General features: G+C 40.4%; 54 protein-coding genes, 1 rRNA gene and 3 pseudogenes (1 of these 58 running past the window's edge). 37 read left to right on the top strand and 21 right to left on the bottom strand.

Features of this window, described 5'->3' with window-relative positions:
- Positions 1-457, top strand: partial view of a Uma2 family endonuclease gene (locus CDG76_RS22385; protein WP_094351142.1) — the 3' portion only. The gene continues 233 nt to the left of window position 1, outside the view; the window shows 457 of its 690 coding nt (coding positions 234-690); the start codon falls outside the window, past its left edge; the stop codon is at positions 455-457.
- Between the two features lie 141 nt (positions 458-598).
- A complete protein-coding gene (locus CDG76_RS22380) occupies positions 599-985 on the top strand; it encodes a hypothetical protein (RefSeq protein ID WP_094351141.1) in 387 nt (128 codons plus the stop codon).
- Positions 986-987: 2 nt separating this feature from the next.
- Here CDG76_RS22380 and CDG76_RS22375 read toward each other — a convergent pair whose 3' ends face one another.
- Together CDG76_RS22375 and CDG76_RS22370 are read right to left on the bottom strand one after the other, a co-directional pair.
- Entirely contained in the window at positions 988-4026 is a 3039-nt protein-coding gene (locus CDG76_RS22375; RefSeq protein ID WP_094351140.1) for an Eco57I restriction-modification methylase domain-containing protein, read from the bottom strand.
- A 78-nt stretch (positions 4027-4104) separates the two neighbouring features.
- Positions 4105-5385, bottom strand: a complete 1281-nt coding sequence (locus CDG76_RS22370; protein WP_094351139.1) for a lipid-A-disaccharide synthase — start codon at positions 5383-5385, stop codon at positions 4105-4107.
- Positions 5386-5894: 509 nt separating this feature from the next.
- Between CDG76_RS22370 and CDG76_RS22365 the strand changes: the two genes are divergently transcribed.
- The 3 genes from CDG76_RS22365 to CDG76_RS22355 all read left to right on the top strand — a co-directional run bounded on the left by CDG76_RS22365 (position 5895) and on the right by CDG76_RS22355 (position 10518).
- Positions 5895-8315: an ATP-binding protein gene (locus CDG76_RS22365; protein WP_094351138.1), complete on the top strand. Its 2421-nt coding sequence runs from the start codon at positions 5895-5897 to the stop codon at positions 8313-8315.
- A gap of 110 nt (positions 8316-8425) precedes the next feature.
- The gene (locus CDG76_RS22360; RefSeq protein ID WP_094351137.1) at positions 8426-9727 is read left to right on the top strand and encodes a sensor histidine kinase; all 1302 of its coding nucleotides are present in this window, start codon (positions 8426-8428) and stop codon (positions 9725-9727) included.
- A 188-nt stretch (positions 9728-9915) separates the two neighbouring features.
- Positions 9916-10518 (top strand): hypothetical protein, encoded by a 603-nt coding sequence (locus CDG76_RS22355; RefSeq protein WP_094351136.1) that lies wholly within the window; start codon positions 9916-9918, stop codon positions 10516-10518.
- Positions 10519-10609: 91 nt separating this feature from the next.
- Here CDG76_RS22355 and CDG76_RS22350 read toward each other — a convergent pair whose 3' ends face one another.
- Both CDG76_RS22350 and CDG76_RS22345 read right to left on the bottom strand, forming a co-directional pair.
- Positions 10610-10807, bottom strand: a complete 198-nt coding sequence (locus CDG76_RS22350; protein WP_094351486.1) for a DUF2283 domain-containing protein — start codon at positions 10805-10807, stop codon at positions 10610-10612.
- Between the two features lie 175 nt (positions 10808-10982).
- The gene (locus tag CDG76_RS22345) at positions 10983-11471 is read right to left on the bottom strand and encodes a helix-turn-helix transcriptional regulator (protein ID WP_094351135.1); all 489 of its coding nucleotides are present in this window, start codon (positions 11469-11471) and stop codon (positions 10983-10985) included.
- Between the two features lie 140 nt (positions 11472-11611).
- Between CDG76_RS22345 and CDG76_RS22340 the strand changes: the two genes are divergently transcribed.
- The 10 genes from CDG76_RS22340 to CDG76_RS22300 all read left to right on the top strand — a co-directional run bounded on the left by CDG76_RS22340 (position 11612) and on the right by CDG76_RS22300 (position 22758).
- Positions 11612-11956 carry a hypothetical protein gene (locus tag CDG76_RS22340; RefSeq protein WP_094351134.1) on the top strand — a complete coding sequence of 115 codons (345 nt, stop codon included), beginning with the start codon at positions 11612-11614 and terminating at the stop codon, positions 11954-11956.
- 54 nt (positions 11957-12010) lie between these two features.
- Positions 12011-13291 (top strand): hypothetical protein, encoded by a 1281-nt coding sequence (locus CDG76_RS22335; protein ID WP_094351133.1) that lies wholly within the window; start codon positions 12011-12013, stop codon positions 13289-13291.
- A 406-nt stretch (positions 13292-13697) separates the two neighbouring features.
- Positions 13698-17684, top strand: coding sequence for a magnesium chelatase subunit H (locus CDG76_RS22330; protein WP_094351132.1), 3987 nt, complete (start codon positions 13698-13700; stop codon positions 17682-17684).
- Positions 17685-18021: 337 nt separating this feature from the next.
- Positions 18022-20133, top strand: coding sequence for a hypothetical protein (locus tag CDG76_RS22325; protein WP_094351131.1), 2112 nt, complete (start codon positions 18022-18024; stop codon positions 20131-20133).
- Positions 20134-20234: 101 nt separating this feature from the next.
- Positions 20235-20477: a hypothetical protein gene (locus CDG76_RS36415; RefSeq protein ID WP_143854151.1), complete on the top strand. Its 243-nt coding sequence runs from the start codon at positions 20235-20237 to the stop codon at positions 20475-20477.
- 173 nt (positions 20478-20650) lie between these two features.
- Complete coding sequence (locus CDG76_RS22320; RefSeq protein ID WP_094351130.1) at positions 20651-20875, top strand: addiction module protein; 225 nt, start codon at positions 20651-20653, stop codon at positions 20873-20875.
- Positions 20872-21168 carry a type II toxin-antitoxin system RelE/ParE family toxin gene (locus CDG76_RS22315; protein WP_094351129.1) on the top strand — a complete coding sequence of 99 codons (297 nt, stop codon included), beginning with the start codon at positions 20872-20874 and terminating at the stop codon, positions 21166-21168. The genes CDG76_RS22320 and CDG76_RS22315 overlap by 4 nt, the downstream gene beginning before the upstream one ends.
- A 335-nt stretch (positions 21169-21503) precedes the next feature.
- A complete protein-coding gene (locus CDG76_RS22310; protein ID WP_094351128.1) occupies positions 21504-21764 on the top strand; it encodes a type II toxin-antitoxin system HicA family toxin in 261 nt (86 codons plus the stop codon).
- Positions 21764-22099: a type II toxin-antitoxin system HicB family antitoxin gene (locus CDG76_RS22305; RefSeq protein WP_223265362.1), complete on the top strand. Its 336-nt coding sequence runs from the start codon at positions 21764-21766 to the stop codon at positions 22097-22099. Before CDG76_RS22310 ends, CDG76_RS22305 begins: the two co-directional genes overlap by 1 nt.
- A 17-nt stretch (positions 22100-22116) precedes the next feature.
- Positions 22117-22758, top strand: a complete 642-nt coding sequence (locus CDG76_RS22300) for a Uma2 family endonuclease (RefSeq protein ID WP_317616134.1) — start codon at positions 22117-22119, stop codon at positions 22756-22758.
- Positions 22759-22848: 90 nt separating this feature from the next.
- On the opposite strand, the gene CDG76_RS37545 is transcribed toward CDG76_RS22300, so the two are convergent.
- The 3 genes from CDG76_RS37545 to CDG76_RS22290 all read right to left on the bottom strand — a co-directional run bounded on the left by CDG76_RS37545 (position 22849) and on the right by CDG76_RS22290 (position 23761).
- Positions 22849-23010, bottom strand: a complete 162-nt coding sequence (locus CDG76_RS37545; protein ID WP_190240940.1) for a hypothetical protein — start codon at positions 23008-23010, stop codon at positions 22849-22851.
- 114 nt (positions 23011-23124) lie between these two features.
- Complete coding sequence (locus CDG76_RS22295; protein WP_094351126.1) at positions 23125-23553, bottom strand: hypothetical protein; 429 nt, start codon at positions 23551-23553, stop codon at positions 23125-23127.
- Positions 23546-23761: a hypothetical protein gene (locus tag CDG76_RS22290; RefSeq protein ID WP_094351125.1), complete on the bottom strand. Its 216-nt coding sequence runs from the start codon at positions 23759-23761 to the stop codon at positions 23546-23548. The genes CDG76_RS22295 and CDG76_RS22290 overlap by 8 nt, the downstream gene beginning before the upstream one ends.
- 456 nt (positions 23762-24217) lie before the next feature.
- On the opposite strand from CDG76_RS22290, the pseudogene CDG76_RS36410 reads away from it, so the two are divergent.
- From CDG76_RS36410 to CDG76_RS22265, 7 genes and pseudogenes are all read left to right on the top strand, one after another.
- A pseudogene (locus CDG76_RS36410) lies at positions 24218-24409 on the top strand (cobaltochelatase subunit CobN); the annotation flags it as partial.
- A 399-nt stretch (positions 24410-24808) separates the two neighbouring features.
- Positions 24809-25693, top strand: a complete 885-nt coding sequence (rsmH, locus tag CDG76_RS22285) for a 16S rRNA (cytosine(1402)-N(4))-methyltransferase RsmH (RefSeq protein WP_094351124.1) — start codon at positions 24809-24811, stop codon at positions 25691-25693.
- A 75-nt stretch (positions 25694-25768) separates the two neighbouring features.
- Positions 25769-26422: a MotA/TolQ/ExbB proton channel family protein gene (locus CDG76_RS22280; protein WP_094351123.1), complete on the top strand. Its 654-nt coding sequence runs from the start codon at positions 25769-25771 to the stop codon at positions 26420-26422.
- 147 nt (positions 26423-26569) lie between these two features.
- The gene (locus CDG76_RS22275) at positions 26570-26776 is read left to right on the top strand and encodes a glycogen debranching protein (RefSeq protein WP_094351122.1); all 207 of its coding nucleotides are present in this window, start codon (positions 26570-26572) and stop codon (positions 26774-26776) included.
- 382 nt (positions 26777-27158) lie between these two features.
- Positions 27159-27716, top strand: a complete 558-nt coding sequence (locus tag CDG76_RS22270) for a methylmalonic aciduria and homocystinuria type D protein (RefSeq protein ID WP_190240939.1) — start codon at positions 27159-27161, stop codon at positions 27714-27716.
- A 66-nt stretch (positions 27717-27782) separates the two neighbouring features.
- Positions 27783-27923 carry a hypothetical protein gene (locus tag CDG76_RS36405; RefSeq protein ID WP_223265335.1) on the top strand — a complete coding sequence of 47 codons (141 nt, stop codon included), beginning with the start codon at positions 27783-27785 and terminating at the stop codon, positions 27921-27923.
- Between the two features lie 303 nt (positions 27924-28226).
- Entirely contained in the window at positions 28227-29345 is a 1119-nt protein-coding gene (locus tag CDG76_RS22265) for a glycosyltransferase family 4 protein (RefSeq protein WP_094351120.1), read from the top strand.
- Positions 29346-29415: 70 nt separating this feature from the next.
- Here the strand turns inward: CDG76_RS22265 and CDG76_RS22260 are convergent, their stop codons facing one another.
- The 3 genes from CDG76_RS22260 to CDG76_RS22250 all read right to left on the bottom strand — a co-directional run bounded on the left by CDG76_RS22260 (position 29416) and on the right by CDG76_RS22250 (position 32800).
- Positions 29416-29688, bottom strand: a complete 273-nt coding sequence (locus tag CDG76_RS22260) for a DUF3143 domain-containing protein (protein ID WP_094351119.1) — start codon at positions 29686-29688, stop codon at positions 29416-29418.
- A gap of 31 nt (positions 29689-29719) precedes the next feature.
- Positions 29720-30244, bottom strand: coding sequence for a J domain-containing protein (locus tag CDG76_RS22255; protein WP_094351484.1), 525 nt, complete (start codon positions 30242-30244; stop codon positions 29720-29722).
- Between the two features lie 285 nt (positions 30245-30529).
- Positions 30530-32800, bottom strand: a complete 2271-nt coding sequence (locus CDG76_RS22250) for a transglycosylase domain-containing protein (RefSeq protein ID WP_094351118.1) — start codon at positions 32798-32800, stop codon at positions 30530-30532.
- A 557-nt stretch (positions 32801-33357) separates the two neighbouring features.
- Here CDG76_RS22250 and CDG76_RS22245 point away from each other — a divergent pair.
- From CDG76_RS22245 to CDG76_RS22235, 3 genes are all read left to right on the top strand, one after another.
- Positions 33358-33870 (top strand): helix-turn-helix domain-containing protein, encoded by a 513-nt coding sequence (locus CDG76_RS22245; protein WP_094350179.1) that lies wholly within the window; start codon positions 33358-33360, stop codon positions 33868-33870.
- On the top strand, positions 33854-34561 hold the full coding sequence (locus CDG76_RS22240) for a transposase (protein WP_223265263.1): 708 nt from the start codon (positions 33854-33856) through the stop codon (positions 34559-34561). Before CDG76_RS22245 ends, CDG76_RS22240 begins: the two co-directional genes overlap by 17 nt.
- Before the next feature lie 235 nt (positions 34562-34796).
- Positions 34797-35507 carry a hypothetical protein gene (locus CDG76_RS22235; protein WP_094351117.1) on the top strand — a complete coding sequence of 237 codons (711 nt, stop codon included), beginning with the start codon at positions 34797-34799 and terminating at the stop codon, positions 35505-35507.
- A gap of 208 nt (positions 35508-35715) precedes the next feature.
- Here the strand turns inward: CDG76_RS22235 and lspA are convergent, their stop codons facing one another.
- Positions 35716-36192: a signal peptidase II gene (gene lspA / locus CDG76_RS22230; protein ID WP_094351116.1), complete on the bottom strand. Its 477-nt coding sequence runs from the start codon at positions 36190-36192 to the stop codon at positions 35716-35718.
- 94 nt (positions 36193-36286) lie between these two features.
- Positions 36287-36874, bottom strand: a complete 588-nt coding sequence (locus CDG76_RS22225; protein WP_094351115.1) for a biotin transporter BioY — start codon at positions 36872-36874, stop codon at positions 36287-36289.
- 588 nt (positions 36875-37462) lie between these two features.
- Here CDG76_RS22225 and pstS point away from each other — a divergent pair.
- From pstS to CDG76_RS22200, 5 genes are all read left to right on the top strand, one after another.
- Positions 37463-38644 (top strand): phosphate ABC transporter substrate-binding protein PstS, encoded by a 1182-nt coding sequence (gene pstS / locus CDG76_RS22220; RefSeq protein ID WP_094351114.1) that lies wholly within the window; start codon positions 37463-37465, stop codon positions 38642-38644.
- 161 nt (positions 38645-38805) lie between these two features.
- A complete protein-coding gene (gene pstC / locus CDG76_RS22215; RefSeq protein WP_094351113.1) occupies positions 38806-39756 on the top strand; it encodes a phosphate ABC transporter permease subunit PstC in 951 nt (316 codons plus the stop codon).
- Between the two features lie 19 nt (positions 39757-39775).
- Positions 39776-40657, top strand: a complete 882-nt coding sequence (gene pstA / locus CDG76_RS22210; RefSeq protein WP_094351112.1) for a phosphate ABC transporter permease PstA — start codon at positions 39776-39778, stop codon at positions 40655-40657.
- Positions 40658-40713: 56 nt separating this feature from the next.
- Complete coding sequence (pstB, locus tag CDG76_RS22205; protein ID WP_094351111.1) at positions 40714-41520, top strand: phosphate ABC transporter ATP-binding protein PstB; 807 nt, start codon at positions 40714-40716, stop codon at positions 41518-41520.
- 120 nt (positions 41521-41640) lie between these two features.
- Positions 41641-41922, top strand: coding sequence for a hypothetical protein (locus CDG76_RS22200; protein WP_094351110.1), 282 nt, complete (start codon positions 41641-41643; stop codon positions 41920-41922).
- A gap of 31 nt (positions 41923-41953) precedes the next feature.
- Here CDG76_RS22200 and CDG76_RS22195 read toward each other — a convergent pair whose 3' ends face one another.
- Positions 41954-42373 (bottom strand): Uma2 family endonuclease, encoded by a 420-nt coding sequence (locus CDG76_RS22195; RefSeq protein WP_223265334.1) that lies wholly within the window; start codon positions 42371-42373, stop codon positions 41954-41956.
- Between CDG76_RS22195 and CDG76_RS38530 the strand changes: the two are divergent.
- A pseudogene (locus CDG76_RS38530) lies at positions 42336-42416 on the top strand (hypothetical protein); the annotation flags it as partial. The gene CDG76_RS22195 and the pseudogene CDG76_RS38530 sit on opposite strands and share 38 nt — an antisense overlap.
- 318 nt (positions 42417-42734) lie before the next feature.
- Here the strand turns inward: CDG76_RS38530 and CDG76_RS22185 are convergent.
- Together CDG76_RS22185 and CDG76_RS22180 are read right to left on the bottom strand one after the other, a co-directional pair.
- Positions 42735-43199, bottom strand: a complete 465-nt coding sequence (locus tag CDG76_RS22185; protein ID WP_094351108.1) for a DUF29 domain-containing protein — start codon at positions 43197-43199, stop codon at positions 42735-42737.
- A 165-nt stretch (positions 43200-43364) separates the two neighbouring features.
- On the bottom strand, positions 43365-43961 hold the full coding sequence (locus CDG76_RS22180; protein WP_094351107.1) for a glyoxalase-like domain protein: 597 nt from the start codon (positions 43959-43961) through the stop codon (positions 43365-43367).
- 196 nt (positions 43962-44157) lie between these two features.
- Here CDG76_RS22180 and CDG76_RS22175 point away from each other — a divergent pair, with 196 nt between their 5' ends.
- Positions 44158-44796: an RNA polymerase subunit sigma-70 gene (locus tag CDG76_RS22175; protein ID WP_094351106.1), complete on the top strand. Its 639-nt coding sequence runs from the start codon at positions 44158-44160 to the stop codon at positions 44794-44796.
- 89 nt (positions 44797-44885) lie between these two features.
- Entirely contained in the window at positions 44886-45965 is a 1080-nt protein-coding gene (locus tag CDG76_RS22170; RefSeq protein WP_190240938.1) for a tetratricopeptide repeat protein, read from the top strand.
- Positions 45966-46105: 140 nt separating this feature from the next.
- Here the strand turns inward: CDG76_RS22170 and CDG76_RS22165 are convergent, their stop codons facing one another.
- The 3 genes from CDG76_RS22165 to hisG all read right to left on the bottom strand — a co-directional run bounded on the left by CDG76_RS22165 (position 46106) and on the right by hisG (position 49688).
- Positions 46106-46777, bottom strand: coding sequence for a hypothetical protein (locus CDG76_RS22165; protein WP_094351105.1), 672 nt, complete (start codon positions 46775-46777; stop codon positions 46106-46108).
- Positions 46778-47115: 338 nt separating this feature from the next.
- Positions 47116-48570, bottom strand: coding sequence for a sensor histidine kinase (locus CDG76_RS22160; protein ID WP_094351104.1), 1455 nt, complete (start codon positions 48568-48570; stop codon positions 47116-47118).
- 473 nt (positions 48571-49043) lie between these two features.
- Positions 49044-49688 carry an ATP phosphoribosyltransferase gene (gene hisG / locus CDG76_RS22155; RefSeq protein ID WP_094351103.1) on the bottom strand — a complete coding sequence of 215 codons (645 nt, stop codon included), beginning with the start codon at positions 49686-49688 and terminating at the stop codon, positions 49044-49046.
- A gap of 75 nt (positions 49689-49763) precedes the next feature.
- On the opposite strand from hisG, the gene rppA reads away from it, so the two are divergent.
- Together rppA and CDG76_RS22145 are read left to right on the top strand one after the other, a co-directional pair.
- On the top strand, positions 49764-50462 hold the full coding sequence (rppA, locus tag CDG76_RS22150) for a two-component system response regulator RppA (RefSeq protein WP_094351102.1): 699 nt from the start codon (positions 49764-49766) through the stop codon (positions 50460-50462).
- 139 nt (positions 50463-50601) lie between these two features.
- Complete coding sequence (locus tag CDG76_RS22145) at positions 50602-51012, top strand: hypothetical protein (RefSeq protein WP_143854149.1); 411 nt, start codon at positions 50602-50604, stop codon at positions 51010-51012.
- 46 nt (positions 51013-51058) lie between these two features.
- Here CDG76_RS22145 and CDG76_RS22140 read toward each other — a convergent pair whose 3' ends face one another.
- Positions 51059-52090 carry a 1-acyl-sn-glycerol-3-phosphate acyltransferase gene (locus tag CDG76_RS22140; protein ID WP_094351100.1) on the bottom strand — a complete coding sequence of 344 codons (1032 nt, stop codon included), beginning with the start codon at positions 52088-52090 and terminating at the stop codon, positions 51059-51061.
- A gap of 642 nt (positions 52091-52732) precedes the next feature.
- Between CDG76_RS22140 and CDG76_RS22135 the strand changes: the two genes are divergently transcribed.
- Positions 52733-52987, top strand: coding sequence for a helix-turn-helix domain-containing protein (locus CDG76_RS22135; RefSeq protein WP_094351099.1), 255 nt, complete (start codon positions 52733-52735; stop codon positions 52985-52987).
- A gap of 1 nt (position 52988) precedes the next feature.
- Positions 52989-57149, top strand: coding sequence for a PAS domain S-box protein (locus CDG76_RS22130; protein WP_094351098.1), 4161 nt, complete (start codon positions 52989-52991; stop codon positions 57147-57149).
- Here the strand turns inward: CDG76_RS22130 and CDG76_RS22125 are convergent.
- Positions 57146-57265 (bottom strand): annotated as a pseudogene (locus CDG76_RS22125) (ArsC family transcriptional regulator); the annotation flags it as partial. The gene CDG76_RS22130 and the pseudogene CDG76_RS22125 sit on opposite strands and share 4 nt — an antisense overlap.
- Positions 57266-57563: 298 nt before the next feature.
- Positions 57564-57671: ribosomal RNA gene (gene rrf / locus CDG76_RS22115) — 5S ribosomal RNA — on the bottom strand; the annotation flags it as partial.

Genomic DNA, 57671 nt, shown 5'->3' with positions numbered 1-57671 from the left:
TTTGGGAGTCGATCGCAAAAAAGGTGGTAAATCGCGTAGAAGTTACGCTGTCTGGGAAGAAAATGAGGTAGTACCAATACTAACATTGGAGATGGTATCCCATTCCCCAGGAAGTGAATACGACGAAAAGTTAGAAATTTATCGGAAACTTGGCGTACTTTACTACATTATTTACAACCCCGAATATTGGCAACGCGATCGACACCAACCATTTGAAATTTACAAATTGGTAGATAAAAATTATCAATTACAAATTGGCGAACCCCATTGGATGCCAGAGGTTGGTTTAGGAATTGGACGACATCAAGGTGTTATTGGTGGAATTGGTCAGGAATTTTTATCTTGGTATGACGAACAAGGAAATCGGTATTTAACGGCAGAAGAAAAAGTAGAAAAGTTTGCACAGCATTTACGTTCTCTTGGTATCGACCCCGATAATTTACCCAGCAATCCGTAAATTAGGTTTGCTTCAAGCTAAAAAGCGGGAAGTTGTTAAGTAGTTGAAATCTTGTTAGCTTTTATGCTTAAAATTGCACAAGAGGTTTATTTAGCATCTACTGACAGCTAAAGTTAACCGTTTGCAGGACTCACCTAAGCAATGCTGACTGAAATTTTACCTTTCCGTTTTGAGTTAGACACGATCGCGATCGCCGGAGCGAGTTTGTGGTCATTGGCGCTATATCTAGGTTTTTCCAGAGTCAATGAATGGGTAATCGAGCAACTCAATCGCTGGTTTAACTTTGCCGAGCGATCGCTTTATACCAGCCAGTCGGAATTTGAAAAGACTCGTAAAGCCAGAGAATCCCAAAATGCTTTCTACGCCTCATTGTTTAGCATTGTGCCTTTTTTGGTAGTCGGCGCTTTATGTAACTGGGGTCTGGAAATTAGTTTAGGTGAGAGTTGGGGAATTAGTACAGGTATATTAGCCTGTATGGGTGCTGGCATTTTTGAACTTGGGCGCAGGGATGGAGAATCTTCAGATTGAATTCATGCGCCTTCAACAATAGCTATTTCATCATCACTTAATCCATAGAGTTCATATACTAATTGATTTATTTGTCTATCTGTGGCATTAATCTGTTGTTGAATTCTTTTTTTAGCTGGGGGTGTTTGTGCTTGATTTAGTTGTTGATAGAGGTAAAGCATTTGTTCAACAAGCTGAATTATTTGATTATGAATGTTTTTTTCTTGAAAATTGGAAAAATCAATCAATCGAATTGGTAATTGTTCAACAAACTGAGTAAAATAACGAAAAAAGCCTCCTCGCATTGTGGTACTAATATTCTTCAGATAAAAATCTAAAACTTTACTATTGAGTAATCCTAAAATATATTTAATTGATTCTTGAACATTATTCTTAAGTATAATTCCATAACCACTGGTAAATGCATAATCTCCTTTTTCATCCCAAGCAAAAGAAGCTTGATTTGCAATATCAGGGACTAATATTTTTGATTTTTTCATCAATTCTATATTTTTAGGGTAAATATAAGCATACCAATCTAAACCAAGCATTTTTCCTTTTTCTCTATTTTCTAAAAATTGTTTATTTTTCATGAGATAATCAAAAGTTAGGGGATAGTTATTACGCAATTTATCTTCATTTATAAGATGAACATTTCCGTTTGTTACTTCATAAGGGATAATTAATAACTTACTGGAATATAAAAGTTGATACGGCTTTATTTCCTTACCCTGTAAAAAGAGAGAAGTTAAATCAGATTCAAGTGTAACTATTTTATTTAAAGCTTTAGAATATACCTGTAGCAAATCATGTTCTTGAGAGATCATATCTACAACATATATTTCATTAGCACTTGTTCTAATACCTTGAGAAATATTAGTTATTAGCTGACTTAAACTGATAAATTTATCGTCATTAAATTTATCGAATAAAACAGAATTTTTACTTTTACCAAAATCCCAGCTTTCACTTGTAATAGATTTATCAGTTACCAGAGCTTCTTCTGCATTACCATCAATAATCCATTGCAATAAATCCTTTACTTGAATAAAATTTACTTCTGACTGTTTTGTTTTAGACAAGAAGCATAGACAAGTATAAGTTGAAACATTTGGAAAAACTTGTTGATCTCCAAAATGAACAATCTTTTTAAGAAATTTACCTTCAGAAATTAACCTTCTTAAAGATTCTCCATATTGAGCATTAAAAAACTTATGGGGTAAAATAAAACCTAAATGACCATTTTTCTTTAATAAACTCAAACCCTTTTCTACAAAAACAACATAAATATCATAATTTCCCTGACTAGCAGAAATATATTGTGTTTTATAAAACTCAACTTCTAGAGAAGCCCATTCTTTTAAAGCTTGAATTCTAATATAAGGAGGATTCCCAATAACTACATCAAATCCACCTTGGTTCATGATTCCTGAGAAAGCTGATTTCCAATCAAAGATATTAACTCGATAAGCTGTCTCTTCATCTAATAAACTAAGTTGATTATTTTGATAAAATTCTCCATCTATCAAAGAATTACCACACTGAATATTATTATCTAAATCCGGTAAAGCTCTCTCCTTAAATAATGTTAACTGTTTCGTAATTGTTTCCCCTGACTCACCCTCTAAAACCTTTAATAATAAAGATAACTTAGAGGTTTCTACCGCTTGCTGATCAATATCCACCCCATAGATATGAGTTAATAAAATGTGCTTTCTTTCAGTTGAGGTTAAACGGAAGTTACCACCCGTAGTTTGATATACTTTCTTTTTATATTTTTTAAAATTTTGAAGATACTGCTGTAAATACCAATCTAATAAAAATTGATAGGCCACAATTAAAAAAGAACCTGAACCACAAGCCGGATCAATAATTGTTATTTCTTTTATCTTTTCTGGCTTTTTACCCTCTAAAATTTTACCAATAGTTTCTTTAACAATATAGTCAACAATATAACTAGGAGTGTAATAAACACCTCCTGCTTTTCTCACATCTGGTTTAGCTTCCACAGATACTTGACGACTTGCGGATAAAGTAATTACTTTACCTAAAAACTGCTCATAAACCTGGCCTAGAATTTCCACCGGAATAACTGAAAACTCATAAGGACTTTCGGGAGGATAGAGTTTTCTAATAATTGGTTTTAAAGTGGCATCATCAATTTTGAGGTTGAGGGTAAAATCATCTGGGTCATCTCTTCCTTTCTCAGTTTGGAAATGAAACAAGCCAGAATTATAACGATAATCTGCATTTCTAAATAAGTACCCTAATTCTCCATAAATATTTTCTAATTTTAATAAATTAAATAACTGTTCATAGATTTCAATTCCCCGATCTTCGCAAATACGTAAAAAGACAATTCTGTTAATTGTCATTTGCACTGCAAAATTTAACTCCCGTTGTTTAATTTGCAGGTTGCGCCAAGCAATATTAGCTGCTAAATTTTCTCGCCATTTTTCAATTTCCTGTAAAAAAGCTTTGTCAACAGTAATCCATGATTTAACTTTAGTTTCAGCAAATTTATCTAAAGAACCATTTAATACCGCTTCTTTAGATAAAAGATTATATATATCGTCCCATTTCTCTATATATTCTGTATATTTAAAATATATAATTCTAGCTGTCGATGCTGAATCATTTTTATTCGGCATGATTCGACAATCATAAATCGCAAATTCTTCAAAATCAGTTAAAATGCTTAAGGCTAATTTTGCTGACCATCCATAACGCCTAAGTTGAAAAGCAGCACTAATATTTTTTCCTACATTCACAGCAGGTTTTTTAGCTTCGACAAAAAACTTTCTAACTCCACCAACACGAAAACTATAATCAGGGGCTTTTGCTTTTTTGGCATCACTAATTTTTAAACTATCTTCGTGAACAACATCTTTATAAATATCAGAAGCTTGTTGTTCATTTCTAATATCCCATCCTAACGCTGCAAAAAACGGATCGATAAATTCAATTCTAGTTTGTGTTTCATTTAACCTACCAGCCCGATATAAATCTATTGAGGAGTGAAAATGTTCAATGAGTTGAATTATGCTAGATGGTACATTCATAATTAGTCCTTAAAATGGTTGAATTGAGCGATGAATTGCTCACTACAAACCAATTTTATTTTACCTTAATTTTCATATTCAAAATTTATCAATCTCTTCCCTTACTAAAGTTGCTATTTTCTGGGCTGCACCGCTTTTACCGCGAATATTACGGAGTTTGGCGCGCATATCATCCAATTTTTCTGGATTCGTCAAAAAGTCTAAAACCATTTCCCCAACTTCTTGCGGTTGAACTTTACCCATAATTTCTGGGACTATCTCTTCCTGTGCCCAGATATTTGGCCATGCTAATAAACCTTTGTGTCTCACAAATCTCAGAAATGACCAATTAATCACCTTAGCGCATAGTGTACCGACTACTGGCAGATTTGCCAACAATCCAGGTAAACCATCCCAAGAACGCATAGCGTCAAGTTGCTGCGTTGGTAGTAAAACAATCATTGGCACTCCTAAAGCACCAAGTTCGGCAGTGTTTGCCCCCACCGTAGTCAAGCAGATACAGCACTGGGATAATAAGTTATATGCAGGGTTTTCTTGCCACAGTTCCACAGTTAAGCCCGTTGCAGTTTTGAGCAATGCCTTGCCTTTAGCATCCTCTGGGATAATTAAGGAAGCACCGCCAAAGCTAAAGGTTTCAGCAATAGAGTTCTTTTGGCGATCGGCAAAACTAGCTAAAGTTTGTAAATCCAAAGTTGGGGCTAGAGGAATTACAAATCTGGTTTGCGGTCTTTTTGCATGAACGTATTCGGCAATAGCTAAAGATAATGGTACTCCTTGGGCTAATTTTGCTGCTTTTGAACCAGGGAGTAAACCAATCAATTCAGTTTTTGATGGAGTAATAGGCAAAGGAGAATTTGCATCTAGGCTTTCCTCTGCTGCTTCTAGCATCAAATCACCGACAACAGTGAATTTATGAGCATATTTCTGAGGGACACGGGCTGCAACTTCGGGTTTCATGATTCCAAAGCGATCGATCCAGTTATGCCATCTGGCTTCCCATTCGGCGTAAACTACTGTGCGATATCCGAGCTTTTTGCCTATAATCACTGGAAAAATTTGATCGCCGCCCAAAAAAACGATAACACCGCGACTTCTCCAATCCCAATTTTCAAATGTTTTGCCCCAAAGCAAAAATTGCCAAAAATGTTCTGCTCCCTGAACTCTATCTACTTCGGGGAAAGAAAGAGCGATCGCTGCTTCTTTACCACTGGCATTTGAGCATGGTGATAATACCACAGAAATCCTCGCTAAAGAACGGTCATCCCCTAATTCTTGCCGCAACGCCTTTACTACTGGACGCACCCAGGTTGTTACTTCACCTGGGCCATTTGAAAGGATCAGAATATCTACTTGAGTCATTAGTCAAAAGGCAAGTATTACCTAATTCGTTGTTATGTTACAGGTATATACTGTAGCTTGTTAATGAGATTTCATAACCTCTTTCACATTGAATTTGCATAGAGTCGGCAGTGATTTAATCGCTACCACTGTCACCTATATCGCGACTCTTGGCTTTCGCCTGTGACAAAATAATCCAATTTTTTGATTTTAAATACCTGTTTGACTAAATAAAGTTGACTATTTACCGATACTGAAATATCAGTAATATTATCTAATTTATCAAGAAAAATCTAACGATAAATTTGATTATTATATTTTCTATAAAATGTATTTTTTGAACTTACCCGATGATCAGCCTATACATACTTCACAATACAGGTCTTTAAAGGATGGTTAGCAAAGGTTAGGGTATTGACAATCGCAGCTATGGGTAAGAATCATAGCTGCGATTATTAATAATTTTTTGGGCAATCTAAATATAGCCCTTTTTTTTGCTTACCAAACCCATTGTTTAGAGGGTGAACCCTGTGATACAAGGCAACTACAGCCCATCTGACACCAAAATATATTCCTCGCGGAATTTGTTGATTCGATTTATTCTTGGCGGCACTACTCTTATTGTGAGTATTTCTGCTTATTTTAGCTATCAGGCTGCTCGGAAAATAACGCTAGAAGACTTGAGAGTAAAGGCTTTTTTAGAGGTACAGAGAGGGGTTGATGAAATTGAGGAGTGGTTACACGTTCGTAAAGTCGAGGTGCAAACCCTTGCTCATACTTCAACTGTACGCTCCTTAGACTGGTCTTTAGCAGAACCTTATTTAAAATCAGAAGTTGAGCGAATCGATGAATTTTTCTTTTTCCAAATAGTTACCCCGGATGGTTCATATTTTAATACTAAGGTTGGTCGCTCAAATAAGAATATTAAGGATCGAGACTACTTTCAAAAAGCAATAGCCGGAAAAAGCAACATTTCCGATCCCTTTATCAGCCGTTCCACAGGCATTCCATTAATTGCGATCGCCACTCCAATCTGGTCTGATTCTCCTACCAATCGTTCACCGATTGGGGTTTTCCACGGCAATGTTAAAGTCGATCGCATTGCAAAGGTAGTCAACTCTTTGCACTACGGCAAGAATAGCTATGCATTCGCCCTCAATTCACAAGGAGAAGCGATCGTCCATCCCAACTCAATGTTAATGTCAACGTTAGAAAAACCTGCACCTAGCCTGCTGAAAATTCCAGATCGCAATTTAAATGCGATCGCGCAGCAGATGGTAAAAAAACAACAGGGAATTCAGTTGATGGAAATTGACGGCACTAAAAAGTATGTTGCTTATGTGCCGTTGCGAGAAGCTAATTGGTCTGTAGCTTTGGTAATTCCGCGCCAAAACATTGAATCTCGGCTACAATTTCTCGATCTGATCGCCCTAGTTGTGGGCGGATTGACAGTGACGATGATTGCTGTATTGTGGCAGGTGCAAGCGTTTGAACAAGCTCAACTGAAAAAATCTAAAGCAGCGGCTGATACCGCAAACCGGGCTAAGAGCGAATTTTTAGCCAACATGAGCCATGAACTGCGAACGCCTTTGAATGGTATTTTAGGTTGCGCTCAAATTTTGCTGCGTTCTAAAGCTTTGTCAGAGCCAGAGCAATATCATGTAAACATTATTGAACAGTGTGGCTCTCATCTACTGACTTTAATTAATGATATTTTGGATCTTTCCAAAATTGAAGCGCGAAAACTGGAACTGCATCCTCAGGATGTGCATTTTCCGTCTTTTTTACAAGGAATTGGGGAAATTTGCCAGATTCGGGCAGAGCAAAAAGGTATTTTATTTGTCTATGAACTCGCCAGCAACTTACCTACAGGGGTTCATGTCGATGTCAAAAGGTTACGTCAGATTCTCTTGAATCTGCTGGGAAATGCCATTAAATTTACCGATGAGGGTAAGGTTAGCTTCAAGGTTGAGGTAATCGAGCGACTTCCTGCTGATGGACAGACAGAGAAATATCGCATTCACTTTAGTGTAAAAGACACAGGAATTGGCATAACTCCAACCCAATTAGACAACATTTTTTTGCCATTTGAACAAGTAGGTGAGAAAAAGCATCAGATAGAAGGGACAGGGCTGGGTTTAGCTATTACTCGGCAGTTGGTGCAGATGATGGGTAGCGATATCCAGGTTAAAAGTGAGATTGGTCAGGGTAGTACTTTCTGGTTTGAAATTGCGATCGCCGAAGCCAGCGAATGGGTACAGTCTGCTATGGCTGCATCCAAGGGACAAATCATTGGCTTTGCAGGTAGTCCCCGCACCATCATCATGGTGGACGATCGCTGGGAGAATCGCACAGTAATTACAAACTTATTGCAACCATTGGGTTTCAAAGTGGTTGAAGCCAGTAACGGTAAAGAAGGTTTAGAAAAAGCGATCGCTCTTAAACCAGACCTGGTGATTACAGATTTGCTGATGCCAGAAATGGATGGGTTTGAATTAATTAAACACCTGCGTCATACCCCAGATATCCAGGATCTCAAGATTATCGTCTCTTCTGCTAGTGTCTTTGAAGCCGACCAACATCGCAGTCTGCAAGCAGGAGGTGACACCTTTTTGAGTAAACCGATACAGGCAGATGAATTACTGCATCAATTAGAGTGCCATTTAGGTTTGACATGGATTTACCAGCAGTCTGAGGAACAAAAAATCAATTCTTCGCCTACAACACTTGATAGTTCACCAGATAAATTGACTCCTCCTTCCCCCGATATATTGCGGGAACTGATGATTTTAGCCAGTAAAGGTAACTTCAATGACATTCTCAAATGGGCAGATAAACTAGAGGAAACAGACACAAAATTCGCTCCCTTTGCTAACCAATTGCGGCAGTTAGCGAGGCAGTTTGACGAAGATTTAATCCTTAATTTTTTGACCGAAAAATCAAAGGATTAATTTTATTAAATTTATTTATGGGGATTGTAGTGCGTGAATTTTAAATTTGGAGTCTTCTCCTTTAGCGTATTGCAAAAAAGTAACGTGAATCAATATAGGATAGGAATATTATGACAGCAACGATAGGCGATCAAAAAAATCCCCTAAATAGCGATCCTAGCAGAGGAATTATTTTAGTCGTTGATGATAACCCTGCCAACTTACAAGTTTTATCGAGCTTTTTGGATCAGTCTAGCTTTGAAGTTTGGGCAGCTCGTAGTGGTGAAAAAGCCATTCAGAGATTAGAAAATGATAATTTACCTGATTTAATCTTGCTTGATATCATGATGCCGGGTATCGATGGGTTTGAAACTTGTAAATACCTCAAAAGTGATAGCAATCCTCGTGTCCAGGATATTCCAATCATTTTTATGACTGCTCTTTCAGATACTGCTGACAAGGTTAAAGGATTGCGATTGGGAGCCGTAGATTATATTACTAAACCTTTTCAGTATGAAGAGGTCTTGGTGCGAGTAGAGCATCAACTTAAGCTAAGAAATTTGACGAAAACCTTAATGGCCAAAAACGCCGAATTACAACAGGCTCAAACCCAACTAGTTCAAGCAGAAAAGGTCGCAACCTTGGGTCAAATGACAGCAGGAATTGCCCATGAAGTAAATAATCCCATCAATTTTATCGCTGGCAACTTGAATTTTATTGAAGAGTATTTCCGAGAAGTTGTTAATTTACTTGAACTATATCAAAAGTATCTGCCCGATCCCCCAACTGAAATTAAAAATGCTATTAAAACAAAAGATATCAATTATTTGTTAAATGATTTATCCAAAATTATTCAATCTATGCAAGTAGGTACAGATCGCGTTACAGAGATTGTGTCATCATTGAACAAGTTCTCTCGACACGGAGAAGCAGGGAAGAAACGTGCTAACCTGCATGAGGGGTTAGAAACTACGCTACTCATTCTTGGACATCGACTTAAAGCAAATGCTCATCGTCCAGCAATTAAATTAATCAAAGAATATGGAGAATTACCACTTGTTGACTGCTATCCAGGCGAACTAAATCAGGTTTTTATGAATTTGATTAGTAATGGGATCGATGCAATTGAAGAAATCCAAAAAAATCAGTATTTAGATGAAAATTTTAGACATATTGGTATGATTTGGATTAAAACTGAAGCAATTGGAGAGCGAGTTATTCTCAGAATTGCAGACAATGGCTCAGGAATTAGCGAAGCAAACCGGACAAAGATATTTGATGCTTTCTACACTACAAAAGTCATCGGTAAAGGAACAGGGCTAGGTTTATCTATTGCTTACCAAATTGTAGTTAACAATCATCGCGGTAAGCTAAGTTGCCATTCAACACACGGTGAGGGTACAGAGTTTGTGATTGAATTACCTATCCGATAAATTAGAATCCCAAATCCTAATTGCGATCGCATTTCCCTGAACTCTATCGACTTCTGGGTAAAAAGAGCGATCGCGGCCTCTTTCCCACTAGCATTTGGACAAGGCGATCGCTCTTGTTGATCCCATTCCCAAGAAAACATTTATAAACACGATAGGATCAATACTCGTAGATTAATATCATATTTATAATGTCTTATAGTGACTTCTCGCTGTCAAAAGTCAAACGCGACTTTAACTTAACTACAGTTGAAAATGGACGGTTTTTACCAGAAACGCAGTCCATAGAACCTAGTTTTTACCTCAAAGAAGCACTAAGCGAAGGACTACCACTAGCAACAGCAACTGGTTCAGAAAAAGCTCGCTCAGAGTTAATTATTAGTCCAATACTCGTAGAAGTTCGGAAAATTCTTGAACGCAAAGTCAGCTTTTTTTCGGGTGAAGATTTTACCGTTGCACCAGAGCTAGGCTTAAGTGGAGTATGTGATTTTTTAATTAGCCGTTCACCCGAACAAATATTTATTGAAGCTCCTGCGATCGTAATTATTGAAGCGAAAAAAGGTGATTTAAAACCTGGTTTAGGGCAATGTGCAGCAGAAATGATTGCCGCTCAAAAATTTAATGAAATCAATAATATACCGATTAAAACAATTTATGGCAGCGTCAGCAGCGGTACGGCTTGGCGATTTTTGAAATTAGAAGGGCAAACACTGAGTATTGATTTGAATGATTATACTGTTCCGCCAGTGGAAATACTTTTGGGAATGTTGGTTTGGATGGTGCGGGAAGGTTAGATATTTTGATCTTTGTGTCTTAGTGTCTGTGCTTAAAACAGAATCGCTTCAAAGATACGAAAAGCTGTACGCTAACCCTCTCAAACCTCTATTATGTAGAAATCGAATACTCTAGGGAACGTGGATTATCGATTCTTTTGGAAGCGTCTAATATTTCTAGGGCGATAATATTTCCATCTTCGTCGTAATCTAAAATTACGCCTGGCCTTTCTTCGTCACTATCTTCTATGGGTACATCACTCAATATAATTCTTAATATATCTACTTCTGGGTCATAGGTAATTTTCATGCTTCTCTCTAATATTTTAGACAGAATATAAATCAATACGCTTGGGTTAACGTCAAAAACCTTAATTTGGTTGGGTTGAGGAACGAAACCCAACATTTCCAGGGCTTTGTTGGGTTGCGCTTTGCTTCACCCAACCTACAATTTTTCTTAACTAAACTGTATTGGAATATAAATACTAATTGCTTTTATGATTATCTAAATTATTTAATTCATCTTCCAAAGAATCTAAATCTTGAGAAGTGGGAATTTTCATACTAATCAAAAATACTATTTGATTATTTTCAATATTTATATTAGTTACATTAACAACTGCTTTATCAGGTGATAAATCTAAGCCTGGAACCTTTATCGACTGATTTTTATACCCTGCATCATCAAGCCATTCAGAAATATTTCGCCAATTTTCTAACTTTTCATCAGACTTATCCAGAAGACTTTTTACATACCTGTATACGGTTGCACAGAGATCAGTTTCTACACCCTTCCCATTTTTACCAAGTTTCTCAGCTATTTCAGCCGGACTTAAGCCACAAAGCAAACCTCGCAAGTGTCGCTTTTCAACTGGTGTCAAACGCTTATTTTTTACTGATGACAAATCAGAGTAAAGGGTTTCTAAGTCCCAGTGGTTTTCTGCTTGCATAAAGGGTTCATTGCTGGATGCCATAGTCCAATTTTGAAGGTTGTCTTAAATTTCCTGATGTAATTTTACCATTATCCCTGATGGCAGCTAGGGGATGATTAGCTTTTAATTGCATGATACTGAGATAAAAGCAACAAAAATTACATTAATTTTAGTAATCTATTATGGATAAGCTAGTTGACAAAATCGCGGCATTAGGTGTGCCTGGTCTTGTACTTTTGGTTGCTATGGCTGTGACGGGATGGGCTGGAGCAGCTGCAATAACAGCAGCTTTAGCAGTGCTTGGTGGGCCATTCGGAATGCTTGGAGGAATTGCTGTACTTGGCTTGCTTGCTCTAATGTCACAAGGATTAACTGAGTATGGATTTGAAGCAATTTTTAAGTCTACAGTAGATCAACTTAGAACAAAAGGGAAATCTAAATCAGATATAGAACGTGAGATTGAATCTTACCCTATTTCAAGCGATTTGAAATTGAAGATAAAGGATTATTTGAGAAAACTTGCATAGTTGAGATACTGCTCCATATTTTATTAATCGATACTTCAAACAGCAAAATTGACTATGAACACTAATCAAGAACAAGAATTAACTCAAAATCCTGTGTCTGAATCAGGTGAAGATAATCAAACGATTGAAGAAGGACAAAAAGGAGAGTTATATAAAAAGATAATTTCATTTTTCCAAACTATACCATCAAGCTTAAATAATCTGTTTACTGCCCTATTTAAGGCTAATTATCCATCCAAGCCTGTTGATGAAGGGACTTTTTCTCAGAAGACAGAGCGTATTCATGCCTATAGTGATTTTATTAAATCTGCATCTAAATTCATTTGGATTGGTGTTGTTTTCATAATCATTATTCAACTATGGGGTAATTTTTCGCTTAATCACATCAGCGATGCATCTAAACGTAAATCAAATATTGTCACCATTACTATTCCTGAACAAAAGCTATCTCAAATGTCCGATGATGTTGCCAATGCCCTTGGCAAGGCATTAGTTAGTGCCAGAGCATCTGCATCAAATAATCTGGAACAATGGCATGATGAGGTAATGCGACGTGTAGACCATCCGTTTCTCGATTGGTACTACAATTATTTTACTCAGTGGGGTGTTGGTGTAGAAGCTATTTGGGTAAACATTAGTGGTACTTCAGAAGAAGAAAAAGCTGAAAAATTAATTGGTAATTTCCAAAATGAATTTACTAAAAAGGTTTTGCAACCATCATCAATGCAACTTGAAATGGAGCGTTTTACAAGAGAAGCAATTGATAAATATGTATCTGAAGCTAATCAAAAGTTAGCAGGAATCCAAAGTCAATATCAGATTCCTCGACCTGTTTGGGAAGAATTTTTAGAAGGTTTAGGAAGTACAACATACAATACAGGTAGCAAAGAGCAAAATCTGTCTATTCGCGCCCTTTCGCGTGGTACAGGTTATGTAGCCGCCAGTGCAATGATGAAAGCTGTTAGTGTTATTGGTACTAAGAAAATTGCTACAGGAATTGTGAGTAAAGGAACTTCTAAAGTAGTTACTAAGATAGCAACTAAAACTGCAACAAAGGTAGCAACAGAAGGAACAGGTGAAGTTGCTGCGGGACTTTTAGGTTTAGAACTACTTAATCCTATTGCTGGTTTAGGAGTTTTAGCATGGGATATCTGGGATCATTATCATACAGTTAAAGTAGAAAGACCAATTCTAAGAGAAAACCTCGACAATTATTTGAATGAGGTAAAAGACTCATTGCTGAATGATAAGGAAAATGGAATTTTGTCTTCAGTAAATAAATTCCATGATGGAATTTTAGATACTTTAAATAGCAAGCCAATATTAGCTAAATAAAAGTTGATTTTTCCTCAGCAGATACTAAGTTTCTGTTGTTTTTTGTTTGGTATAATCCGCAATTACATAATTGAAGGCTGCCTATGCTGACTAAAAAATATTTAGTCAGCATAGGCAAGTTTTGTTTTGTAACTGCTCTATGATTGCTTAATCGTTATTTAACTATTTAAAAATGTAACAAAGAATTTACAAATTAGTGAGCCAACACTTTTATATAAAGTCAACAATTACAAAGAAATATTTCGTTTTTTATATCGAATTGTGTCAGATAGACGATAAAATGCCTACTGGGCAAGCGTTTTCTGATAAAAAACAGATATTGCCTAAAAGATCACAAGTTACCTGTGGCTGATGATGCCGCTAGGAACTTCCTTCAGAGAACACGCATCAAAGGAGCCGAAGAAGCATGTTCACACACGTCAAGTCCACCATTAGACACATTGCGCCTGATAACTTACGCGGACGTAGTTTAATCAAGGTGGTCTATGTCGTGCTTGAGTCCCAGTACCAGAGTGCTTTGTCGCAAGCAGTTCGCACTATTAACGCGAACAATCCCAACTTGGCGATTGAAATCAGCGGGTACTTGATTGAGGAACTCCGCGACCCAGAGAACTACGAGGAGTTTAAACGAGAAATTGAGGGTGCGAATATCTTCATCGCTTCCCTCATTTTCATCGAAGACTTAGCACAGAAAGTAGTAGCAGCAGTAGAACCACACCGCGATCATCTGGACGTTTCTGTTGTCTTTCCCTCCATGCCGGAAGTAATGCGCCTAAGTAAAATGGGCAGCTTTTCCTTGGCACAGTTGGGTCAGTCAAAAAGTGCGATCGCCCAATTCATGCGGAAACGCAAAGAAAAATCCGGTGCGGGATTCCAAGATGGGATGCTGAAGCTTTTGCGAACGCTGCCGCAAGTGCTGAAGTTCCTACCAATGGAAAAAGCACAGGATGCCCGAAATTTCATGCTCAGTTTTCAGTATTGGCTAGGTGGTTCTCCAGAAAATCTGGAAAACTTCTTGCTGATGCTAGCTGATAAATACGTATTTAAAGGTTTAGAGAAACAAGATTTTGCACCTTCTACATACGAACAGCCGGTGGTTTATCCCGATTTAGGGATTTGGCACCCTTTGGCTCCCAGTATGTTTGAAGATGTCAGAGAATACCTCAATTGGTATACAGCTCGTAAGGATATTTCTAGCGATCTAAAAGATCCCCTAGCTCCTTGTGTCGGGTTAGTATTGCAACGCACTCACCTAGTTACAGGGGATGATGCCCATTATGTAGCAATGGTGCAGGAGTTAGAAGCACTAGGCGCAAGGGTACTACCTGTTTTTGCTGGTGGTTTGGATTTCTCCAAGCCTGTTGAGGCTTACTTCTACGAACCAAATACCAACATACAGTTGGTAGATGCAGTGATATCACTGACTGGTTTTGCTTTAGTGGGTGGGCCAGCCAGACAAGATCATCCCAAGGCAATTGAGTCACTCAAACGCTTAAACCGTCCTTACATGGTGGCGTTACCCTTAGTATTCCAAACCACAGAAGAGTGGATGGATAGCGATTTAGGGTTACATCCAATTCAAGTAGCTTTGCAAATTGCAATTCCTGAATTGGATGGAGCAATTGAGCCGATTATCTTATCGGGTAGAGATGGAACTACAGGGAAAGCGATCGCACTCCGCGATCGGGTTGAAGCTGTAGCCGAACGCGCCTTAAAATGGGCTAACCTCCGCCGCAAGCCGAAGCTGGATAAAAAAGTCGCCATCACCGTTTTCAGCTTCCCGCCAGATAAAGGCAACGTGGGAACCGCCGCTTACTTGGATGTATTCGGCTCCATCTACGAGGTGATGAAAGCCCTCAAAAATAACGGCTACGACTTACCAGAATTGCCAGAATCCGCCGAAGCGTTGATGCAAGAAGTCATCCATGACGCTCAAGCGCAGTACAACAGCCCAGAACTGAACGTTGCTTACAAAATGTCGGTTCCTGAGTATGAGGCGCTGACACCCTACTCTCACCGCTTAGAGGAAAACTGGGGCCCACCTCCGGGACATCTCAACAGTGATGGGCAAAACTTGCTAATTTATGGTAAGCAATTCGGTAATGTCTTCATCGGTGTGCAACCTACATTTGGTTATGAAGGCGATCCGATGCGGTTGTTGTTCTCCCGTTCAGCGAGTCCTCACCACGGTTTTGCTGCCTACTACACTTACCTAGAGCAAGTTTGGAAAGCTGATGCTGTACTGCACTTTGGTACACACGGTTCCTTGGAATTCATGCCAGGTAAACAGATGGGGATGTCTGGTGACTGTTATCCAGATAACTTGATTGGCTCAATTCCCAACTTGTATTACTACGCAGCTAATAATCCGAGTGAAGCGACAATTGCCAAACGTCGGAGTTATGCCGAAACAATTTCCTACTTGACACCGCCGGCAGAAAATGCTGGTTTGTATAAAGGTTTGAAGGAACTCAGCGAGTTAATTGCTTCCTACCAAACCTTGAAAGATAGTGGACGCGGTGTTTCCATTGTCAACAGCATCATGGATAAATGCCGGATCGTGAATCTGGATAAGGATATTAACCTGCCAGAAACCGATGCCAGAGACATGAGTACCGATGAGCGGGATAATATTGTTGGCAACGTCTACCGCAAGTTGATGGAAATTGAGTCGCGGTTGTTGCCTTGTGGTTTGCACGTCATTGGTAAACCGCCAAGTGCAGAAGAAGCGATCGCAACTCTCGTCAATATTGCTAGTCTAGATCGTCAAGAAGAAGGACTTCAAGGCTTACCCGGAATTATCGCTAACAGCATTGGGCGTAACATTGACGATATTTACCAAAATAGCGACAGAGGCATTTTAGAAGATGTCCAGTTATTGCAAGATATCACTTTGGCAACCCGTGCAGCAGTTACCGCCCTTGTCCAAGAGCAAATCGACGCGGAAGGACGAGTTTCTCTGGTTTCCCGGTTGAATTTCTTCAACATGGGTAAAAAGGAACCTTGGGTAGAAGCATTGCATAAAGCAGGTTATCCCAAAGTTGACACCGCAGCCCTAAAACCCCTACTTGAGTATTTGGAATTCTGCCTGCAACAAGTTTGTGCCGACAACGAACTAGGGGCATTACTCAGAGGCTTAGAAGGCGAGTACATCCTACCTGGCCCTGGTGGCGATCCCATCCGCAACCCGGATGTATTGCCCACCGGCAAGAATATCCATGCACTCGACCCCCAATCCATCCCAACAACAGCAGCAATCCAATCAGCCAAAATTGTCGTAGACAGGCTTTTGATCCGCAATAAGTCAGAAAACGAAGGTAAATGGCCAGAAACCATCGCCTGTGTCCTTTGGGGAACCGATAACATCAAAACTTACGGTGAATCCCTAGCGCAAATTATGTGGATGGTGGGCGTGCGTCCAGTTCCCGATGCCTTGGGACGGGTGAACAAGTTGGAATTGATATCTCTAGAAGAGTTGGGACGCCCCAGAATTGATGTAGTAATCAACTGTTCTGGTGTATTCCGCGACTTGTTCATCAACCAAATGAACCTGCTAGACCAAGGCGTGAAGATGGCAGCCGAGGCAGATGAACCTTTAGAAATGAACTTTGTTCGCAAACACGCTTTGCAGCAAGCTGAGGACATGGGGATTAATCTGCGTCAAGCAGCGACGCGCGTTTTCTCCAACGCTTCTGGTTCCTACTCGTCAAATATCAACTTGGCGGTAGAAAACAGCACTTGGGATAGCGAAGCCGAGTTGCAGGAAATGTATCTCAACCGGAAATCCTTCTCCTTCAATTCCGATAACCCCGGAATTATGGATGAATCGCGGCAGATTTTTGAAAGTACATTGAAAACTGCTGATGCAACTTTCCAAAATTTGGATTCTTCCGAGATTAGCTTAACAGACGTTTCTCACTACTTTGATTCCGATCCCACTAAGCTTGTAGCAAGTCTGCGGGGTGATGGTAAAAAACCAGCATCTTATATTGCAGATACAACCACAGCTAACGCCCAAGTGCGGACATTATCAGAAACCGTGCGCTTAGATGCGCGTACCAAATTGTTAAATCCCAAATGGTACGAGGGGATGCTGTCTCACGGTTACGAAGGTGTGCGCGAACTCTCCAAGCGGTTGGTGAATACAACAGGTTGGAGTGCAACAGCCGGCGCTGTGGATAACTGGATTTATGAGGATACTAACGAAACCTTCATTAAAGATGAAGAAATGCAGAAACGGTTGCTGAACCTTAATCCGCATTCTTTCCGCAAGATTGTATCAACTTTGTTGGAGATGAATGGACGCGGTTATTGGGAGACTAGTGAGGACAATTTAGATCGTCTGCGCGAGTTGTACCAAGAGGTTGAAGACCGGATTGAAGGGATAGACTAGGTTTATACATTAGACATCTCCAGAAATTAGGTTTTCACATAGACAGGATAAGGGTTTTAGATTCTTTTTCGGAGATGTCTATTAAACAATGAGCTAGAAGGCACGGTGATACCGTGCCTTTTTCATTTATCTGATTTTTCAGTGGATGTAGAAAAAGAATACAGGTTAGGGGAAGCTATTGGCGAACTGTTTACCTAGTTTTTAGGGTGTCGTTGATTATAAAAAAAGATATAGCGCCGAATCTAATAAAAGTTTTAAAGTTATCCGTAAGATAGTGTATCTTAATATTCTGTAGATTTAAGTAGCGATCAGATTTATTTTTATAATAAAAATTAATATGGACATACTTTTTAAACAATTAGTAAATTCTACAAAGCCAAGCCTTGACTTAAGTTTGCTAGAAGACTTGACAAGTTTGTATGAACACTACGGAATTAAGTATGAAAATAGCCTGACGCTTTATCAGGTTCAGAAGCATTTATATGAGAATATTCAAGATAATCTTATAGGTAATCAGTTGTACAGGGTGCAGCTTTTTATTCTTAAGGATCAACTACTTTTAACTCACTTTATCAAATCAGAAAAATTGCAACCCTACCTCGGAATTATAGAAATTGTTATTGATGGTATCAGGAGCAGGGATGATACATTAAATCAGTCAATTTCCCAGTTAGTGAGTCTTGAGTATGAGGATAAATGGCGTATTGCACTACAATCAGCCTGGGATTTAACAGTTATTAGGCCACAAAAGCTTGAGTATAATTTACAGGACTTAGAGAGAAGGTATAGAAGACAATTTGTAGTAAGCAACTCTGCAAAGATTTTGCAGAGTGAAGGTTGCGAGGTTCATATTGAAGATGGAAGAGTTCTAATAGATGAATCTCAAGCAAGGAATGTAGCTAACCGTATAGAAGCTGATATTAGATTGTTAGGCGGAATTGAGGCTTTGAAAAAATTATTTGAACTAATAAAGCCTTGTTATAACAAGAATCAAGGGAGATATCATCTAGGTAGAACCTTTAATAGTCTAATACAAGTTGATTTTCCATCAATTCCTGTTGCATATCTGCTGAATCTGTGTGTTAAGTATCCACGAAAACAGATACTGGTAGCTGTTGAAAGTCCTAATAAAATTTGGAAAAGAATACTAAAAATCTCTATTGCGTTAACATCTATTCTAGATGTACAAGCACAAAATCAATTTGCTTTATTGTTCCACAGTACTGACACAATACTTCGTTTCTTACAAGAACTAGCAGTATACGATAACTTATTTTGTTTCATTCAACTGCGTCCCTCGGATGTGTCTAAAATGATCCAAGGACTATTTTCTGGGTTTTCTGAAACTATCCAACAGAATTTAGGATGGACTCCTGAGCAAGCAGCAATAATAGCAGAGAGAATCCTTAAACTAGCCGAGGGTAAACTATATCCAGTAACTTTTCACGCTAGACAAATATATAATCTAAAATTAAACATAGGGAAAGATGAAATTGATAAAATACTGACTGTTTATTCTCATGGAGTAAGTTCTGTTAATTCAAATTTCCATATACCACAGGATCTAAGCGAGATACCTCCTGAAAATTATTTTCAGCATAAACCTTTAATTCGACTGAGTAAAGATGAGTATTTATTAACTAGCTATTCAATTTGTTCACCTGCTTTCTATGAAGCTATTGTATCCGAACTTCGAGCAAAAGTGGACTCAAAAATTAACGATAAACTAGGTGATAAGATAGAAGATTTTATTAAAGGCGAGTTTTCAAGACGAGGAATTAAGTTTAATTGTGGCAAGTACAAGTACGGTGTAACTAAAAAAGGTAAAGTTGATGAAATCGATATCGTAGTAGAAACATCCGACACCTTAATTTTCTTTGAGGTAAAGGCAAAACCACTTACAAGAAGATCCAGATGTGGTAGTGATTTGAATCTATTGTTTGATTTGTCTGACTCTTTACTTACATCACAGATTCAAATAAATAAACATGAGATTTCTATAAGAAAAAATGGCTCTATTTCTCTGGAAAACGATTCTATTTGCGATCTAAATAATAGAGATATCGCACGAGTTTCAGTTACACTTCTCGATTTTGGAAGCTTCCAAGATAGAACTATTTTATTCCAGTTTCTAGAAAATATGTTGTTAGGAAAAGTTGAGGCAAGTGATGATGTAAACAAAGTTAAAAAATTGAATGATAAGCTCGATGAGTTTAAACTTCAGTTTAATGAACTTATTCAAATAGATCCAATAAGAGCAAAAAATCCTTTCTATAACTGTTGGTTCTTAAGCGTACCCCAACTACTTATACTCCTCGATAATGTAAATTCTAGTGATGATTTAAAGCGTGAGCTTTGGAGAACTCGTAGCATCACTACAAGTTCCTTAGATTTTTACAGAGAATATGAGTATGCAAGGAAACTTGCAACAGCTAGAGATTCTATGTAAAAAAGATCGCCAAGGCACTAACTCTTCCATAACAGCGATCGCTTAGTTTTTGAGGTTTTCTGTAAGGCGATCGCACCTCTCTTTCACAACAGGCAATCGCTTTGTTTTTGAAGTTTTCTACAAGGCGATCGCACTTCTCTTCTACAACAGGCGATCACTTTATTTTTGAGGTTTTCTGCAAAGCGATCGCTCACTATTCTACAACAGCGATCGCTTTGTGTTTGAGATTTTCTGCAAAGCGATCGCTTACTCTTCCACAACAGGCGATCGCTTTGTGTTTGAGATTTTCTGAAAGGCGATCGCTTTTGGGAATGTGCGAAGTTCTTAGGCGTAACCCTTCGTAGACATAACTTTAACCTTTTACAGGGGATCTCGCTCACAGATTTGTTGTGAAGCTTTGAGAGTGTCAGATTGTCAATTGCAGCGTTCAATTTGATGGAGAAAATCTTCTCCGTTATATTTGAGATATATCATTTGAGATATATCAGTCGCTTACTTTTCCTCCAAATTAATCAATATGGATATCACAGCTACTTTGAACGAAATCGCAACTCTTAGTGTTGAAGATAGAATCCGTATTGTACAGGCAATTTGGGATACTATCGCTGCGGAGCAAGTTTACCCTGATTTAACCGATTCACAAAAGCGAGAGCTTGATCGTCGAACTTCTGACTATGATTCAAATCCAGATAATGTGCTGACTTGGGAGGAAATCAAAGCATCAATTAAGAGGCAACAATGAATTATGTCCTGGTGTTTCGCCCAGAGGTTCGAGAAGAACTTAATGATGCACACAGTTGGTACGAGAGCCAGAAACCCGGTCTGGGTGACGAGTTTTTAGACTGTGTAGACGAAACAGTGAATCGAATTTCTCAGATGCCAGAATCCTATGTAATTGTCTACGCTGATATTCGACGCGCAGTAGTGCGACGATTTCCCTATGCTGTGTACTATCGGATTGTGTCGAGTCGAGTAATAGTGACGGCAATTTTTCATGGTCGCAGAGATCCAAAATCGTGGCAGACGCGAACTTAACACTATAATTACGGGCGATGTCTAACGACAAGCTGCTACGCGTCTACGCTTTATTTTTGAGGTTTTCTGTAAGGCGATACCTACGGTGAGCTACGCTAACGCACTCACTCTTCCACAATAGCGATCGCATTATTTTTGAGGTTTTCTGTAAGGCGATACCTACCGTGAGCTTCTCTACGAGACGCTCCGCGAACACTAACGCACTTTGGAAAATTTTGAAGGTGTAGTGTACCCCAGCTACGCTTCTATATTTTCCACGATATCATATTATGATATCGTGGAATTGATGGTTATACTCCACTTAACTGTAATATGGCTGTAACTGTATTGATTAAATGGATCTCAATAACAAACAACGTCAGATTTTAGAGTTAATTTTTACAACTCCTGTACCATCTAATATTCTTTGGAAAGATATTGAAAGTTTATTGATAGCTTTAGGTGCTGATATTACTCAAGGTAGAGGTTCACGGGTTCGTGTGAAATTAAATGATGTGAAAGCTGTTTTTCACGAACCGCATCCTCAAAATGAGACAGATAAAGGAGCAGTCAAATCTATTAGAGAATTTTTAATTAAGGCAGGAATTGAAATATGATGACTTATAAAGGATACACAGCTAATATAGAAGTAGATGTAGAAGCGGGAATACTTTTTGGTCAAGTCCTAGATATTAATGACGTGATTACCTTTAAGGCAAAAACTGTAGACGACGCGCGTCAAGAATTTCAAATTTCTGTTGATGATTATCTTGCTTTCTGTGAAGAACTAGGAGAGGAGCCTGATAAACCATTCTCTGGTAAACTTCCATTCCGCACAACTCCAGAACACCACCGCAAAATATTTATTGCTGCTAAAAAGGCTGGCAAAAGCATAAATGCTTGGATGGATGAAATATTAACTGGTGCTGCGGATAAAGTAATCAATACTTAGAGTCAATCATTCTAAATATGTTTTTCGCTAAAGTGCATTCGCCTTTGGCATTTTTATGGGAATATTCAAGTTTAAATTTTTCTATGGATGCGTTAACTATCAACTTTTCTCCTGTTCTTCAAATAACAGATGAGCAATTCTTCCAGTTATGTCAAATAAATGAATTGATCAGATTTGAGCGTAATGCTGAGAGCACATTGCTACTAATGCCTTTAGTCGGAGGTTTAACCAGCAACCGCAATGCTAATTTAACTGCTCAACTTGGAGTGTGGAATCGTGATGAGTCACTAGGTATAGCCTTTGGTTCTTCGGTTGGGTTTATTTTATCAAATGGGGCGGTTCGTTCGCCTGACACATCTTGGTTAAAACGTGACAGATGGGATTCTCTCACACAGGAGCAAAAAGAGAGATTTCCGCCTGTATGTCCTGATTTTGTAGTGGAATTGCGTTCTGATACTGATTGTTTAATAAGGCTACAAAATAAAATGCAAGAGTACCGAGACAACGGTACTAGATTAGGTTGGTTAATTGATTTAGAAATTCGGCAAGTAGAAATTTATCGCTTTGGTAGAGATGTTGAAGTGCTGCAATCTCCTGCTAGTTTATCAGGAGAAGATGTGCTACCGCAATTTGTGCTTAATCTTAAAGATATCTGGTGAATTGATTAAAATACGAAATGCGATCGCAACATACACAACAGGCGATCGCTTTATTTTTGAGCTTTTCTGCAAAGCGATACCTACGGTGAGCTACGCTAACGCACTCACTCTTCTACAACAGGTGATCGCATTATTTTTGAGGTTTTCTGCAAGGCGTAGGCGTAGCCCGTCGTAGACATCGCTCACTCTTTCACAACAGGCGATCGCATTATTTTTGAGGTTTTCTGTAAGGCGATCGCACTTCCACAACAAGCGATCGCTTAGTTTTTGAGGTTTTCTGTCAGGCGATCGCTCTTTATAATTACCTCCACCAATGGCTTCCGTCCTCTACATTGATGCGTTAGGTGGCTGACAACTCCAATAAATCTACTCTGAGGCTACCGATTTAGGGCTGATCTCAAACTGTAAATGGGAACGGTAGAAACAAACATCAAACTCCATAAAGAAGTTAACTTGCCCCAAAATCAGAGGTACGTTTGTAGCCTGTGTCCATGCAAATACAAGTTGTACAGATTCAAATTGCCCAACTACTGCCTGAAGAACCACGACACGCGCCTCATATTGAGCTAAATTACCTGTCAAACTCAATGCAGTTGTCTGCTGCTCCCACACGTAACCAAGCTCAACCCCTTCTGGATAAGGAAGCACATTCACGCTTGCTCCAGTATCCAACAGACCGGATGTGATCACAGAGCTTTGCTGGTAAATCAAAGTAAGGGGTAGATAGGGGCGGAAACTGGCTTCCCCCAATGCAACATCAATCGGGATGAAGGAATACCGTTGTGCGTTACGCATGGTCTTGAGTTTTAGCAGCTTGTAGCACTTTTAACATAGTATCTGCTGCTTCAACTGCATCATAAGGCGACCACACAGAATAGGACTGATCGGGCTTAATCAGATCGGTTTCCTGTTGGGCTAACTCTGAGATTAAAACCTGCATAATGTAAAACTTATCTGCTCGACTAAGTTCTCGCAAAGTGGAGATTAATTCTGCTGAAACCATGCAAAGCACTCTAGTAAATCAAGTCTGCTTCTTGATCATAGTTTATTCGTTGGGTTTCACTGCGTTTACCTCAAGCTACAACTAGAATAATCACGTCTGCAACTTACAGATGAGACAATTCAAACAGCTAATAATGCGTAGGCGTAGCCCGTCGTAGACATCGCACTCACTCTTCCACAAATGGCGATCGCATTATTTTTGAGTTTTTCTGTAAGGCGATCGCTTTATTTTTGAGGTTTTCTGTAAAGCGTAGGCGTAGCCCGTCGTAGACATCGCTCACTCTTCCATTGGCGCTGTGGATAACTGGATTTATGAGGATACTAATACCAATTCTGTATGAAGATGCGCCAAACTATATGAGGAACGAACCGCAAAGGGCGCATTCGCGCAGCGTCTCGTCAGAGAAGGACACAAAGAAGAAAGAAAATTTGGCGCAGCCTCACAAAGAAATGGTATAACGAAACCTTCATCAAAGATGAAGAAATGCAGAAACGGTTGCTGAACCTCAACCCCCATTCTTTCCGCAAGATTGTATCAACTTTGTTGGAAGTGAATGGACGCGGTTATTGGGAGACTAGCGACGAGAATTTAGATCGTCTGCGTGAGTTGTACCAAGAAGTTGAAGATCGGATTGAAGGAATTGATTAGCTGATAAAAGTGTAGAAACACAAAATCAAGATGTAGAGACGTTAGATATAACGTCTCTACATTTTTGATGGGTTTTTAGAGTTTTTAAATTGCGTTTTTGTAAGCTTTATACCAATTCTTTAGAGGGATACGCCAGAGCAAATGTAGTTTTTAAGCGATGCTCATTTTAACTTTTCAAAAACATAGTTTGGCGCAACTTCACAAATAAACTGTAAAGGTAAAAAATAGCACTACAGATGCTTAAAGCCCAACATCCAAAGCTGACGCTGAGTATTGAGTTATGATATTTTCTTTTGTATCTTACTGGTTTAAAAACTATTTTTTAGCTAGGAACACACTAAGACACATAGAAAAGAATACATAATAAAAGTTCATCTGTGGTTTTTTGCCCTAAGTCTCATGAATCGTCAGCTAGCTCTTGAAGAACCGATATTTTCCCATCTACCAGTGTTACCGCAAGAAGTGATTGTAGGTCTAGCGGTATCTCCAGGAGGTCATTATCTTGATACGACTGTAGGCGGTGGTGGTCATAGTCGCCTAATTTTAGAAGCTTCTGGAGATGTGCGGGTAACGGCAATTGACCAAGATGAGGATGCTTTAGCAGCCGCGAGGAAAGAATTAGCAGAGTTTGGCGATCGCATACAATTTATCCATAGCAATTTTGCTGACTACGAGTTTCCCCCCAACACTTTCGATGGTATCTTAGCCGATTTGGGGGTGAGTTCTTACCATTTAGATAAAGCAGAAAGGGGTTTCAGCTTTCGCCAAGCTGCGAATTTGGATATGCGAATGGATCGGGGGCGATCGCTAACTGCTGCTGATGTAATTAATAATTGGGATGAAGCAGAATTAGCAGATATTTTCTTTAAGTACGGTGAAGAGAGATTATCGCGGCGTATTGCTCGTCGTATTGTAGAACGGCGACCGTTACACACGACTACAGAATTGGCTGAAGCGATCGCTTCTTCAGTTCCTCCAAAATACCGTTATGGGAGAATTCACCCGGCTACCCGTGTTTTTCAAGCTCTGCGAATTGTCGTCAACGATGAGTTAAAATCCCTAGAAACCTTTTTGGATAAAGCGCCAAATGCCCTTGTCCCTGGTGGCAGAATTGCAATTATCAGTTTCCACAGTTTGGAAGACCGCCCAGTAAAGCATGGTTTAAGAAATTCACCTTTATTAAAGGTCTTGACAAAAAAGCCGATTATTGCGCAAGAAGAGGAAATTAGTCAGAATCCGCGATCGCGATCGGCCAAACTGAGAATAGCTGAAAAGTTGCTGTAACTACAATGCAGTCTTAAACTGCTCCATCTCAACGATCTGCTAATGTAGCGTTGTTGAAGAGTTAAAAAATAATAGATGGAAATTAGTAATCTTTTTACAGCAGGTGGCGTAGTCATGTGGCCTCTGCTGGCCTTCTCTTTGTTAGGGGTAGCGCTAATTATCGAACGGATCATCTTTTGGATAAAGATAAATAATCGGCAAAACAAGGTAGTGCGAGAGGTGCTACACCTTTATCGTCTTGATAATGTAGTTAGTGCTTTAGATAAATTGCAGAAAAATACTGATTTACCCCTGGCTCGAATTTTTTTAGCAGCTTTAGAATTGGAGGAGCCGACACCAGAGGAATTTCGTTTGGCATTAGAAAGTGAAGCACAAGCCGAAATCCCTTTGCTCAAACGCTCCCAAAATATTTTTGAGACAATTATTGGTCTTGCGCCCCTATTAGGACTTTTAGGAACTGTATTAGGATTAATTAACTCCTTTGCTTCTCTAAATATTGGAGATGTGGGAGGTAGTAAAACAACAGGTGTAACATCTGGAATTAGTGAAGCTTTAGTATCCACAGCATCAGGGTTGGTAGTGGCAATCTTTACACTATTATTTGCCAATACCTTCCGAGGACTCTACCAGCGGCAGATTGCCTGGATTCAAGAATATGGCGGACAGTTAGAATTACTCTACCGCCGTCGCTACGAAAGAGGAGATAAATCATATCTGCCGAATAAATGAAGCGGAACTGGGTAATTGGAAATTAGTAATCGGTAATTGGGATTAGTTCACTATTTGTTACCGAATTTTGCTCTAACACTTTTGACTCTAATAGTATTCTAAAATAACGAATAGCTTTGTTCGCTACAGTTATTGAGGAAATATTCCATGACTATTTGGGTAAATGAGCAAATTGATCCGTCTGGGATGATTCATGCCTGTATTGCCACTCGTAATGAATCTCAAGCTAAAGATTGTCATGATTCTTTTGAGAATAATTTGACCAAGACGCAAAAGGCCGCAGGTTGGGTAGCGCGATTACGAACAGTCGATTCTTGGGATGAAGTGCCGGTGAATTCTTTAAAACTCAATTAATTGGGTGCTATAGAAATTAGCCTACATAGCTGAAATATCTTCTGGCAGACATAATTACTTTTGTTATTTTCTGCTTACTCCAACCTGCGTTGCTTTTTTGGGATTTTGATCGAATATATTTCATCTGCGTAGGCGTAGCCCGCCATAGGCATCGCCTGTCTACTATACGCTGTATCTATGCCAATACCCAGAGCGATCGCAGCAAATTCCATGAGAACAGGTTAATAAAGGATAAAATTCGGATTAAATTTCTCAAATTATTATTAACTGCTTCCAAAAAAAGTAACATATTATAGAAAAATGATGATTTTTCTGAACTTTTAAGAGCTATCATCTATACCGTAGATTAAATTAAAAAATTTGTATAAGCCGAATCAATTTAGTGAACTATCCCAAAGTTTACACTTCGGAGCAAGCCTGTCCCATTAATTTAGTTGGCGAAACAGGACAAGCGGTTCAAATTTCAATTCATGCTCCCAGTCAATATATCTGTGCCAACTGCGAACGGATATTACCAGATTGGAAACGGCAGCCATTTTTACGAGTAGTGATTGTATTACAACAATCGCGTTATCAATTAGTCGAAAAGACAGCAGAAGTAGAGTCAGAGAAAGAACGCTTACGAGAAAAGTTTATGAGATTTGGCTGTGATTTAGCATTTAATTTGCGCGATCGCGGCTATTTAACTGACCTGATTGACCCTCGTACAGGCTATCCCTTACTCTCCCATCCGGGAGCAATTCCTCACGACGACACAGCAGTTGTCAAGGCTTTGCTAAACTATCCGGTGATTAAAAATCAATGCCGTGTGTTAGTTCATCCCGATTGGGGTGCAGCAGTTTATCCTAGTATTTTGATATCAGAAGCTCCCCCAATTGTGATCGAATGGGTTACAAAAGGCATAGCATCCATGCATGGGTGGAAAGAAATTAATTATTAATCATTGTTCATTGATCACTTGTACTGAGTTTCGACCGCTACGAAGTAAAACCGGGGATAATGGCTTTTGGTTCCTGTTTGGGTAACATCTCAGGCTGATCGGCAGGTATTTCAAATTGATGATAATTTTAGCCACTACTGTCAGACTAAACTTTTAGCCCGTAGCGAAGAGAATGGTACTTTAGCAGCATCTGCGGGAATTATATAACTATAACTATCGGCAAAAATCCTGTTCCCAACTTTCTGCATATAAGTAGATGGGTGGGGAAATTTATAACTATGTCCGTAGCGATCGCAAAGCGTGTCTTGTTAAGACTCAGCAAAGTGTTCGCGTAGCGTCTCGTAGAGAAGCAATCGCAGGCGTTTCAAGCTTTTTATATCTCGTTGGATAGTTAGATATATTTGTGCTTACCTAGCTTAGACACCAAGTTGATTCTGAGCAAAGTGAAATACTTATTTCATAGTTATGCTCAATCCCAATTCCCATAACAAAATTTCCCATACCTGATGTATGAAAATATTAATTCAACACCGTCATTACGACAATGAAATTAGTGGAGTCTTAACTTATATTTATTCTATTATTCCTGAGTTGGAAGCTAGATTAATTGAAGTCAAAACTATTTCGACCAGACAAGATAATATCGCTAAATGGTTTAGTTATATTGTTTGGGCAGATATAGTACACATGAATTCCAATGACTTATTGTTTACTTTGTTATGTAAAGTTTTGCGAAAAAAGATAATTATTAAATATCATTATTCTCTTTATCAATCTACTCATACTAGTTATGAGCAGATGAAGTTGACGCAACGTTTAAAAGCTGAATTTAAACACACATTGCCCAAAGCTAATTATCCATTAAAGTGGAAATTACACACTTTTATCAAATGGGCACGCCTAAGCACCCGCCTTTCTACTGCCTTCTTAGCCGATTATCATACGGCTTGTAGTAACTTTTTAGGAGAATCTTCTGCTTTTCCTTGGCCAGTTGATACTTTATATAATCCGATTGAAATAAAGTCGGAAAACCAGCTTAAAACTTTAGAAAATTTATCGCAGCCATATAATTTTATTTTTGTCGGGAGATTAGCTACAGACAAAGGCGTAGATATTTTATTAAAAGCAGCGCGAATTTTACAAGATGAAAATAAAGAATTTAAAATTACTATTATTGGCGATGGCGAACAATCTCAGGAATTAAAACAGCTAACGTCTGATTTAGGAATTGCCAACAAAGTTAATTTTTTAGGTAAAGTTCCTCAAAAAGAAGTACTTCTAAAAGTTCAAGATACTTTGGCTTTAATTGCTCCATCTCGTTGGCAAGAACCGGCAGGTTACGTAGTGTTAGAAGCCTCTAGCGTTCAAACCTGCTCAATTGTCTCAAAAATGGGAGGATTGTCTGAAGTAGGAGAGCCGCACAGCCTATTTTTTGAAAATGAAGATGCAGAAGAATTAGCCAAATGTATGCGATATTGCTTAGATAATCCAGATGAAGCAATTAAGCGAGGTTTTCAGTCCAGCCAATATGTTGCGGAAAAGTTTTCGGCTGCGCGTGCTGTTAATAGACTACTGGAAATTTGTAGCCAACTTACTCCTAAAGCATTGGTAACAAAATCTGATACATAATTCCCATTACAGGGTTGCTGCCCTGTAACAGGCTCATTGGAAGCTCTACCAATAGTACATAAGCACTTCCTTATGGCCCAGAAAACACAGCTTGTTCTACATCATCCCGACTAAGAGAATACTTGAATGAGCGTTGGATATCTTGTCCATTTTCCCCAGATTGAACATATCGCACTACAATTTGCTCAACATCGAGCCATAATTCAGCTTGCCAATTAGGTCGCTGTACACGCCAGCAATGCCTTTGTGTTTCGTCTTGTTGACAGCCTTGATCTTTTAGCCACTGCTCAATTTGTGGCAGGGGATGATTATATAAGGGAGTATCAGAGGGAAGAAGAGCCATAGGAATTTTAGATTTTGGATTAGGGAATTGTTTAATTTTTAATTATCGGATGGGTAATTAGTTGCGACATATAGGTAATCTGCTGTTGTACAGATGTAGTTGGTTGCAACAAATGGGAATGGATCGCAGCCTCGCCACGAGTTAAGCCAATGGCAACTGCTAATAACAAACAACCTACAAATGTTAACACCAGCATAAATAAAGCAAAGATTTCGCCGGATGATAAGGGGCGATCGCTCGCATCGAGGTAAGCTGATTTTGACCAGTCATGAGAATGCGAGACGGGATGATTCAAATCAGGGGGTGGTTGAATCACTCCAAAGCGGGAATAGCCAATTTTCAAATCGTAGCTTAACCGGCGTTCTGGATGGCTAAGGGTAGCGTAAGCTTCGTTGATTTGCTGAAATTTGGGAGTGGCGATCGCAGTCGGCAAGTCTGTAGTATCAGGATGATAAAGTTTGCTCAGTTGCCGATAAGCGCGACGAATGTCAATTACCGATGCCCAGGGATGCAGTCCTAGCAGGGAGTAATAAGTTGGTTCGCTGCTTTGTGGCATTGCCCCGTTTTGATTCACATCTGTTTGAGTCACTTTGCTCAAAGATATTTTTTATATTTTAAATCTTTTGTGAATTTGAGAAGACACAGCAGGTCTAGCATCTGATCAGATATCTTAATAAAGCATTTAAAATTTCAAAGTCCCTCTCCCAAGCTGGGGAGAGGGATTTAGGGTGAGGGCTTTTGATTCATGCAAGAAGTCTATTCTAAGTCCTCAAAATCAGGTCTTCTCATAAGAGTCCATTGATCGCTTATAGATCAATAGTTCCCAATGCCCAATCCCCGTTTACCTTGTAATTCTCCGCATATAATTTCCCCACAACTGAGCTGCTTGAGCACTGCTGCCAGATGTCGGGGAATTATTGTCATTTCCCAGCCAAACGCCAGTTACAAGTCGCTGACTGGGGATAAAACCAATAAACCACAAGTCAACGTTTTTATCAGTCGTGCCAGTTTTACCAGCTTCCCCTAGTCCAATGGCAGCACTACGACCAGTGCCTCTTGCGATTACACCGCGCATCAAACTAGTCATTTCATCGGCGACATCATTTTTCAACACTCGTTTGTTGGCACCTGGATCTTGGTCGAAGGAGTAGATTACACGACAGGTTTTGATATCATTGCGATCGCTGCAATCACCACTGTCTAAAATTCGGCTAATAGCATGGGGAGGATTCAACACACCGCGATTGCCAATAGCACCAAAAGCACCAGTCATTTCCAAAACATTAACTACACTTTGACCCAGTACCAAGCCGGGAACTGGATCGAGGTTTGATTTTATCCCCAAACGCTGCGCCATGGCCACAACTTTATCCAGCCCGACTTGTCTGGCAACTCGCAAGGCGATGGGATTTTCTGAAAGCGCCAGCCCGGTGGCAATATCTAAATTAGTGTCAGCACCAGCACGACAGGGTTTATAAGTAAAGCCTTGCCAAGTTAAAGGGGCACAGGAATAACTGTTGGATGGCGAAATTCCCTCTTGAATGGCGGCAGTGTAAGCAAAGATTTTGAAGGTGGAACCTGGTTGTCTTTTGGCTTGAACAGCACGATTGAACTGACTTTTTTTGTAATCAGTCCCGCCTACCATTGCGAGAATACTGCCTGTACTAGAGTCAAGAGTTACCACAGCCCCTTGAGAAAAATTAAAAGTTCTACCAGAGTTGTTGACCGAATTACTTAATGCTGCTTCTGCTTGTCTCTGTATGGCTGGATCGAGCTTGGTTTCAATGATATAGTTTCCCTCTCTTGCAGCTCCCTCCCCTAAAATTGATTCGAGTTCAGAGAAGACATAACTGTAAAAATAAGGTGCGATCGTTTTAGCTTGCTGTTCGCAGACTTTAGGACTAATTTGGACAGTGGAGCGTCTAGCCCGGTTCGCATCCTCTGCTTTAATTTTGCCCATCTCCAGCAACCGCTTAATCACACGATTTCGATATTCGGCCGCTTCTAGCTTATTTGGCCCATCCCCACAAAAATCGAAAGCGTTGGGGGCTGGTAAAATTCCTACCAATGTTGCTGCTTCTGCCAAAGTTAATTCTTTAGCCGACTTCTCAAAGTAATATCGGGCTGCATCCTCAAAGCCAGAGGTATCCCCTCCCAAAAAAACCCGATTTAAGTACATCAGCAAAATATCATCTTTGCTGTAAAAGGTTTCGAGCTTGAGGGCGACAACTGCCTCCCGCAATTTGCGGCCAAGGGTATCCTGTCTACCTACATACTCGCGGAACAAACTGCGGGCAACTTGCTGGGTAACAGTGCTGGCTCCTTGTTGCACATCTCCGCTGCGGCTATTAATCAACACAGCTCGTAAAATCCCTAGAGGATCAACCCCAAAGTGCCAGTAATAACGACTATCCTCTGAAGCCACTACCGCAGAAGGCAAATAAGGGCCAAATTCCTCTAATCGCTTCATGTCTACATGAGAGATTGTCCGAGGCTCTCTCAGGGGAGTGGCTCCATCACGGGCGTAAACAACTACTGGGGCGCGTGTCGCTGTCGGTAGAGGTTTGACAGAAAATTTCAGCCATTCGACGCCAATCACTAACGTTAATAGGGCACTGACACCACCAACTCCATAGGCTGTCCAACTTGCAGCTTTGACATACCATGCGGGTGGATCGACATATTGCAACCGCACAGAAGCGGCGAGTTCTGGGGGTCCCAGAGTCAGAATATCGCCGTGACGCAGTTCTAGGGAACTAACACGACGTTTGCCACGATAAATGCCATTGGTGGAGTTTTCGTCTTTGATCGTGAAAACTGGTGTGCGCTGAGTAGAATTCCGCGATAATGAGAGGTGAATTTGGCTGACAACCGGGTTACGGATAACGATATCGCTGGATTTGGAACTACGACCGAGAATATAGCGATCGCCCAACAGTGGATATACCTCTGCTTTATCCGCCCCCGCATCCTGCACCCAAAGTTCTGGTACTTTGGCATTAGGCTTGAGCGCCAATTTTGAAAAATCGACCCTAGCTTGAATCGTATGTACTGCTTGAGTCAGTTGACCTAGTAACGTTTGTGGCTTGTGAGGGGGTTGGGGAGAACTCATCGGCTATTCACATCACAGTTTTTAATGAAGAATCGGGCGAATTACAATCAATTTTAGATGTTAATCTTTCATCATTTTACTCATAAGCCAAAGCATAAATTAGCTATACGGGACTTTATTGATTTAATTTATACTTAATCTTATATTATGGCTAGAATTTATTCGTGATTTTAGTCACTTTTTTATATAATAGAACTTACGCATTGACAAAGACAGCCAACTGTGGATTACCTCTCGTTACAAGACAGAGCCTTGTAATGCTCTTATGGGAGGCTCTGACTCCCGTCAAACAAGTAGGCAGCAGCCCACCTTGATCGCATTTCCAGGCACAGTCTGGGAACGAGGCAGGGTAAGACTTTTCGTTTAACAAGCTGACTATTCACATAATAATCAATGTGTAAAGTACGTAAGTCCTATATAAGAAAAATTTCTTCTATATTCTCCAAGGCTTAGTAAGTAGCTAGTACAGCGCGGCGGAAATAAACAGACCATATTGGTGGGAGAATAAATAATCAGGATAAAAGCCGTTTGGTAGGGACAGATGGAGGAATCAAGGTGTGGCTAGATTAGCTCCTAAAATATTAAATTTAAGTGATGAAGAGCGTGAGCAACTGCAAAAGTTGATAAACAGGCACAACACGCCGCAACAGATAGCAATACGAGCCAAAATAATTCTCATGGCATCTGAGGGTCAAAACCATCGACAAATAGCCCGAAATTTAGATATTAATAGGCAGATGGCTCGTTTATGGCGAAACCGATGGTTAGAAACCGAGGGTCAAGAATTATCGGTTTTTCAAAAATTACAAGATCAAGAGCGTGTTGGCACACCAGTAAAATTTAGTATGGAACAAGTAATCGAATTATTTGCATTGGCCTGTTCTCCACCTGAAGATTACGGACGGTCAATAAGTCATTGGACAGCGAGAGAACTAGCGAACGAAATTATGAAACAAGGTATTATTGAAAGCATATCTGTTCGCCATATTGGAAGATTGCTTGAAGAAGCAGAACTTAAACCCCACCAGAGTCGCTACTGGTTAACCCCCCCCTGTGGACGAAGAATTTGATGCCAAAGTGGAAGATATAACTGGTTTATATATCAGCGCCATTGAGCGTCATATAAAGGGGGAGCGCACAATATCCATTGATGAAATGACAGGTATTCAAGCCACTGAACGGTTAGAAAAGGATTTGCCAATGCGACCAGGCAAAGTCGAAAGAAGAGAATTTGAGTACATCCGTCACGGTACACAAAGCTTAATTGCCAGTTTCGATGTTGCTACTGGTCAAATTGTCCAGCCGACTTGTTCAGATACAAGAACAGAAGTTGATTTTACCCTTCATGTTCGCCGAACAATTGAAACTGACCCAGATGCCAAAAAATGGCATCTGATTATGGATTGTCTGAACACTCATCAGTCTGAATCCCTGGTTCGTTTAGTTGCACAAATGGAAGGTTTGGATATTGATCTGGGTATTAAGGGAGAAAGTGGCATCCTCAAATCAATGAAATCCCGCATGACTTTTTTGCGTGACCCAGCACACCGAATTGTGTTGCATTACACTCCTAAACATTCTTCATGGCTCAATCAAATTGAGATTTGGTTCAGTATTTTGGTTCGCAAGTTACTCAGAAGAGCCAGTTTCGTCAGTCAGGATGATTTGAAAAATCGAATCCTCAAGTTTATCGACTACTTTAACCAAACAATGGCTAAACCTTTTAAGTGGACATATAAGGGCAAAGTTTTGGCTATTTAATGGTCTGCTTATTTCCGCCGCGCTGTACTAGTATTTTTCATTCAATAACTACAAGTATAATTTTCCCTTTTGTCTTTTTAAACACTAGCTATTAACAAACAACTGATTTAATTGTTACCAATTTTACATATCCACATATTCTGAAACAAACCTAAATATCTTCATTTAGGAGGATTTTCTAAATCTTAATTATCTGCTTTAATAGGGCGAGTGTTCTGTTGAGGTTAATTTCAGAATGATGGGAAAATCTCTGACCCTGATTGGTACAGCTTTATCTTTGGCACTTACCACTAATATTGCTGTAGCCCAATCCAGTAAATCCCCCATAGCCCAATCTAGTAGCGACTCCACTAGTGCACCAGCGGAAATTAAAATGTCGCCAGAAGGGATGAAAATTCTGTGCGAGCATTTTCCGCTAAACTCCCGCTGTTCCGGCGGCACAGCAGCCACCCCTAGCGCTCCTGGTAGCACTACAGTACCAGCAGAAACAACACCAGCAGAAACAACAACGCCTGATAGCACCACCACTCCTGATAGCACAACTGCACCAGGAACCACTCCTCCTGAATCTGGCACTCCCGAAACCACTCCAGCACCAGGAAGCATGACCCCACCGGCACCTGGCGCACCTAGCAACTTAACTCCAGCACCAGGAAGCCTTACTCCAACCACTCCTGAAGGCGCACCTAGCAACTTAGCTCCAGCGCCAGGAAGCTCAACCACTCCTGAAGGCGCACCTAGCAACCTAACTCCAGCACCAGGAAGCGTTACTCCAACCACTCCTGAAGGCGCACCTACTACTCCTGGCAGCACTACCGAACCAGGTAGCTCAACTACACCTGAACAACCTGGCACTCCTGGCACTCCTGGCAGCACTATTGAACCAGGTGGCTCTCCTAGTACTCCTGGCTCTAGTTCGCCAAAAACTCCTACCACAGGTAACTAAATTTAAAGCTGGGGCATAATCTAAATAATGGTTTGCCATCAGCGATCGTCGGTGCATCTTTCTTGAACTCTTGCACCAGTTATGCAAACTGGTGTCAGGTGACAAATAAAAATTGATAAAACCTTATACGTAAAGTCTTCGCATATAAGACTAAGCAAGGGTTTCACTAAGTCAAAAGCCTGGGATTAATCATCCCAGGCTTAATAGTTTAATGGGATCTGCCAGTTGAAGTCGGTGTTTTTTGCAAGGAAGCAATTAATAGGCAAACAATACCAATACTGATAAATGAATCTGCCACATTAAATACAGCAAAGTTAATCAGGCGAAAATCAAGAAAATCAACGACGTAGCCTAAAACAAAACGATCGATACCGTTGCCCATAGCTCCACCTAAAATCAAGCCATAGCCTAACTGATCCCACAAATTTAATGTTGGGCCAATTAACGCCAATGCTATCAATACTAAACTTACTCCTAAAGACAGCCAGCGCAACCACTCTACTTTCCCACTCAACAGACTAAAAGCCGCACCAGTGTTAGTGACATACGTGAAGTGAAATATCCCAGGCAAGAGTGGTAGTGTCTGCCCCAAGCTAAAGCTTTGTACTACCCAGTACTTTGTTATTTGGTCTAAGAAAAAAGTGATGAAGGCAGCGATCCAGAAAAGACGATTTTTTAAATGCATGGCGAATTAGTCATTGGTCGTTGGTCGTTGGTCATTAGTCATTGGTCATTGGTCATGAGCTTTTGACAAATGACAAAGGACGAAAGGCAATAAACTAATAAAACATTAAGTGACGCAATATATATGCTATTACAGTAACTGCACAGACCACGATTAGTTGACCTGGTAGTGCAAACCAGGAATATCTAAGGATTGCTTGCATCAAGGGTAGATTTTCTGTGCCTTTCCACTGAAAAAAATAGCTAATAATCAAATAAGTAATACCGCATAGGTGGAGAGTTAACAAGCCACACATACAACTAAAGGCAAGAGTTTCTAGTCGAGGTCTCGCTTTAAAAGCAACTAAGCCACAAATCCAAGCTCCAGGAATAAAACCTAGTAGATAGCCAAACTGAGAAAGCTTGACATAACCAATACCGCCGCCATCGGCAAATACTGGTAATAAGGTTAACCCCATTACTAAATAGGCAATTTGCGAGAGCGCACCCGCATTTTTGCCTCCTAAACAACCCACTAACAATACTGCGCCAATTTGAAAAGTGACACCTAAAGAAAAAGTCTGAATTCCGTGCTGACTCCAAGTCCAAGGAAAGGTGATGCCATAAACTTCTAAGAAGGTACCACCCATTGTTAGGAGTAAGCCAATCATAGACCATAGTAATTGATTGGAAGCAGCAAACATTTATCAGGCAACCAAGGAAAAGCAAAAGGGAAAACCAACAGCAACTAGTATATTCATTAATATTGAAATGAAATTTGTGCTTACATCTTAAGAACTAGCATATTTTCTTTTGCCTTTTTGGTATTGTAATTTTTCAGTTCTACGAATTGTCGCTGAGGTGTCTATTATCTGATTTTCTTGGCTGAGGCGTGCTGTGAATTCTGGTATTTAACCTAAAATATGGTAAACTAACATGATCTATATAACTATTTATACTATTTCTTCAGAGCATTACCTAAATTTGGCTACAAAGTACTTAATGCTTAATCTTAATTAATATTTATATACTTTTTTTATGAATTGACCAACGAAATTACACTAACAATAAATTTTTGTAAATAGGTATAACAAACTTCCTTTAGTAATATTTATATCTTAAACTTAAAACAAGGTATAAAAATTATCAATAAAAACTAGATACAAGGGTTTGCTCTTCATCAAAAAAACAAGTATCTTTTTGCTTTGTTAACCTTTTGTTAATCTCTATTGTTGTTCTTTGGGAGTATCTTAGAAACGCTCACCTGAAAAGTTACTAAAAAATTGATAGCGATGCTCTCACGTCTTAGTGCAATAAAAACTCATCGCCTCACAGGTTCAATTTCAGTGTTAGCACTGACAATCAGCCTAGCAGGTTGTGGCGGACAGCAAACCCCAGATAGTACAGCCACCAAGGATACGCCTTCTGGTACTGCTACCGATACTACTGCCTCTAGCCCAGCTAAATTAGACCTTGGCGGAACCGTAAAGTTAAGCGGAGCTGGTGCGTCTTTTCCGGCACCACTTTACGATACCTGGTTCACTGATTTAAACAAAAAATATCCAAATTTGCAAGTTGACTATGCATCAGTTGGTAGCGGTTCTGGAGTTGAACAATTTATCAAAGGCACTGTAGACTTTGGTGCCAGCGATGTTGCAATGAAGGATGAAGAAATCCAGAAAGTACCAGCAGATAGAGGTGTTATTTTACTACCTGTGACTGCTGGTAGCATCGTGTTGGCTTACAACTTGCCAGATGTTCCAGAACTCAAGCTACCACGAGCCGTTTACACCGATATTCTACTAGGCAAAATCACGTCTTGGGATGATGCCCAAATTGCCAAGGCTAACCCAGGTGCAAAGCTTCCTAAAGAGGCAATAACGGTTGTTTATCGTTCTGATGGTAGTGGAACTACGGGTGTGTTCACAAAACACCTCAGCGCTATCAGCCCTGAGTGGAAGAGTAAAGTTGGTGAAGGCAAAACTGTCAACTGGCCTAAGGGAGTAGGTGCGAAGGGTAATGAGGGTGTTACTGCCCAAATCCAACAAACTCAAGGTTCCATTGGTTATGTCGAGTATGGCTATGCCAAACAAAATAGTCTCAAGTTTGCTGCTTTGGAAAATAAAGGCGGTAAGTTTGTTGTAGCTAGTGAAGAGTCAGCTTCTAAAACTCTCGAATCAGTACCTCTACCCGCAAATCTCCGCTCCTTCATTTCCGATCCCGAAGGGCCTGATTCCTATCCCATCGTCACTTACACCTGGATTTTGGCTTACAAGAAATACCCCAATGCGGCAAAAGCCAAGGCGATTGAAGCTGCAATCGAATACGCTTTAACTGATGGACAGAAGCAGGCTAGTGCATTAGGATATGTTCCTCTACCCTCAAATGTGATTACAAAGGTAGCTGCTGCTGCTGACCAAATCAGTCCAGAGTACAAAATTTCTGTTGCTAGTGGTAGTAGTGCTAGCAAGTAAGCTAGCAAGTAAGCAAGCAATAAAACATGCCTATCCAGTAGTAACTTTGGACACGGAGTTACTATTGTATAAGTCAGTTTAAATAGATGATGAGGCGACAATTTTACTAATCTAGTTGCCTCCCATATTTTTCTCTGATTTAATTCTGAAAGTCGGTATTCATGACTACAAATTCTCAAAATCTGTCATCAGCGATGAAAAATCGCTCTGACGCCGAAAAATCCTTAGATTTGGGTTTTATTTGGCTGACTAAAATTTTTGCTTTTGGGGTTGCTGGCACTTTATTATGGATTGGGTCGCAGGTTGCAATTGGTGCTTGGCCTGCCATTCAACAGTTTGGTGCCAGCTTTTTAGCCAATACCACTTGGAATCCGGTTAATGATACCTATGGGGTGCTACCTCAAATTTATGGAACTCTCGTGAGTTCTTTTATTGGTCTGCTGATAGCAGTCCCCATTGGTGTTGGTACTGCGATTGTATTGAGCGAGGATTTTTTACCTGCAAAAGTGAAACTGGTACTGGTTTTTGCGGTAGAACTACTCGCAGCTATTCCCAGCGTTGTCTATGGCGTGTGGGGTATTTTCGTTTTGGTGCCAATATTAACCAGCCTGGGAAAATGGCTGAATGGTTACTTTGGCTGGCTGCCATTTTTTAGCACTTCTCCTACAGGGCCAGGAATGTTGCCAGCAGGAGTCATATTAGCGATTATGACTTTGCCTATCATCACAGCTTTATCCCGCGATGCCTTGATTTCTGTACCCCCCAGCTTGCGCCAAGCCTCGATAGGACTAGGAGCAACCCGCTGGGAAACGATTTTACAAGTTCTTATCCCAGCAGCCTTTTCGGGCATAGTTAGTGCTGTGATGTTAGGACTTGGCCGCGCAATGGGAGAAACAATGGCTGTAACGATGTTAATTGGCAACTCCAACAACATCAGTCTCTCTCTTTTTGCACCAGCCAATACGATTTCTTCTCTACTGGCAAATCAATTCTCAGAAGCTAGTGGTTTGCAAGTTTCGGCTTTAATGTATGCGGCTTTAATTCTATTTTTCTTGACACTAGTAGTCAATATTCTGGCAGAGTTGATCGTTCTGAGAGTCAAGCGAATATAGCTTAGTTTTGGGTTAAATTATGACTTCTAATTTTCCAGAGCGCAGTTTAACTCGCTCCGCCATGTCTCAAAGAACACTGTTTAATACAGTGATGACCGTAATCGCTTTTACCTGCGGAGTATTGGCACTTGTTCCTTTGCTAGCAGTACTTTCTTATGTGATTATTAAAGGCTTTAGCAGTCTGAATCTGGCCGTGTTTGTGGAATTGCCACCCAAAGCTCTCCAAAAAGGAGGAGGCTTTGGTAATGCCATTTTAGGCACGCTGCTGATGGTAGGAATTGCTGCCTTGATTAGTATCCCCTTTGGAGTTTTAGGGGCGATTTACATCACAGAATTTAGTTCGGCGAGAGTAGCTAGATGGGTGCGTTTTGCGGCTAACGTCCTGAGTGGAGTCCCCTCGATTATTGCTGGGGTATTTGCTTATGGGATTGTAGTTTTAACAATGGTAAAGTTGAACTTAGGATCGTATTCAGCTCTAGCTGGAGGGTTTGCACTAGCAATTTTGATGTTGCCAATTATTCTGCGAACTACTGATGAAGCGTTACAGTTAGTATCGCAAGATTTGCGACAAGCATCTGTAGGGTTGGGAGCGACTAACTTTCAAACTGTAAGTCAAGTAGTCTTACCAGCAGCTTTACCAGCTATTGTAACTGGGGCAACGCTATCGATCGCCAGAGCATCTGGAGAAACCGCACCTCTGCTATTTACTGCCCTATTTTCTAATTTTTGGCCAGATGGTTTATTCCAACCTACAGCTTCTCTGGCTGTCTTGGTTTACAAATATGCCATTTCTCCGTTTAAAAATTGGCAATCTTTAGCTTGGGCAGCATCTTTGATTTTGGTATTGATGGTTCTAATCACAAGTATCATCGCTCGCTGGGCAACTCGTCAAAAAGTTTAATAAACAACCATATACAGTGTAGATCCCATCGCTTAAAGTAACACTAGATTTAATTTATGGCTACCAACACTAAAACAGTGAATGACACTGAAACCGTATTACGGGCTGAAAATCTCAACATTTACTACGGCAAGTTTTTAGCCTTACAAAATATTTGGCTAGATATACCGAAAAATCAGGTCACTGCTTTTATCGGCCCTTCTGGTTGTGGTAAAAGTACATTGTTGCGATGCTATAACCGCCTCAATGACCTGATTGAGTCATTTCGGGCAGAAGGTAAAATACTTTTTTACGATAAAAACCTGTATGCACCCGATATCGACCCTGTAGAAGTGCGTCGGAGAATTGGGATGGTGTTTCAAAGACCAAACCCATTTCCCAAGTCAATTCATGACAATATTACTTTTGGAGCTAAAATCAACGGCTACAAAGGTGATTTAGATGAATTAGTAGAAAGCAGTCTCAAAAAAGCAGCTTTGTGGGATGAAGTCAAGGATAAACTAAAGCAAAGTGGCTCGTCTTTATCTGGTGGACAACAACAGCGATTATGTATTGCTCGCGCGATCGCAGTCCAACCTGAAATTATACTGATGGATGAACCTTGCTCCGCTCTTGACCCCATTTCCACCTTGCGTGTTGAAGAACTGATTCACGAACTTAAAGAGCAATATACTATTGTCATTGTCACCCATAACATGCAGCAAGCAGCACGTGTTTCTGATAAGACAGCCTTTTTTAATGTTCGGACTTCAGAGAAAGGAACCCGTAGCGGCTATATGGTAGAGTATGACGCAACAGAATTAATTTTCAACAATCCTCAACAGGAAGAAACCAGAGATTACGTTAGCGGCAAATTTGGATAAATATTTGTTTTACATTGTTGATATTAAAGCAATGAGGGGTACTCGGAAATTAAAGCTGTGCGATATTCCTCTATGTTTTTTATTTGAAGGACTTTTTTCTTCCCAACAAACTTCATCTCCATGCTGTCAGATGTCTATTACTTAGTGCGCTCAAAAACTGATGGGAATTATCTTATAGCTCGTCCTGATGCTGAAACATCGGGTTATTTATTGTTGTTTCAAGAAAACTTTGACGCCCTTAGCTATCTCAACACCCACGCAGCAGAAGTGGCAAATCGCTTTGCTGTAGAATCTATTGCGCGTACACAGTTGGGAAACTTGCTCAAACGTTGGGGTTTTAGCGGTGTGGGCATTGTGACTGACCCGTTATTACCCAAAGTTGAATTTTTACAGCACAGTTAACTAATTCGTAATTCGTAATTCGTAATTTTTATTAATTAAATAGTTGTGCGATCGCACAAGAAAAATCAGGTAATATGGGTGAACTCAATTCATCACCATTAAACAACGTAGCAACTAATTTTAAACTCGCTTGTTCGCGTCGATATACTTCCACTTGTTGCTTGCGCCAATCTACAATCCAATATTCTCTGACACCTCGTGATGAGTAGAGCTTCAGTTTTAGTTCTCTGTCCCGCTTTTCATTTTCACTACCAGCAGATAACACCTCTACAACTAGTTCTGGCGCACCAGTCAAATGCCCAGCCTCATCTAGAAGTAAAGGCAATCTCTCGTTGCTAGCCCAGACAACATCGGGAATAACATTATCATTGTCGGACGATATTCTTACTTTCTCCACAGGCTTTTTGTGTGCTGGTGCTAGAAGCGTTGTTAGTACTTTGTGGTCAGTCAATGATTTAGCCACAGCATTATTTTCCATCTTTTACTACCAGTAGCGACAAGAAGGTAAAAACCGCCATGAAGCATTACATAAAGCCCAAATTCAGCTACGAGAATTTACAAAATTAGACCTAAATAAAATATTTCAGGAAGTAGAAGCAAGGGAAAAAGAACTGATAAGAAATAGAAAAAATATCCTTCAGATTCTATCGAATATCAACAATGGAAGCTTGAATATAATATGTATACTAAATTGAACAGACAAATTAAAAAAATCGAAAACTCTACTCAGTAATTTCCCTTTTCAGATCCTCATTACTGGGCTGCTTTTATTTGCCACGGTTTACGGTAAGAAAATAATAGTATTGGGGCAATTACTCGCCCTGTTCATGAACCTGATTAAAATTTGGTAAGAATTTAGGATTCAAAGTTTGGTCTAAAGTGTAGGGACAGATTTCTGGAAAAACATTTTCACCCAACTCAGTTTCTCGAATCGCTAAAGCCAAACCTAGTTCATAAACACTGAAGAAAACTTCATCAAGATAGGGTTTCAAACTAGGGCTATCTTGCAGAAGCAGCTTAATTTGAACACGTTGTTCTCGAATTGTACCCAACCAGCTATTGCTACGTTTTTCAGGTTGAAATTGCCATTTTAGTAAATGTCCTAGCAATACTCCCAGCCGATTTCGCAATTCTTGCCGTTCTCTTCTGCCGAAAGTTTCAATTTCTTCAATCAGGTTAACTGTATCTAATTGTTCCCACTGTTGAGTTTTGAGCAAGCTAACCTGCTTTTGCGTCCAATCATAGAAATCTGTTTCATATAGGTGAGATGTGTACATTTTTTCAACTTTATTTACACCTATCTACTTACCAACCCCTGCGGTAACACTTGCACGAAAATCCAAAATCTAAAATCCAAAATCTAAAAATAAATATTGGGTTTAGCGATGCCTACGGCGGCAAGCTACGCCAAACCCAACCTCAAATAATCTAAAACCTCAGAACTAATTCGCTACTTCAGCCACCTCAATGACTCGCCCTTCATAATCCTTGACCAAAAAGTTCAGAGGTTTGTGGTTACGAATCTTCAATTTTAAACCGCGCATTTCGACTCGCATTAAAATCATTTCCAGGCAGTCATGGTCAAAACAAACGTGGCGTTGCTGATTTTTGCTACCTAAACTCGCACCAGTAATGACGTGTAGCTGGGTGTTTTTCTTTAATTGATACCACAGCCCATCGTTGGCATTATTCATCATTTTACTAGACAAGCTCGGCCCGGTAGACATATATAACGGATCGATGCCAGTTGCGCCTATAGTTTGTTCGTAGTTGTAGTAGTAGTGCAATGGCACCTCAGCTGCTGGCAAATCTAGCAGCCCTTCATACAACTGTCGGGCAATCTCTAAATCTGACACCATTACAGTGTGTACTTTTGGGGCACTGGTGAGAAACATCCACATGGCACCAGCGTAAGCTGCTAGCAGCATCACCATAATGCCTTGGGTGGAGAACAGGCTATCTAAGGGCAGGGAAGGCAGAAAGGAGCCTAAAGTAAGGGGACTGAGCAGGAACGATATGACACTAACTGCTATAACCATGAACAAATAAGGATTCTTTAAGAGAGTTGATTTTATGATTGTCGATTAAGACTAAAATTAAGTCCTTGTTTCTAGTTTATCAATACTCAACTAGTCTGAGTCTCATCTACAAACTGAGCAACACCAAGATATTATGCGATTAACTAGGGGAGTGCAATTCCCAAAACTATTTTAACAACTATCAACTCCAAGACTTGTGCAAATTCCTCATTTTCCCGAAGCTAATCACCCACTGGTGAAGTCGCTGTTTCATCACAGTGACCATGAACTACTGACTCTGTTTCAGCGCTATCCAGATGCCGGAAAGTACTTTACGGTGATTTTTTGCCGCTATAGCCCCATAGTCTACACCTTAATTCGGCATTCGGCGCGATCGCCTGTGCAAGCAGATTATCTGTTTGCCCTCACCTGGCGACATATCTATTACGAACTCGGTGGACTAAAGTTAACTGACTCTGAATCAGGTGAGGAAGCCTTGACTATGCAGAATTGGTTAATTAATATGACAGCTTTCTGTATAAATGAGATTAAATTACCACCCACAGAAGCAATTCATTATTCTCTGCAAGCGACTTCACCGCCGCTATGGTGCTATGTACAACAGGCGTTAGACCAACTACCGCCAGTTTTACGATTAATCGTGTTAATGGCTCAAACTTTCCACTGGAGCGAAACTAGAATCGCTGCTTATCTACAAGCTGAAGGAGAAGCGATCGCTCCTTATGAAGTAGCCAATTTTCTCCAAGAAGGCTATCGTATGCTAGAGGACAAATTGCCCACAGATATCCGCGCCATATACTTTGGGGAAGATTTAGCTCAATCAGAACTTAAGTAGAAATGCGTATATTAATTGTCTTCAATTTTAAAACTTAAAACTTCTTCTTAGACCTTCTACTTAAACCCGCAACTTTACGGGTAATTTTTATGAAACAACGGCTTGTATTTCCTTGCCCAAAGGTAGGCTTAATTTGTGTAGGAGCAATTTCTTGTCCCCAGGTACTTTTACACAGCTTTTTACTGTTTGCTTTTGTGCTGAGTCCTGTAGCGGGTGCGGTTGATATTTCCGAACAACTCCATCGCCCTTTAAATAATTCCGTTGGGCGACAATCAAGAGATGAAGCAGACAGCTTGCTGCGTATTGGTCAACAAGAATACACTTCAGGACATGCCGACAAAACAATTGCGTCTTGTTTGCGAGCATTAGAACTATATCATTCCATTGGCGACCTGAAAGCACAAGGTCTGACGTACAATTTGCTTGCTAAGGCTTATGTGCAGCTTGGTAGTTCAAAAGAAGCAGAAGATGCTTTCAGAAGAGGATTAGCGATCGCTCGTGATACTAAAGACTTTCAATCTCAGATTTTTGTGCTGAATAATATTGGTACATTTCTGCTGCAAAAAGGCGAATTTGCTGCTGCTGGTAAAACAGTTGAAGATGCACTCACAATTGCTCATGGGGTGAAAAATATTGAAGGTGAAGGACTGTCTTTGAGTAATTTGGGTTTAGTAAGTGCCAGGTTGGGAGATTATAACAAGGCGATTAAACTGTACGAAAATGCTTTAACTTTCCGCCGTCAGACTGGCGATGCCATCGGTGAAGCAAATACCTTGAATAACTTAGGAGACGCTTATTTAGCATCTGGAAATTATCAAGATACCATTGCTACTTATGGTGAAGCAATGCGGACAGCTAAAACCAACCGCGATCGCACTAATCAATTACGGGCAATTGATGGTTTAGTTACGGCTCATACTGCTGTCGGACGTTACGAACGCGCCTTTGACTTACTAGAGCAACGTTTAGCACTCGCGAAAGAATTACAAAATTTACACGAAGAATTAAAATCTTTTGAATCTTATGCCCAGTTATATAAGCAACAAGGTAACTATCTGACTGCCCGCAATTTTTACGAAAGGGCAATTATACTGGCGCGGACATTGCAAGATAGCAGGCAAGAAGTGCAATTGCGGGATCAATTAACTAAAATGCTTCAGCGAAAATAGCAGTCAATTTAACGTTAAAAGGGCGGTTGGAAACCACGTCTACACAGGCAAAACCTATAAAAGCTTGATTTTATCTTACCAAAATAGTGTAGCTCTTATTTGCGTAGCCGCGAATTACCATCGCCCTAGTTCTAAATTAATTAATTCAAGAACACTGAACCGTTTCGTTCAATTCTCATCGCACTTCTGCCTTGTGCTGCATTGGTAGCTTCCTTAAATGTGACTTCCAAGCTTCCTGGTTCTGAAGAACCTTGTGGAGTCACTATTAATTGTCCGCCATCTTGTCGTTCAAATGTTACTGTTACTGGTGCTTTTAAAGCTTGCAGCGTTACATCTGACTTACCTTCTAGCGATCGCGGTGCTGTATCGCCAATCACTTGGAAAGTTATCTTAGCCGCAGTATCATTCACTAACCTGATATTAACCATACCATTAGTGAGTGCGATCGTCGCACTAGGGGCTTGCCGTGGTTCTACCAGTGGTTGTTGGTCATTGGAAACCGTAGGTGGTGAAGGTTCTTGAGTTCGATCGCCAGGAATTGGGCGTGGTGTTCTAGCACCTGGTTGTGGTGGTAGGGGAGACACTTGTCCCTCAGCCGGCGCAACTGGTTGTGCTGGTCTAGCACTTGGTTGTGGTGATACAGGGGACTGAGAGCGGTTGTAGGGTGGTTCGCTAAAAATACTGGGTCTTGGGTTAACCTTGACAGTAGATTCTTGTGCTAATGCTTGAGGAATTGCTGGCAGACTAATTAGAAATCCCCCACAAAGAGCGCCAAATAACTTGCTATACTTGCGAAAATTTTGAGACTTCATATTTGTTCTTGACTCCTAGAAAAACTTCAATTTTTTTTCTTACTAAAAGATTTCTCCAGCCGGAAATTAAATTAGGTTTTATCGGTCGTTCAGTACATCTAAACATTTAACAAACTACTCGATTTCTCGCATCTAGCTAAGGATACGGAAATAATCTAAACAACTTGAAATATTTCATTCTCAAGATTTACAATCTTAACCATTGTCATTAAGCACATTTTTGTAACAGTCAAATTCAATATAGCGGCAGAAAATAAGTTTATTCACTAAGAATTAATGTCCAATTGAATGGACTAAAATCCTACATCTATCACAGGAAAGAAAAATTTATTAGCAAATTAAGACTCAAGAGTTATTGGTAAAGTGATAGTAAAGGTAGTGCCAATGCCTTGGGTACTTTCAACTTGAATATGACCGTGATGATGTTCGACAATAGCTTGAGCGATCGCTAATCCCAATCCTGAACCTGTAGCGCTGGCTGTAGCTGTATTCCCCGTCCTATGAGTACGTGCCGGATCTACTCGATAAAAGCGATCGAACAAGCGTGGTAGCGCTTCGGCTGGAATTCCAACTCCGGTATCACTCACCTTAACTTGCAACTGGGCACTAGTGTTACGTAGTCCAGAAACACGATTTGTTCCTTCTACCCGCGCTAATTCCACTTTCACCCGTCCACCTGCTGGAGTGTAATGCAAAGCGTTAGCAATTAAATTTGTGAATAGCCGCACCAATTGATCCCAATTACCTACAAGAGTAAACCAATTTTCTAGTAATTCGGGGCTAGTTTCAGAGGCCGGAGGGTCAATTAAGTCTAGAGAAAGGGTGATTTCTTTTTCAGGGACTAACAATTGTTGTTCTTCAACCACTTCTATTAGCAAAGCGTCCAACGGACAAGGTGAAAAAGTATCTTTGCTAATACCACTATCCTGTCGTGCTAGGAAGAGTAAATCATTTACTAACTTACCCAAACGCTGCGTTAACCGTTCCACTACCTTTAACTGTTGTCGATATTGCAAAGAACTAGTCGTTTCTGTCTCTGCTAAATCCAAGTCAGCAAGCGCAACCTGCACATTAGTTTGAATCAAAGTGATAGGACTTCTAAGTTCGTGGGAAGCATCAGCAGTGAATTGTTTAAGACGTTGATAAGATTCACCCACAGGTTCCATCGCTTTACCCGAAAGAAACCAACCACTTGCGCCTACGGAAAGCACCATTAACCCAATACCTAAAGCCAAATCAAAAATTAACTGGCGACTAGGTTTAGTAACTTCAAACCAGGGATGACTAACGCGCAGATATCCTAATACTTGTCGTCTCACTTCTACTCGTTCGGTGACTTGTCGCAATAAGAGTGGGGAGTTAGGAATTTTAAATTTGGAATTTTCACTCTCTCCCTTGACTACGCGCACAGTTTCACCAGTGCGATTGGCACGAATGGGAATATTTAGCGGTTCAGATAGCGTTGACCAAAGTAATTTACCAGTTGGACTAAACCATTCTAGGTCAATGTGGTCATCTTCTACAGTGTCGTTCTTATCGCCAAAACTGGCTTCTACATTAATGCGAAATTTATCTGCATCAGCATTAATTGGCTCAAATATGAGCGTAGATGCACAGCCACTCGTTGTCAAGCAACGCTCCACTATTTCTACTACATGGTTAAGGGTGTCATCAATCCGCTCAATCAGTGTACTGCGGACGTATAAATAAACGCCACTGGCAAACAGTAGTAGTAATACAGCAGTGACGGCAGTGTACCAAATTGCAAGACGGCGGCGAGTAGCTTGAAACATATTTCCACCTACTTCGTGTTAAGAATAATTGGAAAGTGTTTTTTATGATTAACAATTTTGCTCAAAATAATATTAGTTTAATTGTTTGCGATCGCATCAAATTTTAACGCTCAAAAAAATAATATAAATATAACTTTGATTCTATTTACTGAAGGGTTAAATAAAAAATTTAATCTTTGTATGCGGTGAGTTTCTACAAGTCTTATGCAACAAAGGGTAAGGGCTTTTAAAACCTAGTTTTTAACCAGAAGTTATACCAATTTGAAAAAAGAATGCAAAAAATAGACCATTTGTAGAGACGCGATTCATCGCGTCTTTACCCAAGGATGTGTTGCAATCATTAATTGAATTGGTATAACAGTTGAGTATTTTTTATCTGCAAGTCACTTGAAGACGAGACGCTGTACAAACAAATAGTGCAGCGTTAGTTAGGAACGAGCATCTGGAGAAGCGTTATTACGAATTACATGATATTAAACCTCTACCAAAACGGCCTCGCGCAGCTTGCTAATCACATCACTCAGATTACCTGTATTCAGGCGGTAACTCAGAGGATGGGCAATTAACCGCGCCGTGCTTTGATACAGACTAGCAATTTCAATCAAACCATTTTCGCTCAAAGTCCGCCCTGTAGAAACCAAGTCTACGATCGCTTCTGACATACCAGTAATTGGGCCTAGCTCTACTGAACCATACAATGGCACTATTTCCACAGGTAAATCCAGACTATGGAAATATTCACGAGCGCAATTCACATATTTTGAAGCAACTCTACCATGCGGTGGTAAATCTAAAGGCGATCGGTAAGAACTTGATGCTTTTACCGCCACTGACATCCGACAATGACCAAACTGCAAATCTACCAAGTGGGCAACTTGCGGCTGCTTCTCCCGCAGCACATCGTAACCAACAACCCCTAGTTGTGCTTGACCATATTCCACATAAACGGGCACATCTTGCGCCCGCACCAGTAAAGCTTTTGCAACTCCCTTAGTGTCAGGAATTTGAAGTTGGCGAGTTCCTGAATCTAAAAAAGCACTAAAATCTAATCCGACAGCTTGTAGCAAGCGGATGCTATTTTTAAGTAGTTCCCCTTTTGGCAATGCAACAGTCAGCATTTTTTTATTGGTATCCTTAGCGTCTTGGCAGTTGAATAATATTGAGAATATCTCTATATGCTTACCACAAGCAGCATGAGAATTTTATTAGTTGATGATGAAGTTGAACTAACTCAACCCTTGAGCCGCTTGTTAACTCGTGAGGGTTATGCCGTAGATGCCGTTTATGATGGGACATCTGGCAGCGAACTTGCACAGGCAGGCAGTTATGACCTACTTATTTTAGATTGGATGCTACCAGGAAAAACGGGGTTAGAGATTTGTCAGGAATTGCGACGCCAAAGCAAAACCACTCCCGTATTGTTTCTTACAGCTAAAGATACTCTCGATGACCGCGTACAAGGTTTAGATGCTGGTGCTGATGACTATTTGGTTAAACCTTTTGAACTGCGGGAGTTATTAGCAAGAGTCCGTGCTTTATTGCGTCGTTCTGGTACTCAAACCTATGAAACCACCACCGGACGTTTAACCGTTGCTGATTTAGAACTCGATTGTGAAAATCAAGTCGCCTATCGCCAAGGACGAATAATTGAGCTATCGCAAAAAGAAAGCCAGTTGTTGCAATATTTTATGGAACACACTGGACAACTTCTGACTCATGCCCAGATTATGCAAAATTTGTGGCAAGAGTCAGAACAACCCAGTAGTAATGTGATAGCGGCATTAATTCGCTTGCTGCGCCGTAAGATTGAGGTAGGTAAAGAAACTACGCTGATTCACACAGTCTACGGCAAAGGTTATCGTTTCGGTGCTTCCTCAGTGGAGTCAGTTTAGCAGCCTGTTTCGACTCACAAAGATTTGGTTAATTGTTTAGGAAAATCATTAGGAGAATGGCTATATTTGCCGCTGATTGATAAGTTTTCGTTAAGCTGTGGTAACGACGACATCAGTATTTGCCGCAAATAGATAAGCATTGGTAACGAAACAGGTTGTGTTGGTAACGAAACAAGTTGTGTTGGTGACGAAACAGGTTGTGTTGGTAACGAAACAAGTTGTGTTGGTGACGAAACAAGTTGTGTTGGTAACGAAACAAGTTGTGTTGGTAACGAAACAGGTTGTGTTGGTGACGAAACAAGTTGTGTTGGTAACGAAACAGGTTGTATTGGTAACGAAACAAGTTGTGTTGCTAACAAACGGACAAGCTGTGGTAGGAACAATAACTTCATTCCTAACAACACGTCAAGACAGCATTACCAATGTTTTCAACGATTTTCTCTATTATTGGCTTAGTCAACAGTATAGTGGCGATCGCACTCACAACAGCCATCGGCGTCCCAGGTTGCATAAATGCACTACAAACTTACAGCAGCTTTCATTTAATTGAACCACATCGTAAACCTGTTGTAATCAACAAATTTTAGCTTGTAGTATTAAGATTTAGCCAAAAATTGATTAATTTGGAGTTGCAGTTTTTCTCTTAATTGTTGCGCCTGTTGATAAGCTGCTGCACGCCCTTTCTTTGAGTGGTTATTCAATTCTGCTGGTTGCAAAGGGCTAATAAAGTAACGCAAACGAGTTCTCATTGCCCAAACTCCCGTTGAGGGAAACAGAAGTAAGGCAAACATTAAAGGCGACAAAGGTAAGAATGGTAGTTTGACTAGTCGTTGTAACTTGGTGAAATTAATGGCCCAAGGATGCAGAGATTCACTGCCGATGCAAACGACTGGCAGAATGGGAATATGATAGCGATCGCTCAACTGAATAAAGCTCACATGAAACTTTTCTAGTTGATAGCGTCTTCTCCAACCTTTCAAAGGCCCGCGAATACCTTCGGGTGCATATAAAAGAATTTTACCTTGAGCGAGCGCATCCTCAAAATCATCTAATTCGGCTCGCACACCACCTAAAACCTGCGACCATTGAGGTGGTAGCCACCAAATCACCCAAGGATGCTCAAATAATGTTGGACTTGCTATGGGTTGGACTACCCATCCTTTGGCTTCACTTAATAAATAAGCCAAGGTTAAAAAGTCCCAAGGAAAACACATCCCTGCATGATTCATTGCCACAATCAATGGCCCTGTTGATGGCAAGTTTTTAACTTGTTGCAACTCTCCCCGAAAATAGTATTTAACGATAGGGGCTAGAATTTCTTTGCCAAAAGCTTGTTGATATTTAGGATCGAATTCACCAACTTCTTTTCGAGGTGAACGAAAACCCAGACGCAACCAGCGACTCAGCAACGCTAGATAAAATCCGCCAGGAATTAAAAATAATCCATATTCTAGCCAATTCCAACCATCTGGATCTGTGTGATAGTGCTGCCAATGGCGATTGAATAAAATTAGCCATCCTGGAGGATACCAAAGACAAAACCAATCAAACCAGTTAAATATATAGCCTTCACCTGGTGCATTCTCTTGTTGACTGTTTAATAAGTTTTCGGAGTGTTGATTAATCAAAAAAGTTAAAGATTAGGATTAGGCAAAAGTTTTATTAATAGTGGATCGTAACTTTCTAATTTTTTGACTGGCATCTGACCATAGAAGTAAAACTAACTACATATTTTGGAATTTATTCTAGATTTACAGCATATTTAAGTTAAATGCAGTATAAGGTTAGGGGCAAAATATGTTGTGTCTCTACAATTATCTGTATCTCACCTTGGCGTAGCCTCTGTCTGCGACACGCTGCGCGTTCGCGTAAGCGTCCCGCAGGGAACGTAGAGAAGTTGCAAGCTGCTGTAGTTACTAAACTAGCGATATAAAAAAGCTTTTATCAAGTTCAAAATTAACTTTATATATAACAAATTAATTTAGATATGAATCATGAAAGTGTGACGCACTACCAATTGCTTGGCTGTGTGCGATCGCTAGTAATTATTTAGTTAAATTGCCTTAAATAATACTATCGTGCCATCCCATAACAGGCAAAACTTAATGTTTATTTTATATATACCTTCTACAGTAAACAGTAAGCCGTGAAGACTGATAACTGAATCTTGATGTTTCGCCAAAAGATGAAGTTGATAACTACTAATGATTATTTAAATTCTTCCTCAAGCTGGAGACGAATGGCGAGACATCTGTCTTACTCTTCCTACTATGGAACTAGGAAAGCCACTCAAAATTTCAGATTTAATCCGCGAACTTCGGCAGCAACTCGATCTCTCTCAAGAAAAGTTTGCAGCTAAGTTAGGAGTTTCCCTACGCACAATCAATCGCTGGGAGAACGGAGCTACAGTGCCTTCACAGATGGCACTCAAGCTGATTAAAGAGATGTTAGAGAAGATGGGCGAAGCAGGCAAAAGATTAGTGAACGAGTATCTCCCAAAATCGGAGCAACGGGAGGACTCTTAAGATGATGGTGAAAGTACCTGAAAAATTTTTGATGATGCGTTCTCGGTTCATAGCTTTTAATGTGATGATTTTGGCAGTCATAACGGCACTGCTGTTGACAAAAGTGTTACTGCCAGTTTTCGATCCGAGCGTATTTACACTATTTTATGCTGTTGTGGCAGTCAGCGCCTGGTATGGCGGTATGAGACTTGGAGTACTAGCGATCGCTTTATCTGTGACAACTGCGCTCTATTTTTTGATCGATCCAGTCTACTCCTTCGATTTCCTCAGCCTAAAAGTTCTGGTACGATTAACCACATTCTCACTAGTCTCCTTCTTAATTACTGCGCTCTCTTCAGAGTTGCGAACTGCTAGATGCAAAGCAGAGACAAGCCTCAAATTGTTGCAAAATAGCGAAATGCGGTTTAGCCGACTGGCAGAATCCAACATCATTGGGGTAATTGTAACTGATATGAACAACGGCTTCATTATCGAAGCCAATGATGCTTTTCTGAAGATGATCGGCTATACGCGAGAAGATTTTTCTGCTAACCAAATCAACTGGCGCCAGATTACCCCGCCTGAGTATCTTCTTTTGAGCGAACGTTCAGTGGAAGAAGTGAGAACTAGTGGAATATGTAAGCCTTTTGAAAAAGAATACATTCGTAAAGATGGCGATCGCATTCCCGTTCTGCTCGGTTCTGTGACGCTTGGAAATACTCAAGAAACGGTTATTGCCTTTGTTGTCGATTTGAGCGAACAGCAAGCAGCGCTACGCGAACGCAAACAAGCAGAAGCGGCATTACAGCAAGCCAATCAGCGGAACACACGCACTCTAGAAAACATGAGTGATGCATTTATTACTCTAGACCGGGACTGGCGAATCATCTACCAAAATGCCGAAGCAGAGCGAATTAACGGTAAACCCCGCACAGAGGTCATTGGTAAGTCGCACTGGGAGGAGTGGCCTATATCATTAGGTACGAATGTAGAGCGTCAGTACCGACGGGCAATGGCAGAGCAAATTCCCGTCCATTTCGAGCATCACTACTACTTACCACCCAAGTATGACTTGTGGCTGGAGATTCACGCCTACCCTAGTGAAGATGGTCTTGACATTTTCTTCCGCAACATCAGCGATGTCTACGACGAGCTTCGCTTACGCAAACAAATAGAACGAGCTTTGCGACAGAAAGAGGAACGTCTGAGGTTAGCGAACGAACGGTTTGAGTTAGCAGCATCTGCGGTCAACTGTCTGATTTATGACTGGAATATAGAACAGGATAGCGTTGAAAGAACCGAGGGGTTAACCCGAATTTTGGGCTATTCTCTCGCAGAAGCTGAAGCAAGTGGTAATTGGTGGTGTGAGCTTGTCCATCCAGAAGATTTGCCAAGCGTACAAGAGGCGATACTTGCTTTGGAAAATAGCGATCGCTATGCTGCCGAATACCGAATTCGCAACAAAAACAATCAGTATATTTATGTATTAGATCAAGGGATAGTGGTGCAACGGGATGCAGATGGAAACCCGTTACGTTTAGTTGGCAGCACTACAGATATCAGCAAACGCAAACAGGCAGAGAAGGCAGTCCAAGCAAGTGAGGAACGGCTCAGGAGTTTTGTGAAAGCGAATATAGTTGGCATTCTCTTTGGTGATGTGAATGGTAGCATCACTGAAGCCAACGACGAGTTTTTGCGAATTGTCGGCTATACCCAAGAGGATATTCAAGCAGGTAGATTAAGCTGGGCTGATATCACGCCATCTGAGTATCAATATTTAGATGAACTGGCTATTGCCGAAGCAATAGCGAAGGGAACCTGTACTCCTTATGAGAAGGAATTTATTCGCAAAGATGGTTCCAGCGTCCCAGTTATAGTTGGCTACTCCCTTTTAGGAGAATCTCGGCATAAATCAGTCGCATTCATTCTGGATATTAGCGATCTCAAACAAGTTAAAAAAGCACTGAGTCAGAGTCAAGAGCAATTTCAAGCTTTTATGGACAATATTCCCGCCGCCGCATGGATTACAAATGCAGACGGACGTGTACTTTACCTCAGTCCAACTTATTTCAGCACATTCAATGTAGCAACAAATAAGGCGATCAATAAAAACATTTTTGACCTATACCCAGTCCAAATTGCTCAACCCCTCCTCGATAACATTAGAATAGTTGCCGAGACTAATCAGGTTATTCAAACGATTGAGTCTGTTCCACGCACAGATGGCACCCTTGGCGAATTTTTGGTCTATAAGTTTCCCATTGCCGATGCGTCTGGCCAACGCCTGGTAGGAGGGGTTGCAATTGACATTACCGAACGCGAACGTGCCCTTCGCGAACGTCAGCTTGCAGAACAAGCCTTACAAGAGCGCAGTGAAAGACTTAAACTGCTTTCGGAAACGACCAGTGATTTGCTTTCAACCGAGCGCCCTTTGGATCTAATGAACAGCTTGTTTAGCAAACTCTCGGCGCAAATGGATTTGCATTGTTACTTTCACTATTTAATTGATACACAGGAAAATAAGCAGAAACTCCGGTTAGTAGCTTGGAACGGCATTACTGATGAAGTATTTCAAGCAATTGAATACCTGGAATTTAATCAAGGGATATGCGGACTAGTGGTGCAAGAACGCCGTCAAATCGTCGTCAATAATGTGCCGCACTCTACCCATTCCCATGCCCACATTCTCCATGCTTTAGGAATTACAGCCTATGCAGGTCAACCGTTAATTGCTCAAGGAAAGCTGCTTGGTGTCCTCTCCTTTGCCAGTCGCACCCGTACCCATTTTACTTCTGGGGAAATAGCTCTATTACAAGCAACCTCCGATCAGGTGGCGGTTGCTCTGGAACGCTCTCAGTTAATGGCTTCGTTACAGCGACGGAAAGAAGAATTAATCCAAGCTAATCGAATCAAAGATGAGTTTTTGGCGGTGCTTTCCCACGAACTTCGCACTCCACTAAACCCGATTTTGGGATGGTCGAAATTACTACAAACGAAAAAGTATGATGAAGCAACCACTACTCGCGCTCTCGAAACCATTGAGCGCAATGCCAAGCTGCAAACCCAATTAATCGAAGATTTACTGGATGTCTCTCGCATTCTCCAAGGTAAACTGAGTCTGAATATTGCTCCTGTAAATCTAGAAACTGCGATCGTCGCAGCAATAGAAACAGTACGTCTAGCTGCTGAAGCCAAATCGATCGATTTACGATTTACGATTTTAGACTTCGACGCGGGCACTCAGTCTTTCCCTGCGGAACGCTACGCAAACAACAAGGCTCAGGAACCATCGAACAATGTTGGATTAGACAATTATCAAATAAATTTAGACTCAATCGATTTTAATAAGCAACTTAACAATTTAAAATGCCAAACTTCAAATTCTAAATTTTTAGTCAGAGGTGATTCCAGTCGTTTGCAGCAAGTTATCTGGAATCTAGTTTCCAATGCTATTAAGTTTACACCCCAAGGTGGAGAGATAGAAATCAGTTTAGAGTCTGTTGGTTCTCAGGTTCAGTTGCGAGTCAGTGATACAGGTAAGGGAATTAGCCCTGATTTTTTACCATTCGTCTTTGACTACTTTCGCCAAGCTGATGGCGCAACCACCAGGAAATTCGGCGGACTGGGCTTAGGATTAGCTATTGTTCGTCACATTGTCGAGCTACACGGCGGCACAGTTAAGGCAGAAAGTTTGGGTGAAGAACAGGGAGCAACCTTTACAGTCATGCTACCGTTAATCGAGGTCGATCTAAATAGCCATCAGATTGCCTCTCAAACCGATGATTTACCCAATTTCAAGGGGTTGAAAGTTCTGCTTGTGGATGATGAGCGGGATACACGAGAGTTAATTGCTTTCATTTTGGAGCAATCTGGCGCGTTAGTAATCCAGGCTGCATCTGCGATGGAAGCACTACGAATTATGCCTCAGTTCCAGCCAAATCTCCTGTTAAGCGACATTGGAATGCCAGAAGTAGACGGCTATATGCTGATTCGTCAAATTAGAGCTATGTCACCAGAACTTGGCGGGAAAATTCCTGCGATCGCCCTTACAGCTTATGCTGGTGAGGTTGATTATCAACAGGCAATTGCCGCCGGATTTGGGCAGCATATCACCAAACCAGTGGAGCCAGCTAAATTACTTCGTGCGATCGCTAACCTAATTTATAGTTGTAGCAATTGTTAATTGAGAGACTTAATTAAGTTTACAACTCGTTCCTTAACTTCATCTCGAACGCGGCGAAAAGTTTCAATTGATTGCCCTGCGGGGTCATCAAGCTGCAAATCTTTAAACACATCTCTATTACGGGTAAAATCTGCCAAATATTTCTCTAATCCCTCTTTTGTCACTCTCGGAAAACAATAATCTCAGCCAAATTCTGAGACTTTGATTTAATCCTTTGATTTAATCCAGGTTTGAGGCTTTATTTTCTAACAGAGACCAAAATTTATAGATAAAAAGTAGAAATAAAAGCCCCGTAACCGTTTGAGCGATTGGATTCTCCCAAAGTGAGAGAAGAGGGAATACATTACCCAACAACCATAACAAAAAGCCCCAGGCTGTGGAGCGTGGGGCTTTTTGTATTGTATGAATTAAAAAACCTGGCATCGAGCTATTTTTGCGTAGGGCTACCCCTAAACTATCGTTGCCGCAGCAGCGTTTCACCTCTGAGTTCGGGAAGGGTTCAGTGTGGTTCCACCGCGCAAT

Origin of the sequence: Nostoc sp. 'Peltigera membranacea cyanobiont' 210A (assembly GCF_002246015.1) — a bacterium.
Taxonomy (GTDB): Bacteria; Cyanobacteriota; Cyanobacteriia; order Cyanobacteriales; family Nostocaceae; genus Nostoc.
This window is presented reverse-complemented; position numbering and strand designations above follow the sequence as displayed.

Bases quoted from the DNA above. Each gene is read 5' to 3' on its own strand.
- CDG76_RS22380 (WP_094351141.1), top strand. From the start codon at position 599: ATGCTGACTGAAATTTTACCTTTCCGTTTTGAGTTAGACACGATCGCG.
- CDG76_RS22375 (WP_094351140.1), bottom strand. From the start codon at position 4,026: ATGAATGTACCATCTAGCATAATTCAACTCATTGAACATTTTCACTCC.
- CDG76_RS22370 (WP_094351139.1), bottom strand. From the start codon at position 5,385: ATGACTCAAGTAGATATTCTGATCCTTTCAAATGGCCCAGGTGAAGTA.
- CDG76_RS22360 (WP_094351137.1), top strand. From the start codon at position 8,426: ATGACAGCAACGATAGGCGATCAAAAAAATCCCCTAAATAGCGATCCT.
- CDG76_RS22355 (WP_094351136.1), top strand. From the start codon at position 9,916: ATGTCTTATAGTGACTTCTCGCTGTCAAAAGTCAAACGCGACTTTAAC.
- CDG76_RS22350 (WP_094351486.1), bottom strand. From the start codon at position 10,807: ATGAAAATTACCTATGACCCAGAAGTAGATATATTAAGAATTATATTG.
- CDG76_RS22345 (WP_094351135.1), bottom strand. From the start codon at position 11,471: ATGGCATCCAGCAATGAACCCTTTATGCAAGCAGAAAACCACTGGGAC.
- CDG76_RS22340 (WP_094351134.1), top strand. From the start codon at position 11,612: ATGGATAAGCTAGTTGACAAAATCGCGGCATTAGGTGTGCCTGGTCTT.
- CDG76_RS22335 (WP_094351133.1), top strand. From the start codon at position 12,011: ATGAACACTAATCAAGAACAAGAATTAACTCAAAATCCTGTGTCTGAA.
- CDG76_RS22330 (WP_094351132.1), top strand. From the start codon at position 13,698: ATGTTCACACACGTCAAGTCCACCATTAGACACATTGCGCCTGATAAC.
- CDG76_RS22325 (WP_094351131.1), top strand. From the start codon at position 18,022: ATGGACATACTTTTTAAACAATTAGTAAATTCTACAAAGCCAAGCCTT.
- CDG76_RS22320 (WP_094351130.1), top strand. From the start codon at position 20,651: ATGGATATCACAGCTACTTTGAACGAAATCGCAACTCTTAGTGTTGAA.
- CDG76_RS22315 (WP_094351129.1), top strand. From the start codon at position 20,872: ATGAATTATGTCCTGGTGTTTCGCCCAGAGGTTCGAGAAGAACTTAAT.
- CDG76_RS22310 (WP_094351128.1), top strand. From the start codon at position 21,504: ATGGATCTCAATAACAAACAACGTCAGATTTTAGAGTTAATTTTTACA.
- CDG76_RS22305 (WP_223265362.1), top strand. From the start codon at position 21,764: ATGACTTATAAAGGATACACAGCTAATATAGAAGTAGATGTAGAAGCG.
- CDG76_RS22300 (WP_317616134.1), top strand. From the start codon at position 22,117: ATGTTTTTCGCTAAAGTGCATTCGCCTTTGGCATTTTTATGGGAATAT.
- CDG76_RS22295 (WP_094351126.1), bottom strand. From the start codon at position 23,553: ATGCGTAACGCACAACGGTATTCCTTCATCCCGATTGATGTTGCATTG.
- CDG76_RS22290 (WP_094351125.1), bottom strand. From the start codon at position 23,761: ATGGTTTCAGCAGAATTAATCTCCACTTTGCGAGAACTTAGTCGAGCA.
- rsmH (WP_094351124.1), top strand. From the start codon at position 24,809: ATGAATCGTCAGCTAGCTCTTGAAGAACCGATATTTTCCCATCTACCA.
- CDG76_RS22280 (WP_094351123.1), top strand. From the start codon at position 25,769: ATGGAAATTAGTAATCTTTTTACAGCAGGTGGCGTAGTCATGTGGCCT.
- CDG76_RS22275 (WP_094351122.1), top strand. From the start codon at position 26,570: ATGACTATTTGGGTAAATGAGCAAATTGATCCGTCTGGGATGATTCAT.
- CDG76_RS22265 (WP_094351120.1), top strand. From the start codon at position 28,227: ATGAAAATATTAATTCAACACCGTCATTACGACAATGAAATTAGTGGA.
- CDG76_RS22260 (WP_094351119.1), bottom strand. From the start codon at position 29,688: ATGGCTCTTCTTCCCTCTGATACTCCCTTATATAATCATCCCCTGCCA.
- CDG76_RS22255 (WP_094351484.1), bottom strand. From the start codon at position 30,244: ATGCCACAAAGCAGCGAACCAACTTATTACTCCCTGCTAGGACTGCAT.
- CDG76_RS22250 (WP_094351118.1), bottom strand. From the start codon at position 32,800: ATGAGTTCTCCCCAACCCCCTCACAAGCCACAAACGTTACTAGGTCAA.
- CDG76_RS22235 (WP_094351117.1), top strand. From the start codon at position 34,797: ATGATGGGAAAATCTCTGACCCTGATTGGTACAGCTTTATCTTTGGCA.
- lspA (WP_094351116.1), bottom strand. From the start codon at position 36,192: ATGCATTTAAAAAATCGTCTTTTCTGGATCGCTGCCTTCATCACTTTT.
- CDG76_RS22225 (WP_094351115.1), bottom strand. From the start codon at position 36,874: ATGTTTGCTGCTTCCAATCAATTACTATGGTCTATGATTGGCTTACTC.
- pstS (WP_094351114.1), top strand. From the start codon at position 37,463: ATGCTCTCACGTCTTAGTGCAATAAAAACTCATCGCCTCACAGGTTCA.
- pstC (WP_094351113.1), top strand. From the start codon at position 38,806: ATGACTACAAATTCTCAAAATCTGTCATCAGCGATGAAAAATCGCTCT.
- pstA (WP_094351112.1), top strand. From the start codon at position 39,776: ATGACTTCTAATTTTCCAGAGCGCAGTTTAACTCGCTCCGCCATGTCT.
- pstB (WP_094351111.1), top strand. From the start codon at position 40,714: ATGGCTACCAACACTAAAACAGTGAATGACACTGAAACCGTATTACGG.
- CDG76_RS22200 (WP_094351110.1), top strand. From the start codon at position 41,641: ATGCTGTCAGATGTCTATTACTTAGTGCGCTCAAAAACTGATGGGAAT.
- CDG76_RS22185 (WP_094351108.1), bottom strand. From the start codon at position 43,199: ATGTACACATCTCACCTATATGAAACAGATTTCTATGATTGGACGCAA.
- CDG76_RS22180 (WP_094351107.1), bottom strand. From the start codon at position 43,961: ATGGTTATAGCAGTTAGTGTCATATCGTTCCTGCTCAGTCCCCTTACT.
- CDG76_RS22170 (WP_190240938.1), top strand. From the start codon at position 44,886: ATGAAACAACGGCTTGTATTTCCTTGCCCAAAGGTAGGCTTAATTTGT.
- CDG76_RS22165 (WP_094351105.1), bottom strand. From the start codon at position 46,777: ATGAAGTCTCAAAATTTTCGCAAGTATAGCAAGTTATTTGGCGCTCTT.
- CDG76_RS22160 (WP_094351104.1), bottom strand. From the start codon at position 48,570: ATGTTTCAAGCTACTCGCCGCCGTCTTGCAATTTGGTACACTGCCGTC.
- hisG (WP_094351103.1), bottom strand. From the start codon at position 49,688: ATGCTGACTGTTGCATTGCCAAAAGGGGAACTACTTAAAAATAGCATC.
- rppA (WP_094351102.1), top strand. From the start codon at position 49,764: ATGAGAATTTTATTAGTTGATGATGAAGTTGAACTAACTCAACCCTTG.
- CDG76_RS22135 (WP_094351099.1), top strand. From the start codon at position 52,733: ATGGAACTAGGAAAGCCACTCAAAATTTCAGATTTAATCCGCGAACTT.
- CDG76_RS22130 (WP_094351098.1), top strand. From the start codon at position 52,989: ATGATGGTGAAAGTACCTGAAAAATTTTTGATGATGCGTTCTCGGTTC.